General features: G+C 56.6%; 63 protein-coding genes (1 of these 63 only partly in view). 41 read left to right on the top strand and 22 right to left on the bottom strand.

The annotated features are described in order from the left end of the window. On the top strand, positions 1 to 136 hold the final stretch of the coding sequence (locus NHF56_RS10390) for an ABC transporter ATP-binding protein (protein WP_252804040.1). It extends 845 nt beyond the left edge of the window; 136 of the gene's 981 nt are visible here — the last part of the coding sequence; its start codon lies off the left edge, out of view; its stop codon occupies positions 134 to 136. After that, a complete protein-coding gene (locus NHF56_RS10385; RefSeq protein WP_252804037.1) occupies positions 45 to 914 on the top strand; it encodes a FadR/GntR family transcriptional regulator in 870 nt (289 codons plus the stop codon). Before NHF56_RS10390 ends, NHF56_RS10385 begins: the two co-directional genes overlap by 92 nt. A 14-nt stretch (positions 915 to 928) precedes the next feature. Here NHF56_RS10385 and NHF56_RS10380 read toward each other — a convergent pair whose 3' ends face one another. Continuing rightward, positions 929 to 2,911, bottom strand: a complete 1,983-nt coding sequence (locus NHF56_RS10380; RefSeq protein ID WP_252804036.1) for a nucleoside-diphosphate sugar epimerase/dehydratase — start codon at positions 2,909 to 2,911, stop codon at positions 929 to 931. Positions 2,912 to 3,276: 365 nt separating this feature from the next. Between NHF56_RS10380 and NHF56_RS10375 the strand changes: the two genes are divergently transcribed. Continuing rightward, positions 3,277 to 3,831, top strand: coding sequence for a sugar transferase (locus tag NHF56_RS10375; protein WP_252804034.1), 555 nt, complete (start codon positions 3,277 to 3,279; stop codon positions 3,829 to 3,831). Positions 3,832 to 3,887: 56 nt separating this feature from the next. Here the strand turns inward: NHF56_RS10375 and NHF56_RS10370 are convergent, their stop codons facing one another. Together NHF56_RS10370 and NHF56_RS10365 are read right to left on the bottom strand one after the other, a co-directional pair. Further along, the gene (locus tag NHF56_RS10370) at positions 3,888 to 4,745 is read right to left on the bottom strand and encodes a glycosyltransferase family 2 protein (RefSeq protein WP_252804032.1); all 858 of its coding nucleotides are present in this window, start codon (positions 4,743 to 4,745) and stop codon (positions 3,888 to 3,890) included. A 2-nt stretch (positions 4,746 to 4,747) separates the two neighbouring features. Further along, positions 4,748 to 6,520, bottom strand: coding sequence for an ABC transporter ATP-binding protein (locus tag NHF56_RS10365; protein ID WP_252804030.1), 1,773 nt, complete (start codon positions 6,518 to 6,520; stop codon positions 4,748 to 4,750). Between the two features lie 284 nt (positions 6,521 to 6,804). Between NHF56_RS10365 and NHF56_RS10360 the strand changes: the two genes are divergently transcribed. Both NHF56_RS10360 and NHF56_RS10355 read left to right on the top strand, forming a co-directional pair. After that, positions 6,805 to 8,217, top strand: a complete 1,413-nt coding sequence (locus NHF56_RS10360; protein WP_252804952.1) for a phosphomannomutase — start codon at positions 6,805 to 6,807, stop codon at positions 8,215 to 8,217. After that, entirely contained in the window at positions 8,214 to 9,395 is a 1,182-nt protein-coding gene (locus NHF56_RS10355; protein WP_252804028.1) for an AGE family epimerase/isomerase, read from the top strand. The genes NHF56_RS10360 and NHF56_RS10355 overlap by 4 nt, the downstream gene beginning before the upstream one ends. On the opposite strand, the gene NHF56_RS10350 is transcribed toward NHF56_RS10355, so the two are convergent. Beyond that, positions 9,386 to 10,282 (bottom strand): alpha/beta fold hydrolase, encoded by an 897-nt coding sequence (locus tag NHF56_RS10350; RefSeq protein WP_252804026.1) that lies wholly within the window; start codon positions 10,280 to 10,282, stop codon positions 9,386 to 9,388. The two genes, NHF56_RS10355 and NHF56_RS10350, sit on opposite strands and share 10 nt — an antisense overlap. An 87-nt stretch (positions 10,283 to 10,369) precedes the next feature. Further along, positions 10,370 to 12,412, bottom strand: a complete 2,043-nt coding sequence (locus NHF56_RS10345; RefSeq protein WP_252804024.1) for a lytic transglycosylase domain-containing protein — start codon at positions 12,410 to 12,412, stop codon at positions 10,370 to 10,372. Positions 12,413 to 12,559: 147 nt separating this feature from the next. Here NHF56_RS10345 and dapA point away from each other — a divergent pair, with 147 nt between their 5' ends. Both dapA and smpB read left to right on the top strand, forming a co-directional pair. Then, positions 12,560 to 13,444 carry a 4-hydroxy-tetrahydrodipicolinate synthase gene (gene dapA / locus NHF56_RS10340; RefSeq protein ID WP_252804022.1) on the top strand — a complete coding sequence of 295 codons (885 nt, stop codon included), beginning with the start codon at positions 12,560 to 12,562 and terminating at the stop codon, positions 13,442 to 13,444. A gap of 65 nt (positions 13,445 to 13,509) precedes the next feature. Then, positions 13,510 to 13,989 carry an SsrA-binding protein SmpB gene (smpB, locus tag NHF56_RS10335; RefSeq protein WP_252804020.1) on the top strand — a complete coding sequence of 160 codons (480 nt, stop codon included), beginning with the start codon at positions 13,510 to 13,512 and terminating at the stop codon, positions 13,987 to 13,989. 13 nt (positions 13,990 to 14,002) lie between these two features. On the opposite strand, the gene NHF56_RS10330 is transcribed toward smpB, so the two are convergent. Together NHF56_RS10330 and NHF56_RS10325 are read right to left on the bottom strand one after the other, a co-directional pair. Then, on the bottom strand, positions 14,003 to 14,278 hold the full coding sequence (locus NHF56_RS10330) for a hypothetical protein (RefSeq protein WP_252804018.1): 276 nt from the start codon (positions 14,276 to 14,278) through the stop codon (positions 14,003 to 14,005). A gap of 138 nt (positions 14,279 to 14,416) precedes the next feature. After that, a complete protein-coding gene (locus tag NHF56_RS10325) occupies positions 14,417 to 14,995 on the bottom strand; it encodes an NYN domain-containing protein (RefSeq protein WP_252804016.1) in 579 nt (192 codons plus the stop codon). Between the two features lie 281 nt (positions 14,996 to 15,276). On the opposite strand from NHF56_RS10325, the gene rpoZ reads away from it, so the two are divergent. The 8 genes from rpoZ (at position 15,277) to era (ending at position 21,991) form a co-directional block, all read left to right on the top strand. After that, on the top strand, positions 15,277 to 15,678 hold the full coding sequence (rpoZ, locus tag NHF56_RS10320) for a DNA-directed RNA polymerase subunit omega (protein ID WP_252804014.1): 402 nt from the start codon (positions 15,277 to 15,279) through the stop codon (positions 15,676 to 15,678). Positions 15,679 to 15,912: 234 nt separating this feature from the next. Continuing rightward, the gene (locus tag NHF56_RS10315) at positions 15,913 to 18,114 is read left to right on the top strand and encodes a bifunctional (p)ppGpp synthetase/guanosine-3',5'-bis(diphosphate) 3'-pyrophosphohydrolase (protein WP_252804012.1); all 2,202 of its coding nucleotides are present in this window, start codon (positions 15,913 to 15,915) and stop codon (positions 18,112 to 18,114) included. A 127-nt stretch (positions 18,115 to 18,241) separates the two neighbouring features. Further along, positions 18,242 to 18,385 (top strand): DUF3563 family protein, encoded by a 144-nt coding sequence (locus tag NHF56_RS10310; RefSeq protein WP_252804010.1) that lies wholly within the window; start codon positions 18,242 to 18,244, stop codon positions 18,383 to 18,385. Between the two features lie 134 nt (positions 18,386 to 18,519). After that, complete coding sequence (locus NHF56_RS10305; RefSeq protein ID WP_252804008.1) at positions 18,520 to 19,062, top strand: DUF2062 domain-containing protein; 543 nt, start codon at positions 18,520 to 18,522, stop codon at positions 19,060 to 19,062. A gap of 8 nt (positions 19,063 to 19,070) precedes the next feature. Then, positions 19,071 to 19,472: a holo-ACP synthase gene (gene acpS / locus NHF56_RS10300; RefSeq protein WP_252804006.1), complete on the top strand. Its 402-nt coding sequence runs from the start codon at positions 19,071 to 19,073 to the stop codon at positions 19,470 to 19,472. Positions 19,473 to 19,611: 139 nt separating this feature from the next. After that, positions 19,612 to 20,349 carry a signal peptidase I gene (lepB, locus tag NHF56_RS10295; protein ID WP_252804003.1) on the top strand — a complete coding sequence of 246 codons (738 nt, stop codon included), beginning with the start codon at positions 19,612 to 19,614 and terminating at the stop codon, positions 20,347 to 20,349. A gap of 1 nt (position 20,350) precedes the next feature. Next, positions 20,351 to 21,049, top strand: coding sequence for a ribonuclease III (rnc, locus tag NHF56_RS10290; RefSeq protein WP_252804949.1), 699 nt, complete (start codon positions 20,351 to 20,353; stop codon positions 21,047 to 21,049). A gap of 36 nt (positions 21,050 to 21,085) precedes the next feature. Continuing rightward, on the top strand, positions 21,086 to 21,991 hold the full coding sequence (gene era, locus NHF56_RS10285; RefSeq protein WP_252804000.1) for a GTPase Era: 906 nt from the start codon (positions 21,086 to 21,088) through the stop codon (positions 21,989 to 21,991). A gap of 53 nt (positions 21,992 to 22,044) precedes the next feature. Here era and NHF56_RS10280 read toward each other — a convergent pair whose 3' ends face one another. Continuing rightward, positions 22,045 to 22,443 carry a DUF1236 domain-containing protein gene (locus tag NHF56_RS10280; RefSeq protein WP_252803998.1) on the bottom strand — a complete coding sequence of 133 codons (399 nt, stop codon included), beginning with the start codon at positions 22,441 to 22,443 and terminating at the stop codon, positions 22,045 to 22,047. 142 nt (positions 22,444 to 22,585) lie between these two features. Between NHF56_RS10280 and NHF56_RS10275 the strand changes: the two genes are divergently transcribed. Next, on the top strand, positions 22,586 to 22,909 hold the full coding sequence (locus NHF56_RS10275) for an MmcQ/YjbR family DNA-binding protein (RefSeq protein ID WP_252803995.1): 324 nt from the start codon (positions 22,586 to 22,588) through the stop codon (positions 22,907 to 22,909). Positions 22,910 to 23,010: 101 nt separating this feature from the next. Here the strand turns inward: NHF56_RS10275 and NHF56_RS10270 are convergent, their stop codons facing one another. After that, positions 23,011 to 23,493, bottom strand: coding sequence for a YchJ family protein (locus NHF56_RS10270; protein ID WP_252803994.1), 483 nt, complete (start codon positions 23,491 to 23,493; stop codon positions 23,011 to 23,013). A gap of 187 nt (positions 23,494 to 23,680) precedes the next feature. Between NHF56_RS10270 and NHF56_RS10265 the strand changes: the two genes are divergently transcribed. Further along, positions 23,681 to 24,310, top strand: a complete 630-nt coding sequence (locus NHF56_RS10265; protein ID WP_252803992.1) for a LysE family translocator — start codon at positions 23,681 to 23,683, stop codon at positions 24,308 to 24,310. A 12-nt stretch (positions 24,311 to 24,322) separates the two neighbouring features. On the opposite strand, the gene NHF56_RS10260 is transcribed toward NHF56_RS10265, so the two are convergent. Continuing rightward, a complete protein-coding gene (locus tag NHF56_RS10260; protein WP_252803990.1) occupies positions 24,323 to 25,321 on the bottom strand; it encodes an SDR family NAD(P)-dependent oxidoreductase in 999 nt (332 codons plus the stop codon). 101 nt (positions 25,322 to 25,422) lie between these two features. On the opposite strand from NHF56_RS10260, the gene NHF56_RS10255 reads away from it, so the two are divergent. Beyond that, positions 25,423 to 26,010 carry a TetR/AcrR family transcriptional regulator gene (locus NHF56_RS10255; protein WP_252803988.1) on the top strand — a complete coding sequence of 196 codons (588 nt, stop codon included), beginning with the start codon at positions 25,423 to 25,425 and terminating at the stop codon, positions 26,008 to 26,010. A 24-nt stretch (positions 26,011 to 26,034) separates the two neighbouring features. Here the strand turns inward: NHF56_RS10255 and NHF56_RS10250 are convergent, their stop codons facing one another. Next, the gene (locus NHF56_RS10250; protein ID WP_252803986.1) at positions 26,035 to 27,960 is read right to left on the bottom strand and encodes an FAD-binding monooxygenase; all 1,926 of its coding nucleotides are present in this window, start codon (positions 27,958 to 27,960) and stop codon (positions 26,035 to 26,037) included. Between the two features lie 148 nt (positions 27,961 to 28,108). On the opposite strand from NHF56_RS10250, the gene NHF56_RS10245 reads away from it, so the two are divergent. The 3 genes from NHF56_RS10245 to NHF56_RS10235 all read left to right on the top strand — a co-directional run bounded on the left by NHF56_RS10245 (position 28,109) and on the right by NHF56_RS10235 (position 31,867). After that, entirely contained in the window at positions 28,109 to 28,597 is a 489-nt protein-coding gene (locus NHF56_RS10245) for a MarR family winged helix-turn-helix transcriptional regulator (RefSeq protein ID WP_254007600.1), read from the top strand. A 102-nt stretch (positions 28,598 to 28,699) separates the two neighbouring features. Next, positions 28,700 to 31,000: a Tex family protein gene (locus tag NHF56_RS10240; protein WP_252803984.1), complete on the top strand. Its 2,301-nt coding sequence runs from the start codon at positions 28,700 to 28,702 to the stop codon at positions 30,998 to 31,000. A gap of 339 nt (positions 31,001 to 31,339) precedes the next feature. After that, on the top strand, positions 31,340 to 31,867 hold the full coding sequence (locus NHF56_RS10235) for a hypothetical protein (protein WP_252803982.1): 528 nt from the start codon (positions 31,340 to 31,342) through the stop codon (positions 31,865 to 31,867). 58 nt (positions 31,868 to 31,925) lie between these two features. Here the strand turns inward: NHF56_RS10235 and NHF56_RS10230 are convergent, their stop codons facing one another. Next, positions 31,926 to 33,770: a methyl-accepting chemotaxis protein gene (locus NHF56_RS10230; RefSeq protein ID WP_252803980.1), complete on the bottom strand. Its 1,845-nt coding sequence runs from the start codon at positions 33,768 to 33,770 to the stop codon at positions 31,926 to 31,928. Positions 33,771 to 33,805: 35 nt separating this feature from the next. Between NHF56_RS10230 and NHF56_RS10225 the strand changes: the two genes are divergently transcribed. Beyond that, the gene (locus tag NHF56_RS10225) at positions 33,806 to 34,150 is read left to right on the top strand and encodes a hypothetical protein (protein ID WP_252803978.1); all 345 of its coding nucleotides are present in this window, start codon (positions 33,806 to 33,808) and stop codon (positions 34,148 to 34,150) included. 30 nt (positions 34,151 to 34,180) lie between these two features. Next, positions 34,181 to 34,843, top strand: a complete 663-nt coding sequence (locus NHF56_RS10220; protein WP_252803976.1) for a DUF922 domain-containing Zn-dependent protease — start codon at positions 34,181 to 34,183, stop codon at positions 34,841 to 34,843. A gap of 168 nt (positions 34,844 to 35,011) precedes the next feature. Here the strand turns inward: NHF56_RS10220 and NHF56_RS10215 are convergent, their stop codons facing one another. Beyond that, positions 35,012 to 35,815 (bottom strand): LysR family transcriptional regulator, encoded by an 804-nt coding sequence (locus tag NHF56_RS10215; protein ID WP_252803973.1) that lies wholly within the window; start codon positions 35,813 to 35,815, stop codon positions 35,012 to 35,014. Positions 35,816 to 35,911: 96 nt separating this feature from the next. On the opposite strand from NHF56_RS10215, the gene NHF56_RS10210 reads away from it, so the two are divergent. From NHF56_RS10210 to NHF56_RS10170, 9 genes are all read left to right on the top strand, one after another. After that, entirely contained in the window at positions 35,912 to 36,319 is a 408-nt protein-coding gene (locus NHF56_RS10210) for a hypothetical protein (RefSeq protein WP_252803971.1), read from the top strand. Between the two features lie 162 nt (positions 36,320 to 36,481). Continuing rightward, a complete protein-coding gene (gene recO / locus NHF56_RS10205; RefSeq protein WP_252803969.1) occupies positions 36,482 to 37,228 on the top strand; it encodes a DNA repair protein RecO in 747 nt (248 codons plus the stop codon). 18 nt (positions 37,229 to 37,246) lie between these two features. After that, the gene (locus NHF56_RS10200) at positions 37,247 to 37,759 is read left to right on the top strand and encodes a PaaI family thioesterase (RefSeq protein ID WP_252803967.1); all 513 of its coding nucleotides are present in this window, start codon (positions 37,247 to 37,249) and stop codon (positions 37,757 to 37,759) included. An 89-nt stretch (positions 37,760 to 37,848) separates the two neighbouring features. Continuing rightward, positions 37,849 to 38,511, top strand: a complete 663-nt coding sequence (locus NHF56_RS10195; protein ID WP_252803964.1) for a transglycosylase domain-containing protein — start codon at positions 37,849 to 37,851, stop codon at positions 38,509 to 38,511. 69 nt (positions 38,512 to 38,580) lie between these two features. Beyond that, entirely contained in the window at positions 38,581 to 39,234 is a 654-nt protein-coding gene (locus NHF56_RS10190; protein WP_252803962.1) for an HD domain-containing protein, read from the top strand. Then, a complete protein-coding gene (locus NHF56_RS10185) occupies positions 39,231 to 40,073 on the top strand; it encodes an MOSC domain-containing protein (RefSeq protein ID WP_252803960.1) in 843 nt (280 codons plus the stop codon). The genes NHF56_RS10190 and NHF56_RS10185 overlap by 4 nt, the downstream gene beginning before the upstream one ends. A gap of 103 nt (positions 40,074 to 40,176) precedes the next feature. Continuing rightward, positions 40,177 to 41,397, top strand: coding sequence for an MFS transporter (locus tag NHF56_RS10180; protein WP_252803958.1), 1,221 nt, complete (start codon positions 40,177 to 40,179; stop codon positions 41,395 to 41,397). Positions 41,398 to 41,837: 440 nt separating this feature from the next. After that, entirely contained in the window at positions 41,838 to 42,026 is a 189-nt protein-coding gene (locus NHF56_RS10175; RefSeq protein WP_252803956.1) for a hypothetical protein, read from the top strand. 85 nt (positions 42,027 to 42,111) lie between these two features. Further along, positions 42,112 to 43,902, top strand: a complete 1,791-nt coding sequence (locus NHF56_RS10170) for a sugar phosphorylase (protein ID WP_252803954.1) — start codon at positions 42,112 to 42,114, stop codon at positions 43,900 to 43,902. An 11-nt stretch (positions 43,903 to 43,913) separates the two neighbouring features. On the opposite strand, the gene NHF56_RS10165 is transcribed toward NHF56_RS10170, so the two are convergent. From NHF56_RS10165 to NHF56_RS10135, 7 genes are all read right to left on the bottom strand, one after another. After that, on the bottom strand, positions 43,914 to 44,423 hold the full coding sequence (locus NHF56_RS10165) for a tyrosine phosphatase family protein (protein ID WP_252803952.1): 510 nt from the start codon (positions 44,421 to 44,423) through the stop codon (positions 43,914 to 43,916). 4 nt (positions 44,424 to 44,427) lie between these two features. Beyond that, complete coding sequence (locus tag NHF56_RS10160) at positions 44,428 to 45,033, bottom strand: YfbR-like 5'-deoxynucleotidase (protein WP_252803950.1); 606 nt, start codon at positions 45,031 to 45,033, stop codon at positions 44,428 to 44,430. A gap of 4 nt (positions 45,034 to 45,037) precedes the next feature. Further along, complete coding sequence (locus NHF56_RS10155; RefSeq protein WP_252803949.1) at positions 45,038 to 45,877, bottom strand: folate-binding protein YgfZ; 840 nt, start codon at positions 45,875 to 45,877, stop codon at positions 45,038 to 45,040. Positions 45,878 to 45,968: 91 nt separating this feature from the next. After that, a complete protein-coding gene (locus NHF56_RS10150; RefSeq protein ID WP_252803947.1) occupies positions 45,969 to 46,718 on the bottom strand; it encodes a hypothetical protein in 750 nt (249 codons plus the stop codon). Positions 46,719 to 46,738: 20 nt separating this feature from the next. After that, positions 46,739 to 46,996 carry a hypothetical protein gene (locus tag NHF56_RS10145; protein ID WP_252804945.1) on the bottom strand — a complete coding sequence of 86 codons (258 nt, stop codon included), beginning with the start codon at positions 46,994 to 46,996 and terminating at the stop codon, positions 46,739 to 46,741. 118 nt (positions 46,997 to 47,114) lie between these two features. Then, positions 47,115 to 47,504 carry a TIGR02301 family protein gene (locus tag NHF56_RS10140; protein WP_252803945.1) on the bottom strand — a complete coding sequence of 130 codons (390 nt, stop codon included), beginning with the start codon at positions 47,502 to 47,504 and terminating at the stop codon, positions 47,115 to 47,117. A gap of 41 nt (positions 47,505 to 47,545) precedes the next feature. After that, the gene (locus NHF56_RS10135; protein ID WP_256995394.1) at positions 47,546 to 47,944 is read right to left on the bottom strand and encodes an NUDIX hydrolase; all 399 of its coding nucleotides are present in this window, start codon (positions 47,942 to 47,944) and stop codon (positions 47,546 to 47,548) included. Positions 47,945 to 47,991: 47 nt separating this feature from the next. Here NHF56_RS10135 and NHF56_RS10130 point away from each other — a divergent pair, with 47 nt between their 5' ends. Next, entirely contained in the window at positions 47,992 to 48,780 is a 789-nt protein-coding gene (locus NHF56_RS10130; protein WP_252803943.1) for an SOS response-associated peptidase, read from the top strand. A 13-nt stretch (positions 48,781 to 48,793) separates the two neighbouring features. Here NHF56_RS10130 and NHF56_RS10125 read toward each other — a convergent pair whose 3' ends face one another. Then, on the bottom strand, positions 48,794 to 48,955 hold the full coding sequence (locus NHF56_RS10125) for a hypothetical protein (RefSeq protein ID WP_252803941.1): 162 nt from the start codon (positions 48,953 to 48,955) through the stop codon (positions 48,794 to 48,796). Between the two features lie 192 nt (positions 48,956 to 49,147). After that, positions 49,148 to 49,288 carry a hypothetical protein gene (locus NHF56_RS10120; protein WP_252803939.1) on the bottom strand — a complete coding sequence of 47 codons (141 nt, stop codon included), beginning with the start codon at positions 49,286 to 49,288 and terminating at the stop codon, positions 49,148 to 49,150. Between the two features lie 324 nt (positions 49,289 to 49,612). Here NHF56_RS10120 and cysS point away from each other — a divergent pair, with 324 nt between their 5' ends. The 8 genes from cysS (at position 49,613) to pip (ending at position 54,487) form a co-directional block, all read left to right on the top strand. After that, positions 49,613 to 51,349 carry a cysteine--tRNA ligase gene (cysS, locus tag NHF56_RS10115; RefSeq protein WP_252804944.1) on the top strand — a complete coding sequence of 579 codons (1,737 nt, stop codon included), beginning with the start codon at positions 49,613 to 49,615 and terminating at the stop codon, positions 51,347 to 51,349. Between the two features lie 174 nt (positions 51,350 to 51,523). Beyond that, on the top strand, positions 51,524 to 51,733 hold the full coding sequence (locus NHF56_RS10110) for a hypothetical protein (protein WP_373456272.1): 210 nt from the start codon (positions 51,524 to 51,526) through the stop codon (positions 51,731 to 51,733). Positions 51,734 to 51,795: 62 nt separating this feature from the next. After that, positions 51,796 to 52,041: an antitoxin gene (locus NHF56_RS10105; protein WP_252803938.1), complete on the top strand. Its 246-nt coding sequence runs from the start codon at positions 51,796 to 51,798 to the stop codon at positions 52,039 to 52,041. After that, positions 52,038 to 52,454, top strand: a complete 417-nt coding sequence (locus tag NHF56_RS10100; protein ID WP_252803936.1) for a PIN domain-containing protein — start codon at positions 52,038 to 52,040, stop codon at positions 52,452 to 52,454. Before NHF56_RS10105 ends, NHF56_RS10100 begins: the two co-directional genes overlap by 4 nt. Beyond that, on the top strand, positions 52,451 to 52,930 hold the full coding sequence (locus NHF56_RS10095) for a GFA family protein (protein ID WP_252803934.1): 480 nt from the start codon (positions 52,451 to 52,453) through the stop codon (positions 52,928 to 52,930). Before NHF56_RS10100 ends, NHF56_RS10095 begins: the two co-directional genes overlap by 4 nt. Beyond that, on the top strand, positions 52,927 to 53,049 hold the full coding sequence (locus tag NHF56_RS20885) for a hypothetical protein (protein WP_256995393.1): 123 nt from the start codon (positions 52,927 to 52,929) through the stop codon (positions 53,047 to 53,049). Before NHF56_RS10095 ends, NHF56_RS20885 begins: the two co-directional genes overlap by 4 nt. Then, the gene (locus tag NHF56_RS10090) at positions 53,046 to 53,534 is read left to right on the top strand and encodes a GFA family protein (RefSeq protein ID WP_252803932.1); all 489 of its coding nucleotides are present in this window, start codon (positions 53,046 to 53,048) and stop codon (positions 53,532 to 53,534) included. The genes NHF56_RS20885 and NHF56_RS10090 overlap by 4 nt, the downstream gene beginning before the upstream one ends. Continuing rightward, complete coding sequence (gene pip, locus NHF56_RS10085) at positions 53,528 to 54,487, top strand: prolyl aminopeptidase (protein WP_252804942.1); 960 nt, start codon at positions 53,528 to 53,530, stop codon at positions 54,485 to 54,487. The genes NHF56_RS10090 and pip overlap by 7 nt, the downstream gene beginning before the upstream one ends. Positions 54,488 to 54,601: the final 114 nt, after the last annotated feature.

The raw sequence follows: 54,601 nt of genomic DNA, 5'->3' as shown, positions 1-54,601 counted from the left end.
GCCGCCTGGCTGTTCGTTCTTTGCTCGCTGTCCCAGAGGGACAGATGTGTGCAAAACCGCCTTTCCACCGCTTGACCAAACCGACGGAAACGAAAATCATCGCGCTGCTTGCTACCACCCGCACGGAGACGATTGAAACCTTTATGCCGAAGAATGCGGATCATATCGCTCGTCCAGCCCAGGTGAAGGGGGCCAAGAAGCGCAAGCGCCCGGATATCATTGCCGACCAGATCCGCGAGCAGATTGTTACCGCCGGTCTCAAGATGGGTGAGCGCGTCCCGGCAGATTGGCTTGCTGCTGATAAGCTCGGCGTTTCACGCGGCACGTTGCGGGAGGCGTTGAAAGTCCTCGAATTTCAGGGATTGACCGCCTCGAAGACAGGGCCGGGCGGTGGCGTTTTCGTCTCTGTTGTCTCGGATGATGATGCGCTTCGCATTCTCGACAATCTGTTTCTCTCCAAACCGCCGTCCATCAGCGACATTTACACACTGCGCAAGGCGCTCGAACCCGAACTTGCAGCAAGCCTGGTCGGCAAACTGACAGCGGAGCAGTTCGCCGAGTTGCAGTCTCTGATCAACCCTTATGAGGACGAACCAAAATCGGCGGTGGAAGAATATAGCCAGCGGCTTGCCGAACTGGATTTTCATGCAGGCCTGGCGCGGATGAGCGAAAACCGCGTCTTGGGTTTCATCTGCATATTCTTGCTGAGCTTGCTGCGCGACAAGACCGAGTGCAGGGCGATCTATTCTGAACCCACACCCTGGTGGATGCGCGAAACGGGCATCGGTTACCAGATTCGTCTCTTGCGCGCGCTCAAGGCGGATGATGCAGAGCGCGCCCGCACCATCATGCGCGAGCATATGACGGAAGCGGAGAAATTCATGCTTGAGCGCGCGGTACTCGCGGCGACTTGAAAATACGGCACGGCTCAGCGCTTAGTCTGAAGATCCTGCGCCAGCATCTCGTCCGGCAGATGGCGTGGCGGTGCACCATGGTGTGACATTTCAAGCTGATGAAGAGTCATCAGGTCCACAATGTCAGAGGCGGCGTCATATCCGGAAACGAGATCGCCAATATGGGTTCTGAGTTCCTTGATCGCGCCCTTGCCCATGAGGTTCCGGAGCTTTTCGAGCTTTTCCTCAAGCACCGTCCATTCGAAATACTCTTCCTGCGCGGTCATGATGCGCGGATGACGTGTTGGCGAGGGGTTTTCACCGATCAAAAGCTCTTCGTAAAGCTTCTCAGCTGGCCGCAGGCCCGTCATAACAAATTCGATATCGCCATCCGGATTGCTATCGTCTTTCACGGTAAGCCCGGAAAGCTCGACCATGCCGCGCGCCAGATCGATGATTTTGACTGGTTCGCCCATGTCCAGAACGAAGACGTCGCCACCCTGACCCATGGCACCGGCCTGAATGACAAGTTGGGCTGCTTCCGGGATGGACATGAAATAACGCGTAATCTCAGGGTGGGTGAGGGTGATCGGTCCGCCACTTGCGATCTGCTGGCGGAAAAGCGGAACAACAGAACCCGAAGAACCCAAGACATTGCCGAAGCGCACCATGGAAAACACCGTTTTGCATCCGCGATCCGAAAAAGCCTGCAGAATGAGTTCGGCAATACGCTTTGAGGCCCCCATGATATTGGTCGGTCGCACTGCCTTGTCGGTGCTGACCAGCACAAAGGCTTCGACATCGTTTTCAGCGGCGACCTGAGCAACGGTCAACGTCCCAAACACATTGTTGGAAACCCCTTCGACAGGATTCTGCTCCACCAGCGGCACATGCTTGTAGGCGGCGGCATGGTAGATCGTGTGCGGCTTGAAACTGCCGACGATTTCTTCCACGCGCTTCTGGTCCCGCACGGAGGCCAACAAGGGCACCAGCCTTGAATTGCAGTCGGGGTTGCGCTCCAGTTCGCTCACGATACTGTAGAGCGAATATTCATTATGCTCCACCAGCAAAAGCCGCTCCGGCCCGATCTTGCAGATCTGGCGGCACAACTCGCTACCGATCGACCCGCCTGCGCCCGTGACCATCACGACCTTGCCTTGGATGTTTCTGGCGAGAAGCTCTTCTTCCGGTGGGACCGCGGGCCGGCCAAGGAGATCGTTGATATCAAGCTCTTCGAGATCCGTCATCCGCACGCGGCCTTGCACAAGGTCGTTCACGTTCGGCATGATGCGAACGGCAACGCGTGCACCACGAAGGCTTTCAATGATCGCCTTGCGGCGCTGCGGCTCGATATTGGGCACGGCAAGGAGAACAGTTCGCGCATTCAGTTTGCGCACGGTTTCCTTCAGTGTTGCGGGATCATAGACGTAAACGCCATCAATCAGCGCCCCATGCAGCTTCGGATCGTCGTCGAGATAACCGGCCACGCGCAGTTCCCCAGCATTGCGGATTGCGCTCGAAAGCTGCCGCCCGATCGAACCGGCCCCGTAAATCAGGGCGTTTGACGCTTCGCTGCGCTGAAGTATCAGTCGGTAGCTGTTTCCAAAGAGCTGCTTTGCCACCAGGCGCGACATGCCGACAACCAGAAGCAGAAGCATGGGCTGCAGGATGCCCACGGTGCGCGGTATGCCGGGAACACTGATAAAGGTGAATATGGTCATGAAAATCAGACCATAGATTGCCACAGCACGAATGATCGCCATGAAGGCGGCCCAGCCTATATACCGGAAGATCGCCCGATAAAGCCCATGGGTGATAAAGAGCGGAATCGCGATCACGAGCGAAACCGGAATGGTGATCAACTCAATGCCTTCGAGCGGATCCCAGCTGTCCAGTCGTAAGGAAAACGCCATCCAGAGCGTGAGTACGCAGATGAATGCGTCAACCGTCACGACAAACAGACGCTTGAACCAGCGCGGCCATTCCAGAATGGAGTCGATTACGTTACCAGCTGCCATATGCTAGCCTTGTTTCGGGCCGTTGGCAGGCACTTCCGGACTATAAAGGCCTATCCGTTCACCTGTTGATGCCGGTTCGGAACCTTTTTGCTGTATCGACTTCATTGCATCACACTCGAAACTGCATGCTCGACCTGTAAAGGAAGCTTTATGAAAAGGGAGCATGAAACTGATCCTTTGTCATTACAAGGCACCTCACCGCGTTTCAAGCAAACAATACAATCAAATGGACGAGATGATGGCTTTGCCTCCGTATTGGAAGGAAAGCCATTTGCATCTTGCAAGCACGGGACAAAAGCGCTTATGCACGGCGTTGAACAGGGACGCCTTCGCCTTTGAACCGAGAGTTTGGATTACACCTGCACATGAAAAGACTTTTCGACTTCGCCGTTGCGGCTGTTATGCTGGTGGTTCTCAGTCCGGTCATTGCCATCGTGGCTGTTGTGATCAAGCTGACATCGAAGGGCCCGGCCATTTTCGCGCAGACCCGCGTCGGCTGGCATGAAAAGCCGTTCAAATGCCTGAAGTTCAGAACCATGCAGGTTGATACGCCAAACGTGGCATCGCATCAGGCATCGACTGCCTGGATCACCCCGGTTGGCCGTTTTCTCCGCAAGTCCAAACTCGACGAACTGCCCCAGCTTTGGAACGTCCTTTTAGGCGAAATGAGCCTGGTGGGACCGCGCCCCTGTCTGCCCACGCAGGAAGAACTGGTGGCTGCGCGTCGAAGGCTTGATGTCTTTTCGGTGCGACCCGGCATTACGGGCAGCGCGCAGCTGGCAGGTCTCGACATGTCGGAGCCGCAGCGCCTTGCCGTTGCCGATCGTCAATATGTCGATGAGCGCAGCTTTGCCGGGGACATCGGTATTCTGTTCAATACGGCGCTCGGCAAGGGCTCGGGCGACGCGGCGGGACGGTAGAGCATCGGGCGATAATATTGGGCTAACAGAATGGCTTAATATTATCGCCCGATACTCTAACCGCTAACGCTTCTGGCTCCTGCCAGAAAACCGGCAGCCTTGGCGCGCTTGCGCGCGGAAAACCAGGTGATGGGCGATGCCATCAGGCGAAAGGCTTCGAGATAGGCAAAGAAGAGCGGTGCAGGCCGGTCGTATTTACGGCCCGTGTAAACGCGTGAGCGAGCCATGTGATAGGCCTTCAGATATGCAACCTTGGCCGAACGGCCTGACGAATGCCCACCCGCATGTGTAACCACCGCATCGCGGATGAAATAGAGCGGTCCAAGTTTTTTCAGGCGCAGAGAAAGGTCATCGTCTTCGTGATAGAGAAAAATCTCGGGGTCGAAGCCGCCAACTATGTCAAAGTTTGCTTTTGACACGAAGATAGCCGAACCGCTCAAGACAGGCACTTCGAAATCGGCATCCGGCCAACCGCGGCGGATATACTCACTGCGCGGCAGAAGATAAGACCGGCGCTTGAACGCCACATCGCCCTTTGCATTCTGCAGGCGCGGATTGAAGGCGGACGCCTCGGGATGGTGCCGTGCGCCATTCAGAAGGGCGTTCAAGGTGCCGTCCTCAAGGCGAGAATCCGGGTTCAGAAACAAAAGATATGGAGTCTGGGCTGCCTTTGCACCTTCATTGCAGCCCCGCCCAAAACCGACATTTTCCGCAAGCGGTATGATTTTGACATTCTGCCGCGGGCCGAAATCGGGGAATTGAGTGCGCGCTTCATTGTCAACGAGGATCACCGGAACATCCTCCGGGATGGAAGCGACCATCTCGCCAATAACCTCGCCGCTATTATAGCAGACGGAAACGACGGTGATGTCCGATATATCCAGGCTCTTTCGATCGACGGCGGTGTCTTCCATGGTCAGGCCACTTCTCCGGCTGCCGGCAGAAGCTGAAGCTCGTAAAGTCGTCGATAGGGACCGTCCCGGCCGAGAAGGTCAGCCTGCGGTCCTTGTTCAACGACATTGCCCGCTTCCATGACAACGATGTTGTCCGCCGTGCTGACGGTGGAAAGCCTGTGCGCAATCATGATCGTCGTGCGCCCCTTGGAAAGCACGGCCAGAGCGTCGCGGATTGCAGCTTCCGATTCCGAATCAAGCGCGCTCGTTGCCTCGTCCAGCACAAGAATTTCGCTGTTGCGCAGCATGGCGCGTGCAATGGCAATGCGCTGGCGCTGACCACCGGAAAGATTGGTGCCGTTGACACCGACTTCTGAATCGTAGCCGTCGGACATGCGCATGATGAAGTCATGGGCGTTTGCCGCCTTGGCCGCGGCAACGATCTCATCGTCGCTGGCCCCCTCGCGTCCGAAGCCGATATTGGCGCGAACTGTGCCGCTGAAAAGAAACGTATCCTGCCCCACGAAGGACATGCGCTCGCGCAACGATTGGAACGTCACGTCCTTGATGTCGGTTCCATCGATGGTCACAGAGCCGCTTTCAGGGTCGTAAAGCCGCATGATCATGTTGATGATCGAGGATTTGCCGCCACCCGACGGCCCGACAAGCGCCGTGGTCTTGCCGGCCGGAAAGGTGAGATTGAGCTTGTCGAAAATCTTCTGCCCTGGTTTGTAGGAGAACGTTACGTCGTTGAAACGGATTTCCCCGCCGCCCTTCGGCAGTGCGACAGCATCTTCCTTTTCCGAAAGATCGATCGGGTGATCGACGATCTCATACATCATGCGCACGCCCACCATGCCGCTTTCCAGCGCAACGCGCATGCGGGCGAGGCGCTTGGCCGGCTCATAGGCCAGGAGAAGCGCGGTGATGAAAGACATGAGTTCGCCGGGCGTTGCACCCTCCTGCAGAACCCATACGCCGCTGAGCGCGACCACGCCTGCAATGGCAAAGCCCGAAAGCGTTTCCATGATCGGGCTGGAAGCCGCTTCCAGCCGCGCCACGCCGTTTGCACGGCTTTCGACATCGCTCACATGCCTGTCCATCTCGGTATTGAGATAGTTTTCCAGGCCGAACGCCTTGACGACGCGTATCCCCGTTGCCGCCTCCTGAACATTGTGGATGATCAGGTTCATGGAGACCATTTCCTGTTCCATGATCTTGCGCACGCGGCGGGTGATCTTGCGCACGCCGAAAATCGCCAGCGGCCCGATGATCGCTGTGACAATGGAAAGAATAGGCTGCTGAATGACCATGACCGCGATCAGACCGAGCAGCGAAAACAGGTCGCGCACGAAGGAGGTGACGATCAGATCGAGAACCTGACGCACAGACTGCGCATTGGTGGTCATGCGCATCAACAGTTCTGAAGAGGAATATTTCGAGTGGAACGCAATGCCCTGTTTCAGAATCTGCTGGAAGATTTTCCGCTGCGTCCGCGCAATGATGTTGTTGCCGGCCTTGCTGAGAAATATGGTCTGGACATAGGTGGCCGCACCTTTGATTGCAAAGATCAGCGCAACGACCAGCGAGATTGCAAAGACCCGGTCGATATCCTTGGAAACGATCGTTTCATTGACGATATCGCGCATGATCCAGGCACTTGCCGCCGTCATTGCTGCGACAACGAGCATCGCGGCAATGGCGATCCCATACCAGCCCGCCTGTCCACGAAAATTTTCGGTAAGAAGCCGCGTCAACAGGCCTCTGTTTGCCTTGGAAAGAAACTTTTCCAGCATGCTTGCCCTTCGGGGTGGCGCAGGTTCCTCGATCAGGCGAGAAACATCTTTAAGCGCTGCAACACGTTGCCCGTACTGCACAATCTTCAACTTTGCGGGCTCTAATGAACCTTCAGGTTTTAAATTGCAATAGATTCGTGCTTGGCACCGCGCGTAACCTCCGCCACGTTGCAGTTTTGCATCGACCGCATTACAAAGGCGGCACCTTTTTTCGTGTTGGAACAACCGTCATCAACGCACATTGATTAATTGTCAGTATCATTGCTTTTGGAGGAAACGTGAGCTTGAAATTTGGAACCAGTGGATTGCGTGGACTGTCGGTCGATCTGCTCGGCAAGGCCTCATTTGCTTATCCTGCCGCCTATGTTCGCTATTTGAAACAGCGTGGAATCATCAACAGCGGCGATAAGGTGCTGATTGGACGGGATTTTCGCGATTCCAGTGAGGCCATCGCTAAAAATGCCGCCGCAGCACTGACGAGTGAAGGTTTCGTGCCCGTCGATTGCGGAACACTTCCCACCCCAGCCCTTGCCTATTATGGCCAGGAGCATGGATTTGCAGGCATTATGATTACCGGGTCCCATATCCCGGCGGATCGCAACGGTCTGAAATTCTATCGCCCGGACGGTGAAATCGACAAGAGCGACGAAACCGGCATATCGGACGCGGCCAAGCAGACAATGGAAGAAGACTGGCAATCGGCAGTTGGCAGACTGTCGGACGAATCCGGTGAGGCCGAAGCGTTGTTTGTTGAACGCAACCGCCAGATACTGCCGCCCAACGCGCTTGCCGGCCTGAAAGTCGGTGTCTACCAGCACTCGACGGTCGCCCGCGATATGCTGGTCGATATCCTGAAATTCTACGGTTGCGATGTGGTTGAATTGGGCCGCTCTGAAACCTTCATCCCCGTTGATACGGAGGCGGTTTCGCCCGAAACGGTCGAAGCGACCCAAAAATGGGTTGCCGAACTCGGCCTCCACAGTGTTGTTTCCGCCGATGGCGATGGCGACAGGCCGCTCGTGACCGACGAAAAAGGCGTGCCGATCAAGGGCGATATTCTTGGATTGATCTGTGCGGCTTACCTGAACGCCGATACGGTGGTGACACCGATCACGTCCAATTCGGGCATCGAAGCGTCAGGCAGGTTCAAGGTCGTCCGCACACGCGTCGGCTCACCCTATGTCATTTCGGGCATGGAAAATGCCGAAGGTGATGGCATTATTGGTTTCGAGGCCAATGGCGGCACACTCACAGGCTCCGCGTTTGACGTGGATGGGCGTGAGTTGAAAGCACTTCCGACGCGCGACTGTTTTCTGCCGATCCTCACCGCTCTCGCCAGTGCAAAACATGAGGGGCTTTCGCTTTCGGCCTATTGCGCGAGCTTGAAGCTTCCCGTGACCGCAGCAGACAGGTTGCAGAATTTCCCGCTCGAACAGAGCGCGGCGCTGATGGACTGGCTGCGCGAAGACCCCGAGAACGTCTCAAGCTTCCTTACAGGGCTCGCAACACCGGAAGATATGTCCGACCTTGACGGCTTGCGCGTCAGCCTTTCTGAGGGCCGGTCCATTCATTTTCGTCCGTCGGGCAATGCGCCTGAAATGCGCTGCTATGTCGAGGCACCAAGTGCTGAAGAGGCAGACGCCCTTCTGGCAAAAGGTCTGGAGCGCATTCGCAATTGGGAAGCACCGCAAGCATGAATGCCTTTGTTGACTTCGAAAAACAGGTTCAGTGGTTTGAAAACTGGCTGGAAAAAGCGGCTTTGCCACTTTGGGCAAGCGCAGGCTTCGATCCTGAAACCGGCGGCTTTTATGAACGCCTCGCCCAGGACGGCAAACCCTGCGTGAACGACAATCGACGCGCACGCGTCCAGCCGCGGCAGGTCTACTGTTTAGTCGTCGGCGGCCTTCGCGGCTATAAGGCTGAGTGGAAAAGTCAGGCTGAGGCGGCATTTGCCTGGTTCGAAACGGCTTTCAAGCGCAGCGATGGCCTCTATGGCGCTCTCGTTTCGCCTGATGGCGAACTGGTGGACGCAGACTTCGATCTCTACAACCATGCTTTTGCGCTTTTTGGCATGGCGCAGATCGCCCGTGCCTTTCCCGAGCGCCATGCTGAGATGGAAGCCAAGGCGACTGCGCTTCTTGATGTGTTGAAGACGCGGTACAAGCACCCGTTGGGCGGTTTTCATATGGACAATCCGCCAAAGGAGCCGCTTTGCTCAAATCCGCACATGCATCTCTTCGAGACCGCGCAGGAATGGGCAAAGATCGCCAAGGACAAGGCGGTCTGGAACGATCTCGCCGACGAAATTGCCGCACTCGCCATGACACGGTTCATTGATAGTGAGACGGGCGCTCTTCGCGAGTTCTTCGCTCAAGACTGGACACCGATGGCGGGTGACGAGGGCCGCGTTGTCGAAACCGGCCATCAGTTCGAATGGGCATGGCTTCTTCTGCACTGGGCGGTCGGTTCGAAGAGCGAAGAGGGCATTGCCAAGGCCAAGCGGCTTTATGAAATCGGAAAGGCGCATGGCATTAGTGAAAGCCGCCGGGTTGCCTTCATGGCGCTCAATGACGATTTCACGCCGCGCGATGAAATGGCAAGACTTTGGCCGCAGCCGGAATGGATGAAGGCGTCGGCCCTGTTGGCGATGAACAGCACCGGTCAGGCGCGCGAAACATACCTCGCCGATGCGGCAAAGGCCTGCGAGGCGTTGCGGCTTTTTCTGGAGCCGTGCAAACCGGGGCTGTGGCTCGACAAGATGAAGCCTGACGGAAGCTTCGTTGACGAGCCGGCACCGGCCAGCACGTTCTATCACATCGTCTGCGCAATCTACGAGCTTGCCGATATTCGCGACTGGATGGCCGCTCAGGCTTGAGCTTTGTCCGCAAGATCGAGAATGCTCTCGTCGAGGCCAGCCATGTGGAGGAACGGGGCGTGACCCTGTCCTTTCACGACGATCGTCTCCATCGCCGGGTTGCGGGCTTTCATTTTCTCAACGATCTCTTCGCTCAACAGCAGCGAGGTTTCCCCGCGGATCGTCAGCAAGGGTATGGATTTGAAAAGCTCGAACTGATCCCAAAGTTCAATCAGCGGTTTGCTAAGATCAGCCTTGGCGATTTCTATGGCGATAGCCGGATCGACCGGAGCCTTGAGGCCATCCGGTGTTTCGACCAGCGAGGCATGGGCCATATCCACCCAGTCCTGCTCGTTGAATGCAGTGAAAAATGTCCCGTGCACAAACTTTGCACCCTGTACGGCCAGATCCCAACTGGTCACTTTGGCAGGCGGCACTTTGAGATAGGTCTGGATCAGTTCCAGCCCTTCGCGCGCCAATGCCGGGCCGACATCGTTCAGCACGGCAGCAGCCATAAGGTCGGGCGCAAAGGTCATGATGATATGCATCACAAGTCCACCGCGCGAGGTGCCAATAAAGACAGCCTTCTTGATCCCGAGCGCTTGGCAGCCGGTCACCACGTCCTTGGCTTCCATTACCGGATTGTAGTTTTCCTTGTGATCGTCCCAGGCAGATTTCCCCCGGCCCCGCAAATCGAAGGTGAAGACCTTCCTCGGGCGTGTCGGGTGATGGGCCACCTTCAACGCAAAGAGATGGAAATCGCCGGAATTGCGAGTGAGGCCAGGAAGACACACGATAGGCAACGCATCGCTTGAAACATCCGCGCCATATTCCCGCGCATAAAGCTTCAGCCCGTCCTCAGACGTGTAATAATGTTCCTTGAAACCTTCGGAAAATGAAACTGTCATGATGGCTACCCTCCCAGATCGGGTCCTGTTTTAGGCCACAAATCTTGCCCGTTACAAGGGCAGGAGGGCAAAAACATGAATCGCGGTTCAGTTTCGCGCGGAAATATCCTTGTCGATCTCCGCAGGCAGACCGAAGCGCATCTTGTAGACCTCGAAATTCTCCATCACCCGCTGCACGTAAAAACGCGTTTCGGGGTAGGGGATCATCTCAATCCAGTCGACCACCTCATCGGTCGGTCTGCCGCGCGGATCGCCAAAACGCGCCAGCCATTCCTTCACCCGCCCCGGCCCTGCATTGTAGGCAGCGAAGGTGAGGATATAGGAACCTTCGTGGCGACGGATTTGCTCACCGGCGTATTTTGAGCCCAAAAGCGCATTATAGGCATCGTCGGCAGTCAGCTTTTCCGGCGCATAGGCAAGGCCGAGCCGTGCTGAAATCTCCTTGGCTGTCCCCGGCATGACCTGCATCAGTCCACGTGCATCGACGGGCGAGACGGCGGTACCGTTGAACCCGCTTTCCTGCCGGGCAATCGCCAATGACAAGGCGCGTTCTTCCGGGCTCAGGCCAGCGGCACTGCTGATCGCTGTGACCGGGAAGGCAACGGAGAACGGAGCAAGCCCTTTGTAATAGGCAGTCTTACCCACCGCGAGCGCCAGGGCGCTGTCGTGCTGCGCCTCGGCGCGCGCTGCCAGCGCCTCCAAAAGCTCACCTGAATTCGTCTGGTCCGCCAGTTCACTGTAGAGGCGGCGGGCCTGATCGTGAAAACCGTTTTCCTCCAGGAGGCCGATGGCCTTCATCGCCGGTATCTCCTCAAAGCCCTGCATGGCCGGCGGCGGCGACGGTTTCGGCGGCTCGGCCGAAAGCGGCTTTTTCAGACGTGCGGCAGCCAGCTGACCGTAGAAGTTTCCGCCATAAACGGTTGCCTCTTCCAGATGGGCTTTGGCCGCTTGCGGGTTCTTTTCTTCCTCGGCTCGACCAAGCCAATAAAGTGCACGGGAGCGAGATGAGGGCAGGGTGGAAACCTCAAGAAGCCTGCGGAAATGCGCAGTTGCCTTCTCGCTGTCGTTCAGGCCTCGCAGCGCATACCAGCCGGCATGAAACTCAGCGTCGGCAATATCCTGTGGTGTTTTGGCATGATGAGCAGCCACCAGCGCATAGGCGCGCTTGATGTCGCCTGCCTCATAAAGCCCCCGACTGATGATACGCCGCTCGTTCCACCACTCGCCGGGTGAAATGGCGCTTTCCTCGGCATCCGTCACCGCATCCAGCAGGTTTGCCGCATCATCATATTTGTCCTGTTTCTGCAGATAAAGGATATTGGCAAACTTTAGCGGCGCTGTTCCCTTGAAGTCCTTTTCCGCGTCTTTCAAAAGCTTGGCCGCATCCTTGTGGCCGCGGATCACGGCAGACCAGGCGTCAAAAAGCGGTTTGGCACTGGCAAGCTTGGCAAACCGTGTCGCCTGGCTGATACGGTCGCGGTAGAGCAGGTAGTTCATACGCGCCAGGTGGTCCTGCGGGCGCAGAAGGTCGCCGAGATAGTCCAGAACCTCGCCTTCCTGCCATCGGGTCAGCACTTCGCCAGACCACAGCGGCAGGATCAGTGCCTTGGCCGTATCGTCCTCGCCACTTTCATGAAGGGCGCGCGCCAGCAGGATGCGGCCCTCCGATGTTTCAGGCTGGATCGTCTTGAAAGCGGAAAGAACCTGCTCGGCCGATGGGTGTTCGCGGTAGAGCGCGCGTTCATAAGCCGCGCGCGTCTTTTCAATGCCTGGCCATCCGGAAAGTTCGCGCCTTGCACCTTCAAACTCGCTGGAGGGAACATCGCGCGCGCCCGACATGGCAATCAGGTAGGTCAGTGTATCGCGATGGATATCGCCGCGCAGCAGCGTGTTGCGGGCACTGATCGCGTCCGCCATAGCGCCGGACTTGAACGCGCTCATCCCGTCACGAAACACCGCAAGCCGGTTTGGCATGGCCTGCAGCGTGACGGGAATAGAGCCGGTTTTTTCCGGGCTTGCCTTGGAGGTTTCGGCGATTTGGGCTTGTCTTGTGGTATCATCCAGCATTCCACCCGCAAGCAACCAACCGCCCAAGGCGCCCGCGAAAATCAGCGAAACTGATGGAACCATTCGCATTTCGATCTTTCAACCGGCTGAAAACTCATTTAAAAGCCACACTTCAATCCGTTGTAGGGTATCTCACCTCACATCTGGACAGAATCAATAATGAAAAAATGCGGCCAAAGCGTGTGCTTTGTCCACACCAGGAGTAAACCCATGTTCAAGGGATCAATGCCCGCTCTCGTAACACCATTTGACGAAAGTGGCGCAGTTGATGAAAAAGCCTTTGTCGATCATGTCAATTGGCAGATCGCGGAAGGATCCAGCGGTCTGGTTCCCGTCGGCACCACCGGTGAATCGCCAACGCTTTCCCACGACGAACATAAACGGGTCGTTGAACTGTGCATCGAAACGGCCGCCGGCCGCGTGCCGGTCATCGCCGGTGCGGGCTCCAACAACACCCGCGAGGCAATCGATCTGGCCACCCACGCCGAAAAGGCGGGTGCGGATGCCGTTCTCGTGGTGACGCCCTATTACAACAAGCCGACCCAGAAGGGCCTGATCGCGCATTTTGCTGCCATCGCAGAAGCGATCACCATTCCGATCATCATCTACAATATTCCGCCGCGTTCGGTCATCGACATGAGCGTGGAGACGATGGCGACGCTGGTGCGGACGCACAAGAACATCATCGGCGTGAAAGATGCGACCGGCAAGCTGGAGCGCGTTTCCGAACAGCGCGCAGCCTGCGGCAAGGATTTCGTGCAGTTGTCCGGTGAAGATGCCACCGCACTCGGCTTCAACGCCCATGGCGGCGTCGGCTGCATATCGGTGACGGCAAACGTCGCGCCGCGCCTTTGTGCAGAGTTTCAGGCGCTCACTGCCAAGGGTGATTATGCCGCGGCACTGGAATATCAGGACCGTTTGATGCCGCTTCATAGGGCCATCTTCATTGAACCGGGCGTTATGGGCGCTAAATATGCACTAAAGCGTCTTGGCCGCTGCGGCGAAACCGTTCGGTCTCCGCTGACCTGTCCGGTCGAAAAGAGCACGGCCGATGCCATCGACGCTGCGCTGAAACACGCCGGATTGCTGAACTGAGGCAATCGCCGGTGAATTGAGCATCGGGTGCGCCCGCATGTGCTCAGGAAAACAAAGAGGATTTTATGGCACCGAAGGGCAGCCAGAGAAAGGTCAACCGGGTTGTCGCGGAAAACAGAAAAGCCCGCTTCAACTACGAGATCCAGGACACCTATGAGGCAGGTCTTGTCTTGACCGGCACGGAGGTGAAATCTCTGCGCGACGGCAAGGCCAATATTGCAGAATCCTATGCCTCTGACGAGGATGGCGAGCTTTGGCTCATCAATTCCTATTTGCCGGAATATCTGCAAGGCAACCGCTTCAATCACGACACGCGCCGCCGCCGCAAACTTCTTCTGTCCAAGCGCGAGATCGGGCGTCTGCGCTCCGCCATTCATCGCGAAGGCATGACGCTTGTACCGTTGAAGATTTATTTCAACGACCGGGGCAGGGCGAAGTTGGAATTGGCGCTCGCCAAGGGTAAGAAGCTGCACGACAAGCGCGAGACGTCGAAAGAGCGGGATTGGAACCGCCAGAAGAACCGCCTTTTGAAGGAACGCGGTTGAGCTGAATGCTGGCTCAGAACTGCCGGTAACAATCTTCCATCAAATGATGGTCCTCGTCATTGTCGCCTGTATAGACCTCTCCGCGGTCAATCGCTTCCAGGGCGGAGTAGAGCCGGGCAATCACGGTTCTATCGCTGTCGTCTGCGCGCCGGTTGCGCTTTTCGGGAAAGTGCCGTGAAGGCTCGCCGCTCAGCAATTCGTCGATAGTCGGTTCCGCATGGATATCCAATGCGCTGTCACCATCCGATAGGCGCCGTGACAAAACGGTCGTGTTCTTCGCCTGTACCACGTTTCTCCTCCCGCGATCCGTCAAGAATGACAGGAATTCTCGCAAAGCGCGGTTGAGGAAATGAAAACGGGCAGCGTTAAAAGTCGGTTGACCGAACGCTTCAAACTCAAGCGTTCGCCCGATACTCAAAGACAGCGATTAATCGTCGAAATCGTCATCATTGTTCTGCTGGGGGCGCTGCGGACGCTCAGAAGGATCACGGCCCACTTCACCTTTCAGCGAGGAAAGGTCGATGAAGTGATCGGCCTGACGGCGCAGATCGTCGGCAATCATTGGCGGCTGCGTTGCCATTGTCGACACAACGGACACCTTGCGGCCCTTGCGCTGAAGCGCCTCGACAAGCGTGGTGAAATCGCCATCGCCGGAAAAGAGGACCAGATGGTCCACGGTCTCGGCCTGTTCCATCGCATCGACAGCCAGCTCGATATCCATATTGCCCTTGATCTTGCGGCGGCCCATGGAATCGGTGAACTCCTTGGCCGGCTTGGTGATCACCTTGTAGCCGTTATAGTCCAGCCAGTCGATGAGCGGGCGAATGGAGGAATATTCCTGATCTTCAATCAGGGCGGTGTAATAATACGCTCTCAGAAGATATCCGCGCTTTTGAAAAGCGCCCAGCAGCTTGCGGTAATCAATATCAAACCCCAGGCTTTTTGAGGCTGCGTAAAGATTAGCGCCGTCAATAAACAGCGCAATTTTTTCTCTTGGATCAAACATGCTTCCATCCCTATTATTTTGGCGCTTTTTCCGGCAACACCCCTCTTGTTGGTCGAAAACGCGCTATTATTTGCCTATATTAATACGTAGTAAAATAACCATTTATTTCAACCGGCTGGCCTTGCCAAGCCGCAATTGATCGCCAAATATCGCCATGCCTCCCATATTCACAAAAATATGCGTTAACGCTCATCATTAGAAGAAAAACTTGAACTTTGCTTCCAATAAATGTAGGGGGAACGTCAATTCACGTAAATCCCCGAATTTTGAGAGGACAGGCTATGGCCCGCGTCACCGTTGAAGATTGCATTGACAAGGTCGATAACCGGTTTGAGCTCGTATTGCTCGCCAGTCATCGCGCGCGCCTGATTTCGCAGGGCGCTTCGATCACTATTGACCGCGACAATGACAAGAACCCCGTTGTCGCGCTGCGCGAAATCGCAGACGAGACACTTTCGCCGGAAGATCTGAAGGAAGATCTCATCCACTCGCTGCAGAAGCATGTGGAAGTTGATGAGCCTGAGCCCGATCCGCAGGCTGCCTCCACCGAGGCTGCAAACGTCTTTGAAGGTGGCGTGGAAGAAGACGCACCTGAAGCCGTCTCCTTTGACCGCATGTCGGAAGAAGAGCTGCTGGCCGGTATCGAGGGTCTGGTTCCGCCGGAAAAAAGCGACGACTACTAAGAGCGCTCATTCCATGCCGATGAAACTTTCGGCTTAGGATGTTGTTTACGCTTTTGTGTCGAACATGATTTGGAGAACGCCAATTTCGCGGTTGGCGTTCTTTCTTATTCTAAAGCAATTCCAGCGAAAGTGGGAACCGGTTTCGTGTCCGGAATTGCGGAACAACAATGGGTTAGAGCGTTTCGGGAGGTCCCGTTTTCATCCGAAAAGCTCTAGGTTTGGAGCCTTCCGTTCATGATGCGTCAATACGAGCTTGTAGAGCGCGTTCAAAAATACAAGCCCGACGTCAATGAAGCACTTCTCAATAAGGCCTATGTCTATGCGATGCAGAAACATGGCCTGCAAAAGCGCGCGAGCGGCGACCCCTACTTTTCGCATCCGCTGGAAGTTGCCGCCATTCTCACCGATCTTCATCTCGATGAAGCAACGATTGCCGTTGCACTCCTGCATGACACGATCGAGGATACCACAGCCACACGTGATGAAATCGACGAGCTTTTTGGTGAAGAAATCGGCAGCCTTGTCGAAGGGCTGACCAAGATCAAGAAGATCGACCTTGTGTCCAAGAAGGCCAAGCAGGCGGAAAATCTGCGCAAGCTGCTTTTGGCGATTTCTGATGATCTGCGCGTCCTTCTGGTCAAGCTTGCAGACCGCCTGCACAATATGCGCACGCTCGGCGTGATGCGCGACGACAAGCGCAAGCGCATATCTGAAGAAACGATGGATATCTATGCGCCGCTCGCCGGTCGCATGGGCATGCAGGAAATGCGCGAGGAGCTGGAAGAGCTGGCCTTCCGCAACATCAATCCGGAAGCCTGGGAAACGGTCACCAAGCGACTGGCCGAACTTTCCGTGCGCAATGAAGGCATTATCGACAAGATCGAAAGTGAGCTTGGCGAGCTTCTCGAAAACGGCGGGCTGCACGGCGCTGTCGTGAAGGGTCGGCAGAAAAAGGCCTATTCGGTCTTTCGCAAGATGCAGTCGAAGTCGCTGTCCTTCGAGCAGCTTTCCGATGTGTTCGGCTTCCGCATCATCGTGCCGGAGGTGCAGGATTGCTACAAGGCGCTCGGAATGGTGCACACACGCTGGCGTCTCGTGCCGGGTCGTTTCAAGGATTACATATCCACACCCAAGCAGAACGGTTACCGCTCGCTTCACACCACCATTGTCGGCCCCGCCCGGCAGCGCATTGAATTGCAGATTCGCACCGATTGGATGAATGACGTCGCCGAGCTCGGCATTGCGGCCCACTCCCTTTACAAGGATGGCCAGACCGCCGGTGACCAGCCCGCCCGCGAGATCAACGCCTATTCATGGCTGCGCCAGACCATCGAATCGCTTTCCGAGGGCGATAACGCTGAAGAGTTTCTGGAGCATACGAAGCTCGAGCTTTTCCAGGACCAGGTATTCTGCTTTTCGCCCAAGGGCAAACTGATTGCTCTGCCGCGCGGCGCAACGCCCATCGATTTTGCCTATGCCGTGCATACCGATATTGGCGACACCTGCGTGGGTGCCAAGATCAACGGTCGGATCATGCCGCTGGTCACTCGCCTCAACAACGGGGACGAGGTGGAAATCATTCGCTCCGGCGTTCAGGTCCCGCCGGCCGCCTGGGAAGAGATTGTGGTGACGGGCAAGGCCCGTTCCGCCATCCGCCGCGCAACCCGCATGGCGATCCGCAAGCAATATTCCGGTCTGGGGCAACGCATTCTGGAGCGTACCTTCGAACGCGCGGGCAAAACCTTCTCGCGTGATCTGCTCAAGGCCTCACTCTTCCGCCTGGGCCACAAGGAGGTGGAAGACGCAATCGCAGCCGTCGGACGCGGGGAATTGTCCTCCATAGACGTCCTTCATGCCGTGTTTCCCGATTATCAGGATGAGCGCGTGACCGTTCGCCAAGCCGCGGACGAGGGCTGGGTGGCCATGGACAGCGCATCCGGCATGATTTTCAAGGTGCCAGGCCAAGGCGACGGCGCCAGCATTCCAGGCTCAACGATGTTCCGCGGCTTGGCGCCTGACCTGCAGGTCTCCTTCTCGCCGGCCGGTGCTGTGCCGGGTGACCGTATCGTCGGCATTCTGGGTGACGGAAAGAGCCTCACCATTTACCCGATCCAGTCGCCGGGACTTCAGGAATTCGACGATGAAAACCATCGCTGGATCGATGTCCGCTGGGATCTGGACGAGACCAACAAGGCCCGCTTCAAAGCCCGCATCGAAATTAGCGCGCTGAATGAACCGGGTACGCTGGCAACCGTTGCCCAGACGATTGCGACAACGGATGTGAATATCTCCACGCTCACCATGACCCGCGTTGCCACAGATTTCACCGAGATGACGATCGATCTCGAAGTGTGGGATTTGCGTCAGCTGAACCTGTTGATTTCACGGCTCAAGGAGCTTGAGTGCGTCGCAACAGCCAAACGACTTTTCCGCTAAAGACAGTCATTTCAAAAAGCTATGCGTTTTATGCAATGCTGCTTAATTAAAGCGGCACTGGTAAATTGTGCGCCGCAACATTAACTTCGGGGTCAAGAACAGAGACAGAAAGACAGAGGTTAAGACAATGTTTGGTTTTAGCAAAGTGAAGAAGGCATTCCACATCCCGACCCGCCGCGAGCGCGAAGAAGCATTTTTGGCTGGTGCCAAGGATCGCTACGATCTCGAGTACCGCATGCGTCAGATCGAACGGGGCCAAATCTCCTTCTAATTGGCGAGCGCGTTGCTGCCAATTGCCGCATCCGCGATCCCGATTTTAAGAATATATGAAGTTTTACCGCTGCGCAGACCTCCGCGCGGCGGTTTTTATTTGTCATTATCTAAGTGTCAGCCTATCTAAGGCTCATGGAACAAAAAGTCACCGATAGCGGTCTGAACTGGACGCAGGACACGGCCAAGTGTCGCAAGCGCATGGGCGTTGGCCGCACCGCGCGTTACCATTCGCTTCGTATCCTGCGTCTGAAGGCAACGCCGCATTCCATCGCCGCAGGCGTGGCAGTCGGTGTAGCTGCTGCGTTTCTGCCGATTATCGGTATTCACATCGCACTCGCCGTTGCCGCTGCGTGGTTGATTGGCGGCAATATGCTGGCTGCGACTGCCGCAACCGTGCTGGCAGGCAATCCCCTGACATATCCGTTTATCTGGGCAGGCGACTGGGAAGCTGGTCAGCTTCTCATGGGTCATGGTATTCGCCCCCATCACGCAATCGACCTGCACGCCATGTTCGCCCATTTCAATTTCGATGCGATCTGGACGCCGGTTCTCAAGCCCATGCTGATCGGCTCGCTGCCTTTTTCGCTGGTTTGCGCCGGCCTTGCCTATCTTGTCGCATTTCAGGCGGTCAACATTTTCCGTGCCCGCCGTCAGGCGAGACTGCTTGATCGATAGAGGACCAGATGATCATTGGACTTGGAAGCGATCTGATTGACATTCGCCGTGTCGAAAAATCGCTGGAGCGCTTCGGCGAGCGCTTCACCAATCGCTGTTTCACCGAAATCGAACGTGCCAAGTCGGACCGCCGCAAGGAACGTGCCGCCTCCTACGCAAAGAGATTTGCCGCGAAGGAAGCCTGTGCCAAAGCCCTGGGAACGGGCATTGCACGCGGTGTCTTCTGGAAGGATATGGGGGTTGTCAACCTGCCCGGTGGCAAGCCCACCATGGCCTTGACTGGCGGTGCGGCCAAACGCCTGGAAGAGATGGTGCCCGCCGGCCATTCTGCAGTCGTGCATCTGACAATTACGGACGATTTTCCGCTCGCGCAGGCTTTTGTCATCATCGAGGCCCTGCCATTGCCATAATTGCAGCGGATGCGGCCGTGCGTGAAATGCGGCGGCTATTGCCCCAAGGGGGCGAAATGGTTAGAGAAGTCGAGCCTGATTTTCGGCAGCCGAAAGTAGAGGGCAAACCTCGGAAAGGCTATTTCAAGGAATGGATCGCGTGTCTGAAAAGAAAAAATCGGAAAACTCATTTTGGGAAACCGTATCGGTTGTCATCCAGGCGCTGCTTTTGGCTGCCGTCATCCGCACCTTGCTTTTCCAGCCATTCACCATTCCCTCCGGATCGATGATGCCGACCCTGCTGGTTGGCGATTACATCTTCGTCAACAAGTTCGCTTACGGCTATTCCAAATATTCCATGCCGTTTTCGCCCGATCTTTTCGAAGGCCGGATCTGGGAAGGCGAGCCCAAGCGCGGCGATGTCGTGGTGTTCCGCTTCCCGCCGAACCCCAGCATCGACTATATCAAGCGCTGCGTCGGCCTGCCGGGTGATCGCATCCAGGTCAAGGAAGGTGTGCTTTATGTGAACGGCAATGCAGTGCCCAAAGTGCCGGACGGCACGTTCAACTCCGATTATGCCCGCGACCTGCGCGATGACATCCCCGTTTTCAAGGAAACGCTGGACGGCGTGAACTACGATACGCTGGACGAGGCTCAGGGTACGCTTGGTGATAACACCCGCGAATTCATCGTGCCGCCAGGTCATTACTTCATGATGGGCGACAATCGCGACAACTCCGCCGACAGCCGTTTTGACGTGGGCTTTGTTCCCGCCGAAAACCTGGTCGGCCGTGCCACCATCATCTTCTTCTCGCTCGGCAACAACACCAGCTTCTCCGAAGTCTGGAAATGGCCGTTCAACATGCGGTGGGACCGCCTCTTTAAAAGTGTCGATTGAAATGGGTTACCAGCCGCTGAGCAATCAGGAACGTGATGAACTCGAAGTCATCCTTGGATATGCGTTTTCATTCAAGGAGCGTCTTGATCGGGCCTTCACCCATGCCAGCGCCCGCACATCGCGCAAGGATGTTTACGAGCGTCTGGAATTCCTGGGCGACCGCGTGCTCGGCCTTTGCGTTGCCGAAATGCTCTATCAGGCCTTTCCCGATGCCAATGAGGGCGAGCTCTCGGTTCGCCTCAATCAGCTCGTGAGCGCCGCCACTTGCGCTGCCGTTGCCGATGAACTGGCGCTTCACCGCTACATTCGCACCGGCTCTGATGTGAAAAACGTAACCGGCAAGCGCATGCTCAACGTGCGTGCCGACGTCGTCGAGGCGCTGATTGCAGCCCTTTATCTTGATGGCGGGCTCGAGGCTGCGCGTGGCTTCATCGTGAAGAACTGGCAGGATCGCGCCAAGCAATCGGAAGGCGCGCGCCGCGATGCCAAGACCGAGCTGCAGGAATGGGCGCATGCGACCCGTTCCGTTACGCCGCGTTACACCGTTCTCGATCGCTCCGGCCCGGATCACGACCCGCGCTTTACCGTATCCGTGGAAATCGAAGGCGTCGCGCGCGAGGAAGGCACAGGCCGCTCCAAGCGTGCAGCCGAACAGGACGCCGCAACGAAATTGCTGGAACGCGAAGGCGTCTGGGCGTAAACTCTTACGGCCCCCAGCCTCATATTGGAAAAGATCATGACTGGCGAAACTGAAACCCGCTCCGGCTTTGTCGCGCTTATTGGCGCGACCAATGCGGGAAAATCCACCCTCGTAAACCGCCTTGTCGGTGCCAAGGTGTCGATTGTCAGCCACAAGGTTCAAACCACGCGCGCCATCGTGCGAGGTATCGCCATTCACGAACAGACGCAGATCGTGTTCATGGACACGCCCGGCATCTTCAAGCCGCGCCGCAGGCTGGACCGTGCCATGGTCACCAGCGCCTGGGGCGGCGCGAAAGATGCAGACATCATTCTTCTGTTGATCGACAGCGAGCGCGGACTGAAAGGGGATGTGGAGAAAATCCTTGAAGGGCTGAAGGACGTCAAACAGCCGAAGATCCTCGCCTTGAACAAGGTCGACCGTGTGAAGCCGGAAGTGCTTTTGAAACTTGCGGGTGACGCCAATGAACAGGTCGAGTTTGAGCAGACCTTCATGATTTCGGCAACGTCTGGCTCAGGCTGCGATGCTTTGATGAACTATCTCGCAAAAGCCCTGCCTGCAGGCCCCTGGTATTACCCGGAAGACCAGATCTCCGATTTGCCGATGCGCCAACTGGCCGCCGAAATCACGCGCGAAAAGCTCTTCCTGCGCCTGCATCAGGAACTTCCCTATTCCTCCCATGTGGAGACGGAAAAATGGGAAGAGCGCAAGGATGGCTCCGTGCGCATTGAGCAGGTGATCTATGTGGAGCGCGACAGCCAGAAGAAGATTGCACTCGGCAAAAACGGCGAGGCCATCAAGGCGATCTCCATGAACGCGCGCAAGGAAATTTCGGAAATCCTAGAGCAGCCGGTTCATTTGTTCTTGTTCGTGAAAGTGCGCGAAAACTGGGGTGATGACCCTGAGCGCTATCGCGAAATGGGCCTCGATTATTCCAGCTGACGTGAAAAAGGCGGCAACCTTTCGGAAGCCGCCTTTTCGTTGAATGGAGTTGCTTAGTCGGCAACGCCCACGATCACGTAAGTCTTCGGATCGACAATCACGCGGTGGCCGTTGACGAAGGCATAGGCATAAGTCGGGTCTTCAGGGACCTCGACAAGCACCACCTGTTCGGGCAATTTGGCACCAACGGCCACTTCACCTTCCAGCGTCATGGGCTCAGCCGGCATGGGCTGTGCGCGGACATAAGTGACTACCTCTTGCGGCGGCGGATCAACAGCAGTGCCGGCAATCGCGCCAATCACACCGCCCACAGCGGCGCCGACTGGTCCACCGACGATAGCGCCCGTAATGGCACCGCCTGCAGCACCCGTTGCAGTGCCTTCCGTTGCCAACGCCGGTGTGGCAGCCAGACCTGCTGCAACAAGACCGGAAATAATCAGATAGTTTTTCATCGCTCTTTCCTTTCGGCTGTTCCGATGTGAGCAGAAAACGTGGTGCAGGTGAGTTTGTTCCGATATTTTCTCAGCCGTATCTGGTAGATTTTTTTCGATTGGTGAGATGATCGAGCACTGATCTGAAGAATCGGAGACATCCATGGCAAGTGCAGAAGACCTGGAGCGGATTGCCCATTCACTGCCGGGAACAGAGGCCCGTCCGCACTTCGACCGCACGGCATTTCGGGTCAAGAAACACTATGCCACACTTGCCCCCGACCGCCTGACTGCGAACCTGATGTATTCGCCCGAAGAGCAGCAATTCAAATGTATGATGCATCCCGAAGCCTTCTTTCCGGTTCCCAATAAATGGGGTGAAAAGGGTGCAACGACTATTGTCCTTGCAAAGGTCGATGAGGAGGAGCTGACCGCAGCTCTGGAATTGGCTTGGACGCGGGCGGGCGGGCGTTGGCCGGACGCTTGAATCGTGCCGCGCTTAATCGTCTTCGATTAAGCGATAACGTACATGCGGTAAAACAAGGAAAAAGCGTGATCGCATTTGAGTGAGATAAAATGCGATCCGCTTTAGGCGCCGCAGCACTTTTTGTATTTCTTGCCTGAACCACAGGGGCAGGGGTCGTTTCGACCGATGGTCTTGCCCGCAGCACCACTACTTTTGCCCGGCGTTTCCCGGTCCCAGTAGAACCAAAGCCCATCGATTTTCCGAAAGAATGAAACTTCGCTTTCTCGAAAATGCTGGCCGTTCTGCTTTCCTTCGAACGTGAAGCCAACCGTTCCGATCTCATCGCCCTCCAGACCACGCGCGTGGCTTACGATCGTCAGGCCGAGCCATTCCGTTCTGGCCGCCGAAAGGGCGGCATCGTTCCTGGAAAACATATCCGCTGCCGGGCCTGCGCAGGTCCGCTCTATGTAACTGATATCGCCCAATGTGTAGGCGCTGTAGCGCGACCGCATCAAGGCTTCTGCCGTCGGTGCTGCAGCCCCTTTGAGGTAAGGGCCGCAACAGGCAGAATAGAGCCGGGATGAGCCGCAAGGGCAAAGGTTCATGAAAAGGCCCCTGTTTGGTTTTCTGTCCGATTGCGCAGCTTGATAGAATGTTTTTCTCTCGAGAGCCACGATAAACCATCTCACACAGCAATGCTTTTGAATGAGGGGCGCGGGCGGTTTGCACATTCGTTCAAGACGGCTTTTCCCTTCGATGAAATGATCTCCCGCGACAGTGCAGGAGAGTGTTATGGATGCGACATTGACGAGCGGTCTCTTCCTCCCGTTGACTTCGATGCTGCTTGCCTCGGCGGTGATTATGGGCAGCCCAGGCCCGGCCACCGTCAGTGCTGCTGCATCCGGAAGTGCCTATGGCTTCGTCAGATCGCTGCCATATGTGACCGGTCTGATGAGCGGAACTGCAACCGTCCTGGCCCTCGTTGCGGCAGGTCTTGTTACCGCCTTGCTGGCCATGCCCGCGCTTGTGCCCGCCCTCATCGCTGTCTCGGGACTCTACATTCTCTACCTTGCTTACAAGATTGCCATGGCTGCGCCATTGGACAACAGCCAGAAAGCCGCCCCGCCACCGGGTTTTGGCGGCGGATACCTGCTGGCGGTTGCCAACCCGAAAGCCTATGCGGCAATCGCTGCAGTCTATGCATCGGCCCAATTCGGCCTTGCCTCGCCGCTCGTCGAGGCCGTGATCAAGGTCATCTCGCTCGCGGCCATGATTGTCCTCATTCATCTGCTTTGGCTCGGCGCAGGCATGGTGCTCGCGCGGATATTGTCGGACCCGCGCTATGGCCGTGTGTTGAACTGGATCTTCGCCGTCATCCTCGTCGCTTCCGCTCTACGTGCGCTCTCGCTCTTGATCCGCTGAGGCGGCAGCGGATCACGCCGCGAAGAAATCGGCCACGCCCGTTGCTTTCAGGCTTTCGTCCCAAAGCAGGCGCTCGTTTTCTGCGTTGCGTTCGGCGGGCAGCAGGACAGCGGGACCGGCTTTGCCCTTTCTCTCGGGACCATAAAACTGGCCGCTCTCTACACCTGCTTCACAAGCACAGCGCGCAATGCCGCTCGCGCCATCTTCCACCGAATGCGCTGCTTTGAGCGTTCTGTTGATGATGTATCGGTCCAGCCATCCGTCACCACCGGCCTTTGTCGTCTTGCCTTGCAGTCCGCTATCGGTCGGGCCCGGATGTGCGCAGAGGCTTTTCACGCGGTTGCCGGGCCGCGCAGTCGCGTGGTCATGCAGCGCATAGGTAAACATCAGATTGGCAAGCTTGCTCTGCTGATAGCGCTTCCATTTCTGCATGCCGGGAAAGCGGTCACCACCAAGCTTGCCGCCATTGGGCTGAAGGTATTTCGCCTGCACTGGAGCCCCCGGCTGACCTCTGGCACCGGACGAGTGATTGATCACGCGGGCCTCACCATGCAGTTCTCCAGACTTTTCCAGCAGCGGCCAGATTTCATGTGTCAGCAGAAAATGGGACAGATGATTGGCCTGCATCTGCACGTCAAAACCATCAACCGTCGCCGAATCCGGCATGCCCATAATACCTGCATTGTTGCACAACACATCACAGCCGCTCGTAGCAAACTGTTCTCTGAGCGCTTTGCCTGCCGCCCGCACGCTCTCAAAGCTTGAAAGATCACATGGCACCAACACCGCGTCATATCCGGCATCCAGCATGGCCTTCAATGCCTTGTCAGCCCGGGCGGATGGCCGGTTCAGCATCACCACTTTCGCGCCAAGCTTGCCGCAGGTCCTGGCAAGCACAAGACCGGTACCGGATGTGCAGCCTGTAATCATCACCATCTTGCCCGCCATGGAAGGAAAGGTCTCGACCAAATGATTGAAATACTGTGTTTGTGGCGGAGTGTGATTGCTCATGGCAGCCTCTAAATGTTTCCAGTGTATATATTGGTGGCGCATTGACGACGCGCGGTCAAGTTGATATTTACAGTGGAAACATTAATTCGAGTAAGTAGTTGATGGCCAAAGAGAAAAAATATCACCACGGCAATCTGAAAGAGGCGCTCATTGAAAACGGGCTGGCGATCCTGGAGGAAACCGGCATCGAAGGCCTGTCCCTGCGGACACTTGCCGAGCGAACCGGCGTCAGCCACACCGCGCCTAAAAACCACTTTGGCAACATTGCCGGGCTTCATACCGCCATTGCCACTGTTGGCTACAAGAGGTTGGCCGCGGCGATGACGGAAAATGTGGCTGAAGATGCAACGCAGAGTGATCGCCGCAACGCGGCCTTTGAAGGTTATGTGCGTTTTGCCAAAGCCCAGCCGGGCCTGTTCGAGCTCATGTTTTCCAAACGCCGCACAAACAGCGATGACCCCGATTTGTTATCGGCCGCCCGCACTTGTTTTGATGTCCTGCGCGATGGTGCGGAAGGTCTTGTCTGGGATAAGGCCGAAACAGTGAATGCGGAACTGCGGGCGCAGATGATGTACTGGAGCCTGGTTCACGGCTTTGCCCAGCTCCATATTTCAGGCCATTTTCAAAAGGAGGGCTTCAACGCCCTCGACATTCTCGACATCGTCCCGGCTTTCCAGCACAAGGCATAAAAGCCGGGAAACCTGACGCTCCCATCATCTTTGCGGCGTCATGAAGCCGTCGAAATAGGCAGCCAGAGCCTCAAACCCGTCAAGCGGCAAAACGTGCCCGATATATTGGTCGGGGCGGACAACAACAATGCAGCCTTTGGCGCGGTCAATGCCCCGCATATCATATATATCCTTGCCGGATTTCAGGTCGGAGCAGAAAACCTTCTCCCAGTCCTCCAGGGGGTAGCGGCCCTTTTCCGGACGCAAAAGCGCGGGCATGGCCGGAATGGTCAGGTCGCCGAAGCCCTGCTGGAAGACGGCCCTGAGGTCAATCACCGTATCGGGATCGCCATCCTTCGGCGTATATCTCACAAGCGGCGAATTCGGCGCTTCGGAAAGCCATTCACACAATCTCTGTATTGGTCCGCCCGCAGAACCATCATCGCCCGATGCGGCAAAGGCTAACAGGCGCCAGCGTCCATCAGCCTCAAACACATGCCCAAGCTGCATCGGCATGGCATCGCTGAGCCGGATCACCGGTGCGGAATGAAAGCGCGTGCCGATCTTGAAGCCTGAAGCCAGAGGCTGGTGCGTGTTTTCGCCGGTGAGCACGGAAGGCGAATAGACAGTGGCCGTTCCAGCCGTATAGCGCCCGGACTGCACGAAGTGCTTTTGAACCTCCGCAGGGTCCACGCCATTGGGGTTTTCTGCAGAGCGGAGAGGGGCGCTGAGCATCGCGGCCCAATTGCGGTCGAAGTCGATGAGATCTTGCGCAATGGCCTGCCGCTCCGCCGAATAGCTGTGCAGCAATTCCGGCATGGCTTTGCCCTGCAGCACATGGGCGAGTTTCCAGCCGAGATTGAATGTATCCTGCATGGAAACATTCATGCCTTGTCCGGCCTTGGGGCTATGCGTGTGGCAGGCGTCGCCCGCGATGAATACGCGGGGCAGGCGTGCACCCACCTCACTGTCCGGTACATCGTCGAACTTGTCGGTAATGCGGTGACCGATCTCATAAACAGACCACCAGGCGACCTCTTTCACATCAAGCGTATAGGGGTGCAGGATGCGTTTTGCCGATTCGATCAGCTTATCGACCGTAAGATTGCGGCTGGCCACGCGCTCGTCTTCGGCCAACTCATCCATCTCCACATACATGCGGAAAAGATAGCCGCCTTCGCGCGGAATGATCACCGAAGTTCCACCTTCGGCAGACTGGATCACACTTTTCATCCGCACATCGGGAAAATCCGTCACCGCCAGAATATCCATGACGCCCCAGGCCTGATTGAGTGCATCGCCCTTGAGGTTGCGCCCGATGGATTGACGCACGGCACTGCGCGCACCATCGCAGCCGACCACATAACGCGCCCGCACAGTTTCGATCTGCCCGGCATGGGCCGCATCCGTGCGCTCCAGGCGAACGGTTACCGGAACGTCATTGGCGTTCTCGTCGATCGTCAGATCGAGCATCTTGCGCGCATAGTCCACCTCCAGCCGACGCGGGGAATTGCGCATATATTCAAGATAATAATCGTGAACACGGGCCTGATTGAGCACCACATGCGGAAATTCCGAAAGCCCGTCTTCCACATCCTGTATGCGCCCGTGCCGTTCGATACCCGCTTTCCCGTCCTGTGCGGGTTTCCAGAAGGTTGTTTCGCTGATCCAGCAGGCCTCTTTCATAATGCGTTCGGCAAATCCGAACGCGTTGAACATTTCCATCGTCCGGCAGGCGATACCATCGGCCTTGCCGAGCTTGAGCGGGCTTTCCATCTGGTCGACAATGCGCACATTGATATCGGCAAAGGTCGAAAGCTGTGCTGCAAGAGTGAGGCCTGCGGGGCCGGAGCCGATAATGAGGACATCGACTGTATCCGGCAGTGCTGCGCCGGGCGCGTTACCGGCCTCCTCCGTTGCCGGTTTGATCAAGGGATCGCCAGGGCGAAAGCCCTCCATATGAAACTGCATGCCTGTCTCCTCCAGCAGGTTTTCCACAAACGCCCTAAGCTTGGTCATTAGAATTGCGCAAAGGAGTGGGCAACGGCCTCACGCATGCTAAAAGCAGGACAGTGGAGTTGATAAAAGTAAGTATACTTATTATAAGTGTACTGTCAATATGGGTAATCTAGGACGCATGATCGACGATATGAACAACCTGCCAGGCCATCTTGCGCGCCGTTTCCAGCAGATCGCCGTTGCGGTGTTTCATGCCGAAGTGGGTGCAGTGGGCAGTGACCTCACGCCGGTGCAATTTGCCGCCATGGTAAAGGTGCGTGCCAATGCCGGTGTTGATCAGGCAACGCTTGCCGGCCTCATTGCCTATGATCGCGCCACCATCGGTGGGGTTATCGACCGCCTTGTCGACAAAGGCTTGGTGACGCGCAATCCAAGCCCCCGCGACCGCCGCGCTAAAGAGCTTCGTTTGACCGAAGCGGGTCTTGCCCTCATTGCGCATGTCGAGCCCGCCGTGCTGGCAGCACAGGAGGCTCTGTTGAGCGGTCTTGAGGAAAGCGAAAAGACCGAATTCATGCGCCTTCTGGCCAAGGCGACTGAGGGCGCCAATGCGCTGAGCCGCGCGCCCATTCGCAATGAGAAAGATAAATAACAGTCCGCGAATTCTTTCCTGTGGACCCTCTTTCAGTCGCAATTGGCGGGTAGGGAAAGCGCAGATAAATTCCGCCTCCCGTTCAATCCACTTGAGAGCCACATGTCCGCAGAACAACGCATCGCCAGCCTTATCGCCACCGAGATCAACGCCAGACCGGATCAGGTAAAAGCGGCTGTCGGACTCCTGGATGAGGGGGCAACCGTTCCCTTCGTTGCCCGCTACCGCAAGGAAGTCACCGGCGGACTGGACGATACCCAGCTTCGCACGCTTTCCGAACGTTTGGCCTATCTGCGCGAACTGGAGGCCCGCCGCGTCTCGATTGCCGATTCGATCACGTCCCAGGGCAAGATGACCGACGAACTGGCCCTCAGTATCGCGAAGGCCTCCACCAAGGCCGAGCTGGAAGACATTTATCTGCCCTACAAGCCGAAGCGCCGCACCAAGGCCGAAATCGCCCGCGAGCGCGGCCTTGGTCCCTTGGCCGAGGCGATCCTGAACGACCGCAAGGCCGATCCCGAAACGCTGGCCGCAGCCTATATCAATACCGATGTGCCGGACACCAAGTCTGCGCTGGAAGGTGCGCGCGATATCGTCGCTGAAGGCATGAGCGAAAATGCAGCCCTTCTCGGCAGGCTCAGAAACCACATGAAGGAGAATGCCTATCTCCGCGCGAAAGTGGTCGACGGCAAACAGGAGGCCGGTGCAAAGTTCTCCGATTATTTCGAGCACAACGAACGCTGGGCAAACGTTCCCTCACATCGCGCGCTCGCCATGCTGCGCGGCTGGAACGAGGAAGTTCTCTCGCTGACCATCGATGTGGACGCTGACGATCCAAACCCGATCAAGCCCGCCCAGCGCATGATCGCGGCTGAATATCAGATCGGCGCGGAGGGCGAGGGCAACAAATGGCTCATGACGGTGGCAGGCTGGTGCTGGCGGGTGAAACTGTCGTCCTCACTCTCTCTCGACCTGATGCGTGAATTGCGCGAGCGCGCCGAAGAAGAGGCAATCCGCGTCTTCGCCCGCAATCTCAAGGATCTGCTGCTGGCAGCCCCTGCGGGTGGAAAGGCCACGCTCGGCCTTGATCCCGGCATCCGCACCGGCGTGAAGGTCGCCGCCGTTGATGCCACCGGCAAACTCCTCGAAACCGCCACCATTTACCCCTTCCAGCCGCGCAACGACATTGCCGGTTCGCTGGCAACGCTGAGCCAGTTGGTGCGCAAGCATAACATCGAGCTGATCGCCATCGGCAACGGCACCGCAAGCCGCGAAACGGAAAAGCTTGCCGCCGAACTGATCGCCAACATCACCGGCCCCAAGCCGCAAAAGGTCGTCGTCTCCGAAGCCGGTGCGTCGGTCTATTCGGCCTCGGAAACAGCGGCCAAGGAATTTCCCGGTCTGGATGTGTCGCTGCGCGGGGCGGTCTCCATCGCCCGCCGCCTGCAGGACCCGCTGGCTGAACTGGTGAAGATCGAGCCGAAATCCATCGGTGTAGGCCAATATCAGCACGACGTGGACCAGACCCATCTATCCCGTTCGCTCGATGCCGTGGTGGAAGATGCGGTGAATGCCGTTGGCGTCGATCTCAATACGGCGTCGATCCCGCTGCTGGCCCGCGTGTCCGGCCTTGGCCCCTCGACCGCTGAAGCCATCGTGCTTCATCGCAACGAGGTTGGGGCCTTCAAGAGCCGCAAGGAACTTCTCAAAGTCGCCCGTCTTGGCCAACGCACCTTTGAACAATGCGCAGGCTTCCTGCGGATCGCCAATGGCGATGAACCGCTGGACGCCTCATCGGTGCACCCGGAAGCCTATGGCGTGGCCAAGAAAATCGTGCAGGCCTGTGGCCGCGATGTGCGCACGCTGATGGGCGACAGCGCCGCGCTGAAAAATCTCGATCCGCGCGTCTTCGTCGATGAGCGCTTCGGCCTGCCGACGGTGAAAGACATTATCGCCGAGCTGGAAAAGCCGGGTCGCGACCCGCGCCCAGAATTCAAGACGGCAACCTTTGCCGACGGCGTGGAGGAAATCACCGATCTGAAGCCCGGCATGCTGCTGGAAGGCACTGTCACCAATGTTGCCGCTTTTGGTGCTTTCGTTGATATCGGCGTCCATCAGGATGGCCTTGTGCATATTTCCCAGCTGGCCGACCGTTTCGTGAAAGACCCGAACGAAGTGGTCAAAGTCGGCGATGTGGTCAAAGTGCGCGTCACCGAAGTCGATGTGAAGCGCAAACGCATCGGGCTGACCATGCGCAAGGATGGTGGCGGCGAGGCCAGTCAGCCACCCAAACGCGAAGACCGCGGCCCCCGCACCAGCAACCGCCCCATGCAGTCAGCCCCCAAATCACAAGGCGAGGGGGCGCTGGCCGCCAAACTGGCCGAGGCCATGCGGCGGAAATAAAGCCCGCTTTGCGACAGAAGCCACAGCGTTTGTTGGCTAAGAGAAAATGCCGCCATGTGGGGTGGCGGCATTTATTCAAGTTGTTTTACGCGGCAGAGTGTCAATCATTTCCGGTCGTCTCACCGCGACCTATAAGAACCTGTTCATTTGAGTAGGGCAAACTGGAGCCGCTTGGCCAAGTCCAAAGTCTCCTTAAGAGACCGAACCGACTCGATCATTGTTAATAGTTTTCCTTGAAATTGCTGACAGGCCTATAAGGTAGCCTCTTAGGTTGAAAAACCAAAAACTCACGCTACGATTGTCTTGAATATCAATCCGCGAGACGCAGGCTGTGCTGTCATGGACCCAACAACCCAAGGAAAAGCGCTTGAATTCGCGAAGTTGAAGCTCGAAATCGTCATCAAGGAATGGGATCATTGCCACGGCAACATAGCCCGCCTTGAAACCATTATCTTCATAATTCGAGGGTGGGCGGTCGCTGTGGCGACCGCTGCAGTGGCTTTCGCATATACACATCGCGACGATATTGTTTGCTATTTGTCTATCGGTCCTCTGATTCTGTTGTGGCTTATCGATGCGGTTTTCAAATCGTTCCAGCGTATTTTCATACTGCGTTCGAGAGAGGTTGAACGCTATCTTTCGTCTGACTTACTGGAACTGGACCTTCTCGAGGGCAAGCTGTCATTTGAGAGCCCGGCCACTGCAAAAGCATTTGGGAGCGGAGCGAAGGCTGAACGCTTGTTCAAGGTTTTCAAGGCAGCAACCTTGAGAAACGTTATCCTTTCCTACGGTCCGTTGATCTTAATGGTGGCAGTCGCAGCCGCGATTATTCCCGTTCTTCCTCCATTGCCCCTCGAGAAGGATTGATACCAGTTTTATGGAGCCTTGCCTCAAACCTCCAGCCGGTGAAGTCGCTTTATAACGCTTAGCCGAATGCCATTTTTGGCAACGGAGCAGCCTCTGATGATCTTGTGAGCGCAAGCGGCGTGCGCGCCACGGTAAACTGCTTAATCAGGCGTTGGAGATGTTCAGCTTGACTGTTCATGCTTTGGCTCGATGCATTGGTTTCCTCAGCCATGCCGGCATTCTGTTGCGTCACCTGATCCATGCGGCAGACGGCTTCATGAATTTCGCTCAGCGCCGTATTCTGCTCGCGCGTCCCGGTCATGATGTTTGCAATAATATCAGTGACCTGCCGGACTTTTTCATCGATTTCGCCAAGCGACTTGCCGGTTTGATTGACAAGCGCCACTCCGGAGGAAACCTGAGAGCCTGACGTTTCAATCAACACCTTGATTTCCTTGGCGGCGTTGGCTGAACGCTGGGCAAGTTCACGCACTTCCTGCGCAACAACGGCAAAGCCCTTGCCGGCCTCTCCGGCGCGGGCTGCCTCAACACCTGCGTTGAGAGCCAAAAGGTTGGTCTGAAACGCGATTTCGTCAATAACGCCGATAATCTGGCTGATCTTTTGCGAAGAACCCGCAATTTGCTGCATCGCCTCAATGGCATTTTGGACGACTGCGGCGGAGTTTTCTGCCCCTTCTTTGGTGGCGAGCATCATCGTGTTTGCTTCGCTCGCCAGTCCGGTTGTGTTGCGAACTGTGGTTGTGATTTGTTCGAGTGCTGCGGCGGTCTGCTCCAGAGTGGCGGCCTGCGCCTCTGTGCGTTTGGAGAGTTTTTCCGTTGCGCCGGTAATTCCCGCTGCATCGCTGCGCACCGTAGCGGTGGTGTCTGCGACATCTGCAAAGGTGGCGTTCAACTTTTCAAGACTGTCGTTGAAGGCGGCGCGCAGCATTTCATATTGCTGCGTAAAGGGTTCGGCTATGCGATGCGTAAGGTCGCCTTCCGCCAGTTTGTTGAGCCCCTGTGAAAGCTGCCGGATAACCTCCCGACGCTCGGCCTCTTCAGCAGCTTTTTGGTTTGCGATCGCCGCCTCTCTGGCGGCTTCTGTTTCGCGCGCCCGTTCTTCCCGGCTGCGTGCCTGACTACCCTCGATCAGGCTTTCGCGGAAAACAGAAACGGCTGCCGCCATGCCGCCGACTTCATCGGAACGACCGGCAAAGGGTACATCTTTTTCGACGTTGCCGCTCGCAAGCTCGACCATATAGTCCGCCATTGCGCCAATGGGTTTGATGGCTTTGCGGCGGAAGAAAGCGAGGCCCGCAAGGAGAATGAAAAGCGCAAGCACGGTTGCAACAAGTGCCACAGTCAGCAGGCTTCTTTCCATCTTGGCTGCATGCTCTTCGGCAGCGGCCAAAAATGCATTGGCATTGTTGACGAGCTTATCCACAGCCGCGTCATGCTTCCAGAAGATGGCCTTGAGCATATTCATCGCATCCAGCCGCGTGGTTTCATCAGAGGAGGAAAAAGCTGGAACGACCTTCGTGTCGATTGTCTGCCAGAACGCGTCGCCCGGTGGCAGAACCTTGGTCTGCAGTTCCTCCTGCAAGGCAGCGCTGAGGCCGGTCGTCGGCCAATATGCTTTGCGCTCCTCATAGTCCTTGCGCAACTGTTGAAGTTTTTCGGTATTGGCCTTGGCAAGCTCCTCGTGGAGCATGGCCTCATTGGCGAGGGCGTAGGCTTCAATCAAGTAAAGCGGCGGCGGCAGGATATCTGCAACAAGATCCTTGCCATAAACGATCTCACGATATTCAGCTCCGTTGACCTTCAGTTCCTGCAATGTGAAAAGCTGTATTCCAAACGCGCCAAGCATGCTCACTGCGACGGCCACGCCGAACACACTGAGGCTTCTTGAAATCGTTAAATTCATGATGGCCCCCCAAATGACGCGCCTGAGTCTTCTGAATGAAGGTCCAGAAGACGAGGCTGCTCATTGAAACTATTAAAATTCAATTATTAATTTATAGTAATTTTATTATTCATCCGGTTCGTAACATTTCGCTGGTGACACGGGGATTTCATCCAGGAGAAATTCTGCCCTGCAACGGACAAACTCTGCGCATACGCAGGCCGCATGGAAAGAAGCACCTTCCAAAACGGCATTGGTTCGCTGTGTTCAAGAGCATTTCCCAAGAATGTTCGCTTCGGCGTCGGACAATGCGGCAAAAACAAAGAGATAGAGCGCTTCAGGTGATTCTGTTTTCACCGGAAGCGCTCTGGCAGCTTGCCAGCTCGCGCGGTCTTGCCTAACCTTGAGATGCTCCTGAATGAATTGGTAAAATGATGGCGAGTGGCTCTGTGAAATTTCATCCGGACTTCCTCTCGCTGGGAATGGGTCCGGCAATGTGCCTTTTCAGATATCTTTGTTCTTTCGTCAGTCTCTTGCTTATCGCCTTGCCGGCACAGGCTGAAATCAAGGCAAAGGTGGTTGAGAAAACCTATTCCATCCCGGGAACCACGGGCATTGCCCTGTACGAAGCGATCGGCGCGCATGGGCCGCGCGTGCGCGACGGGGCTTCAGGCGCGATTGCCACGACCAATTTCGACCTCAAATGGGGCCGCGACTACAAAGCCGAAGGCAACGATTGCGTTTTGTCCGTCATTCGCCCCTTCCTGACCATCACCTACACCTTCCCGAAACCGTCCGAGACGCTACCCCCCGACCTTCGCGCGCGGTGGGAGCACTTCATCAAGGGCATCCGTGCTCACGAGGCCGTTCACGGTCGCTATGTCACCGAAATGGCCGAAGAAATCCATGAGGCGACCCTCGGCTTCCGCCAACCGGACGATCCCACCTGCCAGAAAATCCGCCAAACCATCCAGGTCCCCATCAAGGCCGCCTTCGACCGCTACAAGGCCCGCAACCAGGCTTTTGAACAGGTAGAGATGCAAGAGGGCGGCAACGTGCATCAGTTGATTTTGGGATTGGTGAATGGACCTTAGGCGAGCGCGCGTTCCAGCCTGGATTCGTTTGCGCACTTCTGGCCTGTGAAGGGACTGCCCTCTGCCGGCTGCAAGATCATCAATGCGCAAATTTCAAACGGCTACGAAGCCGCCACCATCAGCTCCTCGCCGCCAACGAAGCTGCTCTAGTTCGATGCCAGAAAGAAACTAGATGAGCCGTTCGGCCAGTTCTTTTGCAAAGGCGGATTTGCGGTGCGAAATGCCCACCTTGCGCGTGCCGGCATCGGCGTCCAGAAGCGGCAGAACGATAATGTCATCACGGCCCTTGGAATGGGACTGCGGCACAAAGGCGATCCCCAGTCCGGCGGCAACAAGGTCCAGCAATTGTGTGTCATTCATCGCTTGAGCTGCGGCTGATATTTGGGGGAAGCCAAGCTCCATCCGATCTGCATTCGGGCAATAAGGTCGGTGGATCATCGCATGGTCCCCAAGCTCGGCGAGCCGCAATCCCGCCCTGTCGGCAAGTACGTGGTTAACTGCAAGGGCAATGCCGAATGGTTCGTCGGCAAGTGGAATGAAATCGTGACCCTGGGGAACACACGTGTCTGACAGAAAGGCGATGTCGCTGTCTTGGGGAATATCCGTAAAGCTGAAAATCAGCGCACCGAAAGACCGGCGGAGACTGCTCAAACCCGGCGCAATGCTACTGATCAGAATGTCAGGAGCGCAGTGAACGCGCGCAGTCTTCTGCGGTTCTGCCCGCAGTCGAGCTTCCAGTGAAGACAGATGTGTCACGCTCCGCTCTGCGTCATGGTACAGTCGCCGTGCCAGCGGTGTGGGCGTCAAACCGGATTTTGACCGCTGGAAAAGCGGTGCTCTCAGCTTTTCTTCGAGCTTTTGGATAGCAGCCGAGACCGTCGGCTGGCTAACACCATTTGCGCGCGCAGCCTGGCTGAATGTGCCGGTTTCAAAGGCGCTGGTAAAATAGCGAAGTGTGTTCAGTTCAATCATAGGAAATACCTATACCATAGATAAGGTATATAGCAATTTCCTCATCAATTCACTCCCCTTAGATAGCTCTAGACATCAACCAGAGGAGTTTTGATCATGCAATTTCCCCACACCAAACCGCAGGATACGGCCATTGGCCAGGTTCTCACGAGGTTCGCTGCCGGCGATCCCTCGCTCTTCGAACTGATATCGAGCGACATCGACTTCCGCATCGATCACTTTCGCGATGAAGCGGACACAAGCTGGCAGCAAGCCAAATCGCGCGAAGGCCTTATGGCCGTGGTCGGGCGCTTGGGGCAGGAGGTGTTTCCGAAGGGCACAGAGGCTCTCGGCATAGACAGCGTCGTGCTGGGGGACGGCTGGCATCTGACCTGCTTTAACCAGCGGTTTTTCTACGGCGAAAGGCAACGCGATGTCACGAGCCTGACATATATCATCTCGCATGAGACAAACGGAATGCTCGACTACTTTCGCGAAACCGTCACGAATATTGTGAATATCTGAACCGCATGGATAATACGCATTCGCAGAAATGATGAAAACGGAGGCCGAAATCTTGGTCTCCGGTTTTCTTGACCCTGCTGCTGCACCCACCCAGCATAGGTCTTTGGCGGCTGTCAGAATACGACTCTACCCACACCCTGGTCCGCGCGTTATAACCACCCCATGCAATGGACCGATGAAGGTGTGATTCTGGGGACGCGGCGGCATGGGGAGAATTCCGTGATTGCCGAGGTGATGACGCGTGGTCATGGTCGCCATTTGGGGCTGGTGCGCTCTGGCCGCTCGCGCGCGATGCAGCCGGTTCTGCAGCCGGGCAATCTTGTGGAACTTACCTGGCGAGCACGACTGGAAGAGCATCTGGGCGATTATAAGATCGAGCCGCTCAGATCCCGCGCGGCTGGCCTGATGGAAAGCGCGGTCTCCGTTTATGGGGTCCAGGCGCTTGCTGCGCTCCTGCGCCTTCTGCCCGAGCGCGACCCGCATATCCATCTTTATGAAACGCTGAACGTGATTCTCGACAATTTCGATACGCCGGTGGATGCCTGCGAGCTCTATGTCCGCTTCGAGGTTGCCATGCTCAACGACTTGGGTTTCGGGCTTGATCTGGCCCGCTGTGCTGCAACAGGCACCAAGGCTGACCTCATCTATGTTTCGCCAAAAACAGGCCGCGCGGTCAGCCGAGTGGCAGGTGAACCCTACGCCGACAAGATGCTGAAGCTTCCAGCCTTTCTGAGCCCCGAGCACAACAAGGCCGCCACCGGTGAAACCATTGCCGACGCCTTTGCCATGACCGGCTATTTTCTCGAGCGCCATGTCTACGAGCCGCGCGGCTTGAAAATGGCCGATGCAAGAGCAGGCTTGCGCGATGCGGCAATCAAGGTCTTAATGGCTGCAAAAGTACAAGATTGAACATTTCTGGAGATCCCAATGGCGATCGAAATCTATCCGGGAGTCGGTGCGGAGAGCATCGGAATTGTGCCTTTGGAGGCTGTGGCGCGTGATGGCGGCCTGAAAGTGCTTCGCGACATGATTGCCGGTGAACAGCCCGCACCGCCGATATCGCAGACCATGCATTTCATCCTGTCGGAAGCGGAAGAGGGACGTGTGGTCTTCAAGGGCATGCCGATGAAGGAACACCTCAATCCACTGGGCTCCATCCATGGCGGCTGGGTGGCGACGATCATGGACTCAGCGCTCGCCTGCGCCGTCATGACCACGCTGAAACCGGGTGAAGGCTACACGACGGCTGAGTTCAAGATAAACCTCGTTCGTCCCCTTATGCCCGGAATGGGCGAGGTGTATTGCGAGAGCCGACTGGTACACCGCGGCCGCACGCTGGCAACGTCGGAGGCGCAACTGAAGGACAAAAACGGCAAGCTGCTGGCCCACGGCACCGAAACCTGCGCCATTTTTCCCATCGAAAATCTGAGACGATCATAAGTCGGAAATCCTCTGACCAGTTCGCAGGGGTGCGTTCACATTTTGGCCATTGAACGGTTCCATGAACATCCAGAAAACCGGGGGCATCCATGCAATATTTCCTCAAGCTCATCGGGCTCGCCCTCGGGCTTTGCCTGTTCCTGTTGGTCATTTATGGCGGCAAGGGCTTTGTCGACGGCTTGCGCGATTCGGACCTGTTGGCAAAGCGCGCTGACAATCTTATCGCCGCCGGTTATGGGCCAAAACAGCTGGGCACGGGACGGCTGGAAGAACTTCTGAAAGTTGAGGATCCCGGCTTTTACGACCACGGCGGCATTGATCTTTCAAGCCTCGGCGCGGGTCTCACGACCATCACGCAGTCGCTTGCCAAACGGCTTGCATTCGATGGCTTCAAGCCGGGCATTCGGAAATTGCGTCAGAGCACCTATGCGCTGGGTCTCGAACAGGGCCTCTTGAAAGACCAAATTCTGGCGCTCTTTCTCGAGACGGTCGAAATGGGCCGCGGTCCGGACGGCTGGATGACCGGCTTCTTCAACGCGAGTGAAGAGGTCTATGGCAAACCGGTTTCGGAACTTTCTGACCACGAATTCCTGCGTCTCGTGGCCGTGATGATTGCACCGGCCAATTATGATCTCTTCCAGCCCGATCCAGAACTTGAAGAGCGGGTGGCAAGAATAGAGCGTCTGGTCGCCGGTAATTGCAAACCGAATGGCCTGATGGACGTGTGGCTTGAAGGATGCGCGGCCCGGTAGAGACAATCAGCCGCTTGCTCCATCGTTCACGAGGCGATACCCGTTATGCCCGACAACAGGGAATCGCAAGTGACAAACCTCTCCGCCGCTTTCACACCTCACGAAAAGCTTGCCGCGCAACTGATTCCATTTGCTTGCGAAAGCGACGACGGATCGCACGATCTGGCGCATATTCTGCGCGTCTTCAAAAACGCCATGCGCATCCAGGCCGAAGAGGGCGGCGATAGAGAGGTTCTGGCTGCCGCAACGCTTCTGCACGATTGTGTGGCGGTGGAAAAGAATTCGCCACACCGTGCGCAGGCCTCGCGTCTGGCGGCAGAAAAGGCAAGTGGCATTCTGAAATCGCTGAACTGGCCGGAAGAGAAGATTGCGGCAGTGGCGCATGCCGTCACCACACACAGTTTTTCCGCCAATCTGCCGCCGGAAACGCTTGAGGCAAAGATCCTGCAGGATGCGGATCGGCTTGACGCTATAGGCGCGATCGGCGTTGCGCGCTGCTTCTACATTGGCGGGCGTATGAATTCCGGCCTGCACGACATTGCCGATCCGGCGGGTGATGCCCGCCCACTGGACGACAAGAACTTTGCCATCGACCATTTCCCCATCAAGCTTTTCAAGCTGGCCGATGGGTTTCAAACGGCAACGGGGCGCAAACTGGCCGCCGAGCGCCATCGCCGTCTCGAAGAATTTCGCAACCAGTTCCTGGAGGAAGTCAGCGGATGAAAGTCGAAAGCCTTCACACTTATCCCGTCAAGAGCATGCGGGGCATCCGCATGGCCCGTAGCCTGCTCACACCCTCCGGCCTTCTTGGCGACCGCCGCTTCATGATCACCGATGCGAACGGCCATTTCATCACACAGCGCGAATGCCAGGCCTTGGCCCAGATACAGGCGCTACCACAGGGCGCTTATCTGTTGCTGCGCAAGGGCGATGAGGAAATCATGGTTGTGCCGCCGCGTGGCGAACGTATGGACGTTGCCATCTGGCGCTCCATCGTCAATGCAAGTGTGGCCCCTGAAAGCGTCAATGCGCGTCTGTCCGCCTGGCTTGGCCGGGAGGTGAAATTTGTCTTTGCCGATGCAGAGAGCGAACGATATTCAAGCCCCGAATGGGCAGGCGAGGGTGCAGATGTCGGATTTGCCGACGGTTACGCGGTGCTTGTCACCACCACCGCATCACTGAAAGCGCTGAATCAATATATTGAAAGCCAGGGCCAAGCCCCTGTAGGCATGGAGAGATTCCGTCCCAACATCGTTGTCGATACTCACGAGCCCTGGGCCGAAGACCGCTGGGCGGCGATCGAGATCAACGGTGTTCGTCTCGATATCGTCAAACCCTGCGAGCGCTGCATCATGACCACGCAGGATCAGATGACCGGGGAGCGCGGTGGACCCGACCCATTGCCGGCCCTGCGGCACATGCGCTTTTCGACCGACAAGCGCGCACCCGGACCCATCTTCGGCTGGAACGCCGTTCCGCGCGGTCAGGTGGAGCTGAATGTGGGTGACCAGGTAACCGTTGTCGAAGAGCGGGCTGAAGGCTGGCCATTGAAGCAGCGCTGAGCCATTGATCAAAATCTCTGCTGGAACGCTTCAATAAATTCAATTTGTCTTATTGAAGCGATTGGCTAACCTCGTCTTCCAACTGCAGGGGAGACGAGAATCGATGCACGCGCAAACCACCACACAAAATTCGAAAGCCTGGATTGTCGTTGCCGTCGGATCTTTGATCCTGCTTCTGTCCATGGGGCCGCGCTCGGCCATGGGCTTCTTCCAGCTTCCCATCCTCAACGATACCGGCTGGGGACGCGCCGATTTCGGTCTCGCAATGGCTTTGCAGAACCTGGTATGGGGCATGGGACAGCCGTTTTTCGGCGCAATTGCTGACCGTTATGGCACGGCGCGCGTTCTTGTCCTGTCAGGCATTCTCTATGCCAGCGGTCTGTTGATGATGACCTGGACCTCCAGCATCCTCTGGCTCAATATCGGCGGCGGGATCTTGATCGGGCTGGGCGTCGCATCGGCATCCTTCTCTATCGTACTCACCGCGTTTTCGCGTTACGTCTCCGCCGAGCAGCGTTCGCTTGCCTTTGGCATCGGCACGGCGGCAGGCTCAGCCGGCACCTTCGTCTTCGCACCATTGTCGCAAGCCCTCATCAGCACGCTCGACTGGCGGCATTCGCTTACGATCATGGCAGCGATTATGCTGCTCATTCCACTTCTGAGCTTTTTCCTGCGTGGCAACGGAGCAAGCGAAGGCGGTCAGGACAATGCCTATAAGCAGAGCATGGGCAAAGTATTGAATCAGGCATTCGGCCACAGAAGCTACGTTCTCTTGTTCACCGGTTTCTTTGTCTGCGGTTTTCAGGTCGCTTTCATCACCGCCCATTTCCCGGCCTATCTCGCCGATATCGGTATTGATGTCTCCTTTGCGGTGATTGCGCTGACCTTTATCGGTCTTTTCAACATCATCGGCTCGCTGGCCTCCGGCTTCATCGGTCAGCGGCAGCCGAAAGCCAAGCTGTTGTCCTTTATCTATATCGGTCGTTCGATTGCCGTCACGCTGTTCCTGTTGCTGCCGCAGAGCCCGGCCAGCGTCATCATCTTCTCCATTGTCATGGGTTTGCTGTGGCTCTCCACAGTGCCACCGACAAACGGTCTCGTGGCCGTTATGTTCGGCACCCGCAACCTTGGGCTGCTGAGCGGGATCGTCTTTTTCTCCCACCAGATCGGCTCATTCCTGGGTGTATGGCTGGGTGGCTTCTTGTATGACCGCTTTGGCTCGTTCGATGAAGTCTGGTGGCTGGGTGTCGCACTCGGTCTCTTCGCTGCTGCCGTGCACTGGCCCATCCGTGAGGAAAGCGTTGGCCTTCCGCAGCCAGCTTAAGGCGCTTCGCAGCAGCACAAAGACTGCTGCGGCGCAACAATTGTGACGAAGGCGTGATAGATTCAAATTCTCGCTAGAGAAATTTGATGAAGAATTTTTTGCAGAACTGTGAAAATTCTGTGGCTCTTGAATAATAATTTTCTAAAAAAATCGAGCTCAACATTGACGTCCCGCCGCGGCTCACCTAACTATGAACGCGGGCTGATGAAGGAATGGCTTTATCGAAATTGGGTCGACGCCGGCGCTGGCCGGTTTGCCAGAGGAAAGGAAAGTAAGATGTTCGTTTTGCAATATCACGCTACACCTAACTGGCGTTCATCAGTCATGTCCCGAGCGTCCTGGCGACATTGTCGCCGAATTTGTCAGATGTGACGCGCATCAATTTGTAATTTGAAAATTGAGTTTAAAGGGCCATGCAGCAACCGCTGCGGGAGGACGTTATGAATAAGCAGGTCATTGAACACGCCGGCGTACCGGTCGGTATCGTTGTCCCGGATGGGGATGCGATGAAATTCATCGCGGTCAAATTCCCGGTCATCGATCTCGACGGCACGCGTTTTGAAAATGCTGAAGCTGCACGCCGCGCCATCCGTGTTCATATCGAAGGTAAAACGCCGGCCACGGCGTGACATATTTCCGACGCTCAATATTTAGGCGTCGGAAATATATGCATTTTTTCTTGCCATTCACACACTCCGTGCTAACGTTTGCGGGATGCAAGATACGTCCACCGAAGTCGTTACGAACGACGCTGCCACTCTGGAACAATTCTCGCCAAGCCTGCGCGAAAGCCTGCAGGCGCTGATTGCCTCCATCTATCCCGATCACGATCAGAAAACGCTGCTCAATAGTGTTCTGCGTGCTTTCTGGCCGGAGGGGCTGCGCCCGAGGCGCCGCGGCAGGGCGCCGACCAATTCGCTCTGGAGCGAAAAGGACACTTACGTCATCACCTATGGCGGAACTTTTATCGACGGCGAACATAAGCCGCTCGACCTCCTGAACGACTTTCTCTGCGATTATCTGAAAGGCACTATCAACGGCGTTCACATCCTTCCCTATTTTCCGTTCACCTCCGATGACGGTTTTGCCGTCACCGATTATCGAGCCATCAACGGGCTCCTGGGCGATTGGGAAGACATAACCCGCATCTCCAGCGAATTCCGCCTCATGTCCGATCTGGTACTCAACCACGGTTCCAGCCAGAGCACCTGGTTCAGCGAATATCTGCAGGGCCACGAGCCTTATAATAAATTCTACTTCGAAGCCTCGCCCGACGATGATTTGAGCCATGTCGTCCGGCCGCGCGCGCATCCGCTGCTGCGCGAGGTGGAAACGGCAGACGGCACCAAACATGTCTGGTGCACGTTCAGCCATGATCAGGTGGATTTCGACTTCTCCAATCCGGAGGTGCTCTTCGAATTCCTGCGCATCATGCGTTTCCATGTGGACCGCGGTGTGCGCACGATCCGGCTCGATGCTGTGGCGTTCGTCTGGAAGGAGATCGGCACCAATTGCATTCACCTGCGCCAGACCCACGAGATCGTCAGGCTGATGCGTCTCCTGGCCGACTATGCCGAAGAGCCGATCATTCTGATTACAGAAACCAACGTCCCGAATGTGGAAAATCTTTCCTATTTCGGCAATCGCAACGAAGCCCATGCGATCTACAATTTCTCGCTGCCGCCTTTGCTTCTGCATGCGCTCTTGAATGGAACGTCGCGCTTTCTCAACGCCTGGCAGATGGCCATGCCCCCCGCACAGATGGGATGCGCCTATTTCAACTTCACCGCCTCGCATGATGGCATTGGCTTGCGCCCCGCCGAGGGCCTCATCCCCGATGATGATCTATCGGAGATGATCAACACGGTGCAGCGATTCGGCGGTCTGGTTTCCATGCGAAAACTCGCCGATGGCGGCGTTAAACCCTATGAGATGAATGTTTCGCTCTATGACGCGCTGAAGGGAACGGTCGCCGGCGAAGATGAGTATAACGCCGAACGCTTCCTCTGCAGCCAGACAATTGCCATGGGGCTCGAGGGCATTCCGGCTTTCTACGTTCACTCGCTGCTGGCGACCCACAACGATGTCGAGGGCGTCGAGAAACACGGCTATAACCGCGCGATCAACCGTTATCGCTGGAACTATCCCGAATTGCGCACGCTGCTGGAAGAGGGCGACAATCGCCACGCCCGAACACTTGCCGAAATGAAGCGCCGCATCAAGATCCGCACCCGCCAGCACGCTTTTCACCCCAACGCCACACAGTTCACCTTGCAGTTGGGGGAAAAGCTCTTTGGCTTCTGGCGGCAAAGCATGGACCGTTCGCAAAGCATATTCGCGATCCACAACCTCACCAATGAAGAGGTGGTCGTTCCTTCAATTTCACTGAACCTGATCGGTGGTGACGCTTGGATCGACCTGCTGTCGGATGAGCCGATCCGCGAGTTTTCAAGCGATATTACCTTCGCACCATATCAGTGCCGCTGGATCACCAATCAGGTGTGACAGTCGACAAATCAGAACGTGAAGCTGAACGGTTTCTCGCCCTCGTATTCCACCCCGCGGTTGATGGCTTGCGCGGCCTGTATCAATTTGCCGCCGCGACCGAGCAACTGATCGCCAATGGCAATCAGCCGCGTATTGGGGCTTGCCTGCGGCGAGGCTTTTCTCAGAACCTGCGCCAGATCCAGATCATCGAGTTCTGGTTTCACCGCCAGCGCCGCGATCAGGGCTGCCGCTGGCGAGCGCGAAACGCCAAACCAGCAATGCACCAGAAGAGGCGAACCTTGATCCCACTCCCGCGCAAAATCGATGATCTTGCGAACATGCAGTTCCTGCGGCGCAATCAGCCCGTCCTGCTCATCTGAAATATCGTTGACGCCGAGAAGCAGGTGGCGCGCAGCACTGATCACGGCGGGCCGGTGAAAGTGCTGACCTTCGCTCAGCAGCGAAATCATCTCGCGCGATTTCAGCCGCACGGCAGTTTCGGCAATCATGGAAAGAGAGGAAACGGCAATCACGGGCATGTCGTCACCCTTTGCGCATATCGTCTATGGTTTGAAAGCGCGCAACAAAAAGCGCCTGCGCTTCCGTCACCGTCAGCGGCGTCATCAGCAGCATATCGGCTGTTATGCCCCGCGGCTGGCCGAAAAACTTGCGAGCTTCCTCGACCGTAAAACCGGCAAGCAGCGTGGCTTCAAAATAGGCCGAAACCCTGTCGGCCTTCTTGATGGCGTCCTTCAGCGCTTTGGAAGGGTGTGGCGGCAGCCGGAAAGCCAGATGAATGGCCGCTTCCAAACGCCGCTCGACGGATTTGTACCCGCCGCCAACCACCGCCTTGAAGGGCGATATCATGTCCCCGATCACATATTCGGGCGCATCGTGCAGCAGTGCCATGGCCAGATCATCCGCCGTCGCAGCAGGGTTCAAGCGCCGAAAGATTTCCTCCACGACAAGCGAATGCTGCGCAACGGAAAAAGCGTGATCGCCGAATGTCTGCCCGTTCCAGCGGGCAACACGCGCCAGCCCATGGGCAATATCCGACAGCTCCACATCAAGCGGTGAGGGGTCGAGAAGATCAAGCCTGCGCCCGGAAAGCATCCTTTGCCAGGCGCGAATCTCCTTCACTGCCGCCATAGGCCTACTCTCCGTCTTCAACCTGCGGGAAGGACAGGCCGGTCCATTCCGGCAGCGAAAGCCTGACTGTGACATCATCCGCCTGGATCGGTGAGCCGGCTGCAATTGCAGCACCCGCCTTGTCGATCCGCACGATGGCAAGCCCAGCCTTGCCCGCGACGGTTCCCAACGCACCAATCGGTTTGCCGTCAATAGTGATCGGGGTCTCTGCCGGTGGCAGCGCATTCTCGGCTTCCACCTTCACGGGCCTGCGACGCGCGGTGGAGCGGTGCTGCATGCGCGACACCACTTCCTGCCCCACATAGCAGCCCTTCTTGAAGGAAACGCCACCATTCTTGTCCAAGAGCACATCGTGGGGAAATACCTCACCGAGCGCGAAGTCAGCCGCCGGCTCCAAAACAGCCGCATCAACGCGCAAGGCATCGTATTCAGCAAGGTCACCAGACCCTCCTTGACCCTTTGCCCTGAAGAGCGAGCGGCCAGCCTTCTCAAACCGGATATCATTATTTGCGCCTTCGGGTGCCGCTTCATCCCAGTAAAGGCTTGTGCCGACGGCTTCCGGAGCTCCGATCTCCACCTTCGCCCGCATCTTGTACATGGTGAGCCGTTTTGTGAGCGCATCTGCACCGTCTGACGGTGTTTCGATAAAAAAGCCGCCATCTGCCGCGCGGCTCACCATGAAAAAGAACATGATCTTGCCTTGCGGCGTCAACAGCGCCCCCGGTGCAGCGTTGCCCGCAGCAAGCCCCTCAATATCGGTGGTGATCAGGTTCTGCAGAAATGCGTCTGCATCATGGCCACTGATTGCGAAATGGCTGCGGTCCGGCAGGAAGGCGGAAGGCATGGGTCATCCTGGGTTGGTTCGTGATTCACACGATGAACAGGTAATCACTATCAAGCCCCGGAGCAAGTTCGAGCTTCGCAGCAAGCTGCGATCAATCACCCGCCAGGAAGAAACGCCACCGTCCATCCGGCGAAATACCAATGCGATAGAAATTGTAACCGCCAAATTCCAGCATGTTCGCGTAATCGCCGGCCGTGACGATCCGCATCAGTTCCACCTCTTCGGCTGGGGTGAGCTCGGCAATATTTGCGCGCACGAAATAGGGCCAGACATAGGTTTCCTCCTCGCCCTGTCCAACGCGTGCGTAACCGGTGCTGAGAACATCCATCATGATCGCCAGGATTTCCATGCCCCGCGAATCGCCTGACATATCCTTCAGCGCAGTGGCAAGATCATTGCCCGAATCATCAGCGCCGATTGATGTTTGGTCAGGGCCGGGGTTCATCAGCGCCGCAACCGCTTTCAGATCACCTTTGGCAGCCGCATCAAGGATCAGCTGGCGCATGCGCGCCACCGGTTCCGGCAGGGCGGTCAGGTCGTGGGAAATATCGCCATTGTCTTTGCCGGTGAGCGAATCAACCAGCGGTGCGACTTTCTCGATCAGCGTGTCGCTCTTTTCAGGCGGGAGAACCTCTTCTTCAGCGGCCGTTCCCTCTTGCGAAGGCGGTGTCACGGGCGCCTCCGGGGCGGTCGTTTCCACCGCTGGTGCTTCCTCTGCTGACGGAAGCTGCGACAAGGCAAACGCCGATGCTGGAAGAAGTGTGAGGGCAATCATTGCGGCAAAAGTGGCTGAGCCGGCTAAAAAACGCGTCCGCTTCGGCAATTCGAGCGCCGTATGCATGGTCTAAACTCTTCTTGAGCTTATTGAATAATGCGGTGGGGCGAAAATTCACCGGCCAGCATCCGCTCACGCAGATTTTCCAGCATCTCTTCTGCGCCATCTTCGCCGTGAATGCGAATCGTCTCACGCATCACCAGAGCCAGCGCAGCGTCGGCAATGATCTCCGGTTCAATACCGTCAGCCATGCCATCGGCCCAGGCTTCGTTCTGATATTCCAGCGCCGCTTGCATTTTTTCCTGAACGATCATCTCATCAATATCGTTGAGGCTCTGGTCCATCATTTTCGCACTCCAAACCCGATTCTCGACAACCGGCATTTCTTACCGCTTCCTTAATGACTGTATCAGGGTTTTCCCAAAACGACACCGCCTCAAGAAAAAAGAGGTAAATAAATCACTAATTCCCAAATCTTGCGGTGATTTCAGCGGCAAGTGTTGCGCCTTCGACACGGTATTTCTCAGCGATTTCGCGCGTTTCGACAGTGCATGTATTGTGAACCGCGGCAAATGAACGATATCCCCGATTGAAGGCCGCCGTCAGCTTGGCGCGCCGCTCCGGCTCGCTGGCCGTCTCTGTCTGCAACAGTTCATCCATCAGCGCCCGCCATTCATTTTCAGGCGCCGCGGAGCAGAGATTGCGCAGGAAATGCAGCGCGCCGAGTTTTTCGGCCAGCTTCACCAACTCCCCGTCATAGGGCACCGGCTTGGGTTCGGCAGGCGGGGCCTCCTGTGCGAATGCAGGCAGGGCGAACATCAAAAAGGCAATGGCGGCAAAGCGTCTCTTCATGCACTCTAGAAATCCCAAACGAAGACATTGTGCAAGTGCCATCAATCGGAATTCTCCAGCCGTGCGATGCTTTGGCGAACGCTTTCCGGGCAGGCAATCTCCAGGGCCTCCGCTGCGGTAAACCAGCCTGCATCCGAAGCATCATCAGCTGCAACCGGCACGGCATCTTCATCGCAATCGAGAAGAAACACCGAAAGCGTGTAAGGACGCTGAGCGTCTGGCAGATCGTAAACGGCAAACAGGCGCGGATTATACCCCCTGATGCCCGTTTCCTCTTCGCATTCACGAATGGCCGCTTCTGCCAGGCTTTCTCCCGGTTCAACCCGCCCGCCGGGAAAGGCATACATATTCTGTGCCGGCGGGTTTTTCCGGCAAACGAGAAGATAGCGCCCCTTGCTGCGTAAGATGGCGGATGCGGCTGGCAGTGCTCGTGATTCCATGACAGGTATTATTGACCGCGCCACCGGCCAAATGGCAAGACAAGAGAATGTGTGGACGCTTTGCCATCACGATGACGCCGGATGAATTGCTGGAGTTTTTCTCAATCGCCATGATTGAGGATTTTCCGGCCCGCTTCAATGTGGCCCCGACCCAGCCGATCATCGTGATCGTCGAAGGCGAGGGCAATGCGCCCGGTTCCAACCTGCCCAATCGCAAGGCCGTGCTTGTGCGCTGGGGTTTCATCCCCGGCTGGGTCAAGTACCCGAAGGACTTTCCGCTGCTCATCAATGCGCGGGCCGAAACGGCCATTGAAAAGGCCTCCTTTCGCGCGGCCATGCGCCACCGAAGGGTTCTGATACCGGCTTCAGGTTTTTACGAATGGCACCGCCCGCCCAAGGAAAGCGGAGAAAAGTCACAGGCCTATTGGGTGAAACCACGACACGGCAAGATCGTTGCCTTCGCAGGCCTCATGGAAACCTGGTCGTCTGCCGATGGCTCAGAGGTCGACACCGCCGCAATTCTAACCTGTGAGGCACCGCCCTCGTTTGCCCACATACATCACCGCATGCCTGTGGTGATTGAACAGCAGGACTTTTCACGCTGGCTGGATTGCAAAAATCAGGAACCGCGTCAGGTCAAGGACCTGATGGTTCCGCCACAGGACGATGTCTTCGAGATCATTCCGGTCTCGGACCTGGTCAACAAGGTTTCCAATACCGGCCCTGAAATTCAGACGCGTGTTGACGAAAAAACCACACGCACGGCCCACAAGAAGTCGGCGGCAAAGTCAGGGTCCGGCGGTAATACCGGCGGCGGACAGATGAGCCTCTTTTGAGGCTCGCCGAGGCTCAGTCCTGATATTCCTTCATCGGCTGCGGTTTCCGAGACTTCTGCTTGGCTGCCTCGTCGCGTTCACGCGATATCTGCGTGGCTGCCTTCACGGCCTTCAACCCCAGCGGTTGGTATTTGTCTTCGAGTTTGACGTTGGCAGTTTTTTTGCTGTCACTCATAGAACTTGCCTTTATGGTCTTCATTGACATTCCGCGCCATTGTGGCCCGGTCTTTTGGTCAACGCTTCTACGCCCTTCAATGTTTCAGCATTGACGCATAAAAGGCTAACACGCGAATAAGGCAAAAAAAACCGCCGTTTGCGCGGCGGTTTGAGAGTTCGATATGGAGACCGGTGTTTTCCACTGTTCCCTTCACGCGACCTTCTCGGTCTTCTCTTTTTTGACCTCGTTCTTGTTGGCGCACATCAGCGCTGCGGCCAGAACGGCTTTGATCCCCAGCGGCTGATATTTCTCTTCCAGTTTGACCTGCGGCTTGGGGTGAGCGTCGCTCATGAATATTGTCCTTGTGTCCCGTTTGGTTTTTGCTGGCGCGCCAAGTCATGCCTAAACATGGCGGATTCGTGGCGCGCGCTCCCAAATCCCTCGCTAATCCTGCGACCTTCCCGAAAGGGGAACATTTTCATCGCATGCAAAATGCTTGACGGCGCGTGCACGGAGCGCCATAAGACGCGCATGAAAACGCGCACCTGCATTATTTGCCGGATCATTATTCGCTAGTTCGCCGCTGGCCTGGCCGTTTTCGTCTCTACAAATCCCAAGAGCTCAAAACGCCCGGCCAGCCGGGAAATGCCACTTGGGAGCTGTCATATGGCTGAAATGCCGACACTGAAATTCTACAACACGCTGACCCGCGCCAAGGAAGTGTTCGTTCCTGGCGATAAAGACAATGTGCGCATGTATGTCTGCGGCCCGACGGTCTACGATTACGCCCATATCGGCAATGCCCGGCCTGCCATCGTTTTCGATGTGCTTTACCGCCTTCTGCGCCACACCTACGGTGCAGAACACGTCACCTATGTGCGCAACATCACCGACGTTGACGACAAGATCAACGCCCGTGCGCTGCGCGATTATCCCGAGCTGCCGCTGAACGAAGCCATCCGCAAAGTCACCGAAAAGACCGAAAAGCAATATCTCGCCGATGTGGCAGCGCTTGGCTGCCTTGAGCCAAATGTTCAGCCCCGCGCCACCGAAAACATCAGCCAGATGGTCGAGATCATCCAGAAGCTGCTGGACAATGGCAACGCCTATGTTGCGACCGGCGGTGAGGGGCGGGAGGTACTCTTTGCCGTTCCTTCTATGGAAGACTATGGCCAGCTTTCCAAGCGCAAGCAGGAAGACCAGCAGGCCGGTGCGCGCATCGCCGTCGAAGCCCACAAGAAGAACCCGTCTGATTTCGTGCTCTGGAAAGAATCAGCTGCCGATGAGCCCGGCTGGAGTGGCGCGTTCAAGGTGGGCGGCGAGCCTGTCTCTATCCATGGCCGCCCCGGCTGGCATATCGAATGCTCGGCCATGTCGAAGCGCTATCTGGGTGAAACCTTCGACATTCATGGCGGCGGGCTGGACCTGATCTTCCCCCACCACGAAAACGAGATCGCCCAGTCACGCTGCGCCCACGGCACCGATGTGATGGCCAATGTCTGGATGCATAACGGCTTTTTGCAGGTGGAAGGCAAGAAGATGTCCAAATCCGAGGGCAACTTTATCACCATTCACGAACTCCTGGACACCGAAAAATTCGGCGGCCGCAAATGGGCTGGACCAGTCGTCCGCTTAGCGATGCTGAAGAGCCATTATAGGGAACCAATTGACTGGACTGTGGTCAATCTAAAAGAAGCACGAGAGGACATGTGTGATTTTGCACTCGCGCTTTCTTCGCTGGCTACGGAAATGAAGGGTTATTATCAGGAGTTTCTCGCAAGCGCGGCAGAAAGCAGCGATTTGGAGGACAACATTACCATTGACGAGTTTGCGGAGAATTTCATGCGGTCACAAAATGTCGAGATTGAGCAGAGATTTCTGTCATCGCTTCGGGACGACCTCAACACCCCTGTAGCAATCATGGCGTTACAGGATTTTGCAAAGAAAGTTAGCGGAGATCTGGGGCGCTCTTTGGTTTTGCTGCATACTCTTCGGACCTTCGGGATAATGAAATTTAGCCAAATAAGCTTGTTTGATCATAGCTATTTATTCGATCCGGATGTGGAAGATGAAACGTTCTTCGAGAAGTTTCGCAATGTATCTGAAGAGGTTAAGGTTATGCATGCCAACAATGCTCCAATAAATTCATCATCATTTGAAAGCTTGTTTGGAGGGTCGATAAAAATATTGGAGATCAGTCCGGGTTTGTTAAGTTTCAACTTGGTGGATGAGGAAACCTCGAGGAAAAATATAGAAAAGCTCATCGAACGACGCCTCGAATATATCAAAGCTAAAAACTGGCCCGAAGCCGACCGTATCCGCGACGAACTCCTTGCCAAGGGCATCCAGCTCAAGGACGGCAAAGACCCCGAAACCGGCGAGCGCACCACGACGTGGGAGATGAAACGGTGAGGGCGAACCACGCTCCCTCTTCTCCCCTTGGGGAGAAGGTGCCCGAAGGGCGGATGAGGGGTTCTCATCATTGCCAAGCTTGGGAACCCCTCATCGCCTCGCTTTGCTCGGCACTTCTCCCCAGGGGGAGAAGAGGGGACAAGCCCGCGCGCAGGCCAAACAGAGGCAGGTGTTATGGTCGAACCTGAAAAAATCAATGTTCCAAAAGCGTTAGCGGATGGAATTGAATCACTGATCGCAATGCGTGATGAGATGTTGAGAGCGGGCAATCAGACAGAAGCCGCCAAGGTCCGCGACGATCTCGCCGCCAAGGGCATTCTGCTCAAGGACGGCAAAGACCCTGAAACCGGCGAACGGGTGACGACATGGGAAATGAAGCGGTGAATTGAGTTTGGACGCTGCATGACATATGCTAGGCATATGCCATCTTGCCCGGAGGTCACAAAATGGGAATCGAAAGACATTTGAAGGTTTTCAAAAACGGCCGCAATCGCGCAATCCGCATCCCTGTGGAATTCGAGTTTCCGGGCGATGAGGTGATCATGCGCAAGGAGGGCGACAAGATCACCATTGAGCCTGTGGAAGGCGCTGGCAGCGACTTTTTTCATTGGCTCTCAAAACAGGAGCCCTTGGATGAAGATTTCCCAGATGTCGATGAGGGTCTTTTGCCGCTGCGGGATGTAAAGCTGTGAGTGCACGCTTCATACTCGATACCAATATTGTGTCCGATATGCTGCGTAATCCCACCGGCGCATCTGCCAGACGCGGCAGCATGGAAAAGCAATCGGCAATTTGCATAAGCGTCGTCACCGCATGCGAACTCCGCTTTGGTGCGGCCAAAAGAGCCTCGCAAAGTCTCGTTGAACGCGTGGAGCGGTTTATCGCCAGCTTCCCGGTGCTGCCGTTCGAGCTGGAATTCGCACACGACTATGCGGACATTCGCAACGATTTGGAGCGAGCCGGTACACCGATCGGGCCGAATGATCTTCTCATTGCCGCCCATGCCCGCGCGCTCGACCTGACATTGGTCACGGACAATATCGCCGAGTTCGCGCGCGTTCGGGATCTGAAACTCGAAAACTGGCTGGAGCGGAGCCCAACATGACTGAGGAAACCTACACCGGTGGCTGTCAGTGTGGTGCGGTGCGCTTTCATGTGCGCGGTGTGCTGAAGGATATTTCCATCTGTCATTGCCGCATGTGCCAGAAGGCTTTCGGCAATTTCTTTGCGCCGCTCGTCAATACCAAAGGCACTGAATTCGAGTGGACGCGCGGCGAGCCGAAGACCTTTCAATCGTCAAACGTCGTCACGCGCGGTTTCTGCGGAAATTGCGGAACGCCGCTCTATTATGATGCGCCGGATGGCCTAGCGATAGCCGTCGGCGCGTTCGACCATCCCGAACAATTGCGCCCTGTGGTGCAGTTCGGCGTGGAGGCAAAAATTGCCTATTGCGATGAACTGCCGTCGCTGCCCACCCGCGTGACGGAAGACGATCTGGAGGCGGCACCCTTCCTGACCGACCTCATCTCCTATCAACATCCCGATCACGATACCGATCAATGGCCGGAGGCCAAATCATGAATGTGCCGAATCCGAATATGAAAATGCCGAAATGGCTGCTCTACGGCCTTATTGCCAAGGGCGTGCTCGTGGTGGTCATCACGGTTGCCGTGCTCTGGTGGGCAGGGGTTTTCGGATGAGGAAGCTTTCCTATTCCGGCGGCTGCCAATGCGGCGCGGTGCGCTACCATGTTGATGGCGCGCTTGAAGGTGCGCATCTCTGCCACTGCCGCATGTGTCAGAAGGCGGTGGGCAATTATTTCATGCCGCTTGCTAGCGCAGCGAATCAGGCATTCACCCTCACACGCGGTGAGCCAAAATGGTTTCACTCTTCCGATCCGGTCAAACGTGGTTTCTGCGAAAATTGCGGAACGCCCTTGTTCTTCAAGACAATTGGCTCACCCACAATTGCCGTTGCCCTTGGCACGCTGGATGATCCTTCGGCGGTTCCACCGGAGCGCAGTGACGGCATCATCTCGCGGGTCACCTTTTTCGGGCATATCAACGAGTTGCCCAACAACGAGATCGACCGTTCCGATCTTTCCGGCGGCATCGAATCGATCCGCTCGACCAACCATCAGCACCCCGATCATGACACCGACAACTGGCCGGAGGCCGCATCGTGAACACGCTCCGCACGCTCTATCCCGAGATCGAACCTTTCGAGACCGGCTTTCTCGATACGGGTGACGGTCACACAGTCTATTGGGAACGGGTCGGCACGAAGGGGGCCAAGCCGGCGGTCTTTTTGCATGGCGGTCCAGGTGGCGGCTGTGGTGCCGCCCACCGCCGTCTCTTTGATCCCGCACGCTATGACGTGATCCTCTTCGACCAGCGCGGCTGCGGCCGTTCCAAACCCTTTGCCGATCTCGAAAACAATACGACCTGGCATCTGGTTGACGATATCGAGCGCCTGCGCGAGATGATGGGCGTTGAAAAATGGCTGGTCTTTGGTGGTTCATGGGGCTCCACGCTGGCGCTGGCCTATGCGGAAAAACACCCCGAACATGTCAGCGAACTGGTTCTGCGTGGCGTCTATACGCTCACAAAGGCCGAACTCGCCTGGTATTATCAGTTCGGCGTGTCGGAAATGTTTCCCGACAAGTGGGAACGTTTCATCGCCCCGATCCCGGAGGCTGAACGGGACGACCTGATGGCCGCTTACCGCAAGCGCCTGATTGGTGATGACAAGGCCGAACAGATCAAATGCGCCAAAGCCTGGAGCATCTGGGAAGGCGAGACGATCACGCTTCTTCCCGAACCCGCCACCTCGGATCATTTCCACGAAGATGACTTCGCGCTCGCCTTCGCGCGCATCGAAAATCACTTCTTCACCCATGCGGGCTGGCTCGAAGAGGGCCAGTTGCTGCGCGATGCGCATAAGCTTCAAGACATCGAAGGCACCATCGTGCATGGACGTTACGACATGCCGTGTCCGGCCAAATATGCCTATCAGCTTTCAAAAGCCTGGCCGCGCGCGGAATTTCATCTGATTGAAGGGGCAGGCCACGCCTATTCCGAACCGGGCATACTCGACCGGCTGATCAGAGCGACTGACAGATATGCGGAAAACAACTAAAAGCCCGCAAAACTGGAATGGAAACAATGACCAAGGAACGCATCTACCTCTTCGACACGACACTGCGCGACGGGCAGCAGACGCACCCGCACGCCCGCAGGAGCGCAGCGAACG

It is taken from the genome of Rhizobium sp. L1K21 (genome assembly GCF_024055895.1).
In the GTDB taxonomy this organism is placed as follows: domain Bacteria; phylum Pseudomonadota; class Alphaproteobacteria; order Rhizobiales; family Rhizobiaceae; genus Ensifer_A.
Note: the sequence above shows the minus strand (reverse complement) of the source record. Positions and strands in the feature narration are given on the sequence as shown.

Bases quoted from the DNA above. Each gene is read 5' to 3' on its own strand.
- NHF56_RS10270 (WP_252803994.1), bottom strand. From the start codon at position 23,493: ATGAACCTTTGCCCTTGCGGCTCATCCCGGCTCTATTCTGCCTGTTGC.
- NHF56_RS10350 (WP_252804026.1), bottom strand. From the start codon at position 10,282: ATGACAGTTTCATTTTCCGAAGGTTTCAAGGAACATTATTACACGTCT.
- NHF56_RS10230 (WP_252803980.1), bottom strand. From the start codon at position 33,770: ATGAATTTAACGATTTCAAGAAGCCTCAGTGTGTTCGGCGTGGCCGTC.
- NHF56_RS10105 (WP_252803938.1), top strand. From the start codon at position 51,796: ATGGGAATCGAAAGACATTTGAAGGTTTTCAAAAACGGCCGCAATCGC.
- rnc (WP_252804949.1), top strand. From the start codon at position 20,351: ATGGGTTACCAGCCGCTGAGCAATCAGGAACGTGATGAACTCGAAGTC.
- era (WP_252804000.1), top strand. From the start codon at position 21,086: ATGACTGGCGAAACTGAAACCCGCTCCGGCTTTGTCGCGCTTATTGGC.
- NHF56_RS10210 (WP_252803971.1), top strand. From the start codon at position 35,912: ATGCAATTTCCCCACACCAAACCGCAGGATACGGCCATTGGCCAGGTT.
- acpS (WP_252804006.1), top strand. From the start codon at position 19,071: ATGATCATTGGACTTGGAAGCGATCTGATTGACATTCGCCGTGTCGAA.
- NHF56_RS10310 (WP_252804010.1), top strand. From the start codon at position 18,242: ATGTTTGGTTTTAGCAAAGTGAAGAAGGCATTCCACATCCCGACCCGC.
- NHF56_RS10155 (WP_252803949.1), bottom strand. From the start codon at position 45,877: ATGCCTTCCGCCTTCCTGCCGGACCGCAGCCATTTCGCAATCAGTGGC.
- NHF56_RS10240 (WP_252803984.1), top strand. From the start codon at position 28,700: ATGTCCGCAGAACAACGCATCGCCAGCCTTATCGCCACCGAGATCAAC.
- rpoZ (WP_252804014.1), top strand. From the start codon at position 15,277: ATGGCCCGCGTCACCGTTGAAGATTGCATTGACAAGGTCGATAACCGG.
- NHF56_RS10165 (WP_252803952.1), bottom strand. From the start codon at position 44,423: ATGCCCGTGATTGCCGTTTCCTCTCTTTCCATGATTGCCGAAACTGCC.
- NHF56_RS10380 (WP_252804036.1), bottom strand. From the start codon at position 2,911: ATGGCAGCTGGTAACGTAATCGACTCCATTCTGGAATGGCCGCGCTGG.
- NHF56_RS10135 (WP_256995394.1), bottom strand. From the start codon at position 47,944: ATGGAATCACGAGCACTGCCAGCCGCATCCGCCATCTTACGCAGCAAG.
- NHF56_RS10275 (WP_252803995.1), top strand. From the start codon at position 22,586: ATGGCAAGTGCAGAAGACCTGGAGCGGATTGCCCATTCACTGCCGGGA.
- cysS (WP_252804944.1), top strand. From the start codon at position 49,613: ATGCCGACACTGAAATTCTACAACACGCTGACCCGCGCCAAGGAAGTG.
- NHF56_RS10345 (WP_252804024.1), bottom strand. From the start codon at position 12,412: ATGGTTCCATCAGTTTCGCTGATTTTCGCGGGCGCCTTGGGCGGTTGG.
- NHF56_RS10200 (WP_252803967.1), top strand. From the start codon at position 37,247: ATGGCGATCGAAATCTATCCGGGAGTCGGTGCGGAGAGCATCGGAATT.
- NHF56_RS10375 (WP_252804034.1), top strand. From the start codon at position 3,277: ATGAAAAGACTTTTCGACTTCGCCGTTGCGGCTGTTATGCTGGTGGTT.
- NHF56_RS10370 (WP_252804032.1), bottom strand. From the start codon at position 4,745: ATGGAAGACACCGCCGTCGATCGAAAGAGCCTGGATATATCGGACATC.
- NHF56_RS10125 (WP_252803941.1), bottom strand. From the start codon at position 48,955: ATGAGTGACAGCAAAAAAACTGCCAACGTCAAACTCGAAGACAAATAC.
- NHF56_RS10120 (WP_252803939.1), bottom strand. From the start codon at position 49,288: ATGAGCGACGCTCACCCCAAGCCGCAGGTCAAACTGGAAGAGAAATAT.
- smpB (WP_252804020.1), top strand. From the start codon at position 13,510: ATGGCACCGAAGGGCAGCCAGAGAAAGGTCAACCGGGTTGTCGCGGAA.
- NHF56_RS10220 (WP_252803976.1), top strand. From the start codon at position 34,181: ATGATGGCGAGTGGCTCTGTGAAATTTCATCCGGACTTCCTCTCGCTG.
- NHF56_RS10185 (WP_252803960.1), top strand. From the start codon at position 39,231: ATGAAAGTCGAAAGCCTTCACACTTATCCCGTCAAGAGCATGCGGGGC.
- NHF56_RS10170 (WP_252803954.1), top strand. From the start codon at position 42,112: ATGCAAGATACGTCCACCGAAGTCGTTACGAACGACGCTGCCACTCTG.
- NHF56_RS10385 (WP_252804037.1), top strand. From the start codon at position 45: ATGTGTGCAAAACCGCCTTTCCACCGCTTGACCAAACCGACGGAAACG.
- NHF56_RS10145 (WP_252804945.1), bottom strand. From the start codon at position 46,996: ATGGACCAGAGCCTCAACGATATTGATGAGATGATCGTTCAGGAAAAA.
- NHF56_RS10260 (WP_252803990.1), bottom strand. From the start codon at position 25,321: ATGAGCAATCACACTCCGCCACAAACACAGTATTTCAATCATTTGGTC.
- NHF56_RS10180 (WP_252803958.1), top strand. From the start codon at position 40,177: ATGCACGCGCAAACCACCACACAAAATTCGAAAGCCTGGATTGTCGTT.
- NHF56_RS20885 (WP_256995393.1), top strand. From the start codon at position 52,927: ATGAATGTGCCGAATCCGAATATGAAAATGCCGAAATGGCTGCTCTAC.
- NHF56_RS10235 (WP_252803982.1), top strand. From the start codon at position 31,340: ATGGACCCAACAACCCAAGGAAAAGCGCTTGAATTCGCGAAGTTGAAG.
- NHF56_RS10315 (WP_252804012.1), top strand. From the start codon at position 15,913: ATGATGCGTCAATACGAGCTTGTAGAGCGCGTTCAAAAATACAAGCCC.
- NHF56_RS10140 (WP_252803945.1), bottom strand. From the start codon at position 47,504: ATGAAGAGACGCTTTGCCGCCATTGCCTTTTTGATGTTCGCCCTGCCT.
- NHF56_RS10215 (WP_252803973.1), bottom strand. From the start codon at position 35,815: ATGATTGAACTGAACACACTTCGCTATTTTACCAGCGCCTTTGAAACC.
- NHF56_RS10265 (WP_252803992.1), top strand. From the start codon at position 23,681: ATGGATGCGACATTGACGAGCGGTCTCTTCCTCCCGTTGACTTCGATG.
- NHF56_RS10110 (WP_373456272.1), top strand. From the start codon at position 51,524: ATGGTCGAACCTGAAAAAATCAATGTTCCAAAAGCGTTAGCGGATGGA.
- recO (WP_252803969.1), top strand. From the start codon at position 36,482: ATGCAATGGACCGATGAAGGTGTGATTCTGGGGACGCGGCGGCATGGG.
- NHF56_RS10090 (WP_252803932.1), top strand. From the start codon at position 53,046: ATGAGGAAGCTTTCCTATTCCGGCGGCTGCCAATGCGGCGCGGTGCGC.
- dapA (WP_252804022.1), top strand. From the start codon at position 12,560: ATGTTCAAGGGATCAATGCCCGCTCTCGTAACACCATTTGACGAAAGT.
- NHF56_RS10325 (WP_252804016.1), bottom strand. From the start codon at position 14,995: ATGTTTGATCCAAGAGAAAAAATTGCGCTGTTTATTGACGGCGCTAAT.
- NHF56_RS10195 (WP_252803964.1), top strand. From the start codon at position 37,849: ATGCAATATTTCCTCAAGCTCATCGGGCTCGCCCTCGGGCTTTGCCTG.
- NHF56_RS10095 (WP_252803934.1), top strand. From the start codon at position 52,451: ATGACTGAGGAAACCTACACCGGTGGCTGTCAGTGTGGTGCGGTGCGC.
- NHF56_RS10280 (WP_252803998.1), bottom strand. From the start codon at position 22,443: ATGAAAAACTATCTGATTATTTCCGGTCTTGTTGCAGCAGGTCTGGCT.
- NHF56_RS10225 (WP_252803978.1), top strand. From the start codon at position 33,806: ATGAAGGTCCAGAAGACGAGGCTGCTCATTGAAACTATTAAAATTCAA.
- NHF56_RS10150 (WP_252803947.1), bottom strand. From the start codon at position 46,718: ATGCATACGGCGCTCGAATTGCCGAAGCGGACGCGTTTTTTAGCCGGC.
- NHF56_RS10255 (WP_252803988.1), top strand. From the start codon at position 25,423: ATGGCCAAAGAGAAAAAATATCACCACGGCAATCTGAAAGAGGCGCTC.
- NHF56_RS10245 (WP_254007600.1), top strand. From the start codon at position 28,109: ATGGGTAATCTAGGACGCATGATCGACGATATGAACAACCTGCCAGGC.
- NHF56_RS10365 (WP_252804030.1), bottom strand. From the start codon at position 6,520: ATGCTGGAAAAGTTTCTTTCCAAGGCAAACAGAGGCCTGTTGACGCGG.
- NHF56_RS10130 (WP_252803943.1), top strand. From the start codon at position 47,992: ATGTGTGGACGCTTTGCCATCACGATGACGCCGGATGAATTGCTGGAG.
- NHF56_RS10175 (WP_252803956.1), top strand. From the start codon at position 41,838: ATGAATAAGCAGGTCATTGAACACGCCGGCGTACCGGTCGGTATCGTT.
- NHF56_RS10250 (WP_252803986.1), bottom strand. From the start codon at position 27,960: ATGCAGTTTCATATGGAGGGCTTTCGCCCTGGCGATCCCTTGATCAAA.
- NHF56_RS10160 (WP_252803950.1), bottom strand. From the start codon at position 45,033: ATGGCGGCAGTGAAGGAGATTCGCGCCTGGCAAAGGATGCTTTCCGGG.
- NHF56_RS10305 (WP_252804008.1), top strand. From the start codon at position 18,520: ATGGAACAAAAAGTCACCGATAGCGGTCTGAACTGGACGCAGGACACG.
- NHF56_RS10355 (WP_252804028.1), top strand. From the start codon at position 8,214: ATGAATGCCTTTGTTGACTTCGAAAAACAGGTTCAGTGGTTTGAAAAC.